46 protein-coding genes and 1 tRNA gene (1 of these 47 running past the window's edge) are annotated in these 57,671 nt (G+C 62.4%); 29 read left to right on the top strand and 18 right to left on the bottom strand.

Features of this window, described 5'->3' with window-relative positions; all coding sequences use genetic code 11:
- A protein-coding gene (locus ACE3PP_RS02460) for an NACHT domain-containing NTPase (protein WP_374377591.1) crosses the window boundary here: on the bottom strand, positions 1-2,730 show its 5' portion. It extends 1,413 nt beyond the left edge of the window; 2,730 of the gene's 4,143 nt are visible here — the first part of the coding sequence; the start codon lies at positions 2,728-2,730; its stop codon lies off the left edge, out of view.
- 545 nt (positions 2,731-3,275) lie between these two features.
- The gene (locus ACE3PP_RS02455; RefSeq protein WP_374377590.1) at positions 3,276-4,112 is read right to left on the bottom strand and encodes an alpha/beta fold hydrolase; all 837 of its coding nucleotides are present in this window, start codon (positions 4,110-4,112) and stop codon (positions 3,276-3,278) included.
- Positions 4,113-4,370: 258 nt separating this feature from the next.
- On the opposite strand from ACE3PP_RS02455, the gene ACE3PP_RS02450 reads away from it, so the two are divergent.
- The 8 genes from ACE3PP_RS02450 (at position 4,371) to ACE3PP_RS02415 (ending at position 15,010) form a co-directional block, all read left to right on the top strand.
- Entirely contained in the window at positions 4,371-5,441 is a 1,071-nt protein-coding gene (locus ACE3PP_RS02450; RefSeq protein WP_374377589.1) for a DMT family transporter, read from the top strand.
- A gap of 75 nt (positions 5,442-5,516) precedes the next feature.
- The gene (locus ACE3PP_RS02445) at positions 5,517-6,362 is read left to right on the top strand and encodes an ABC transporter permease (RefSeq protein WP_374377588.1); all 846 of its coding nucleotides are present in this window, start codon (positions 5,517-5,519) and stop codon (positions 6,360-6,362) included.
- Entirely contained in the window at positions 6,362-7,282 is a 921-nt protein-coding gene (locus ACE3PP_RS02440; protein ID WP_374377587.1) for an ABC transporter permease, read from the top strand. Before ACE3PP_RS02445 ends, ACE3PP_RS02440 begins: the two co-directional genes overlap by 1 nt.
- Positions 7,283-7,313: 31 nt before the next feature.
- A complete protein-coding gene (locus ACE3PP_RS02435; RefSeq protein WP_374377586.1) occupies positions 7,314-9,041 on the top strand; it encodes an ABC transporter substrate-binding protein in 1,728 nt (575 codons plus the stop codon).
- A 102-nt stretch (positions 9,042-9,143) separates the two neighbouring features.
- Complete coding sequence (locus ACE3PP_RS02430; protein WP_374377585.1) at positions 9,144-10,829, top strand: ABC transporter substrate-binding protein; 1,686 nt, start codon at positions 9,144-9,146, stop codon at positions 10,827-10,829.
- 15 nt (positions 10,830-10,844) lie between these two features.
- Positions 10,845-11,798, top strand: coding sequence for an acetamidase/formamidase family protein (locus ACE3PP_RS02425; protein ID WP_374377584.1), 954 nt, complete (start codon positions 10,845-10,847; stop codon positions 11,796-11,798).
- An 11-nt stretch (positions 11,799-11,809) separates the two neighbouring features.
- The gene (locus tag ACE3PP_RS02420) at positions 11,810-13,585 is read left to right on the top strand and encodes an ABC transporter ATP-binding protein (protein WP_374377583.1); all 1,776 of its coding nucleotides are present in this window, start codon (positions 11,810-11,812) and stop codon (positions 13,583-13,585) included.
- A gap of 15 nt (positions 13,586-13,600) precedes the next feature.
- On the top strand, positions 13,601-15,010 hold the full coding sequence (locus tag ACE3PP_RS02415; RefSeq protein WP_374377582.1) for an amidase: 1,410 nt from the start codon (positions 13,601-13,603) through the stop codon (positions 15,008-15,010).
- A gap of 4 nt (positions 15,011-15,014) precedes the next feature.
- Here the strand turns inward: ACE3PP_RS02415 and ACE3PP_RS02410 are convergent, their stop codons facing one another.
- Positions 15,015-15,527 carry a winged helix-turn-helix transcriptional regulator gene (locus tag ACE3PP_RS02410; RefSeq protein WP_374377581.1) on the bottom strand — a complete coding sequence of 171 codons (513 nt, stop codon included), beginning with the start codon at positions 15,525-15,527 and terminating at the stop codon, positions 15,015-15,017.
- Positions 15,528-15,743: 216 nt separating this feature from the next.
- Here ACE3PP_RS02410 and ACE3PP_RS02405 point away from each other — a divergent pair, with 216 nt between their 5' ends.
- The 8 genes from ACE3PP_RS02405 to ACE3PP_RS02370 are packed head-to-tail and all read left to right on the top strand — an operon-like array spanning position 15,744 to position 25,184.
- Complete coding sequence (locus ACE3PP_RS02405; RefSeq protein ID WP_374377580.1) at positions 15,744-16,190, top strand: MaoC family dehydratase; 447 nt, start codon at positions 15,744-15,746, stop codon at positions 16,188-16,190.
- A 5-nt stretch (positions 16,191-16,195) separates the two neighbouring features.
- Entirely contained in the window at positions 16,196-17,182 is a 987-nt protein-coding gene (locus ACE3PP_RS02400) for a bifunctional riboflavin kinase/FAD synthetase (RefSeq protein WP_374377579.1), read from the top strand.
- Between the two features lie 22 nt (positions 17,183-17,204).
- Complete coding sequence (ileS, locus tag ACE3PP_RS02395; protein WP_374377578.1) at positions 17,205-20,063, top strand: isoleucine--tRNA ligase; 2,859 nt, start codon at positions 17,205-17,207, stop codon at positions 20,061-20,063.
- Positions 20,060-20,581: a signal peptidase II gene (gene lspA, locus ACE3PP_RS02390; RefSeq protein ID WP_374377577.1), complete on the top strand. Its 522-nt coding sequence runs from the start codon at positions 20,060-20,062 to the stop codon at positions 20,579-20,581. Before ileS ends, lspA begins: the two co-directional genes overlap by 4 nt.
- Before the next feature lie 2 nt (positions 20,582-20,583).
- Positions 20,584-21,180 carry a DUF3035 domain-containing protein gene (locus ACE3PP_RS02385; RefSeq protein WP_374377576.1) on the top strand — a complete coding sequence of 199 codons (597 nt, stop codon included), beginning with the start codon at positions 20,584-20,586 and terminating at the stop codon, positions 21,178-21,180.
- A 7-nt stretch (positions 21,181-21,187) separates the two neighbouring features.
- A complete protein-coding gene (locus ACE3PP_RS02380) occupies positions 21,188-22,570 on the top strand; it encodes a M16 family metallopeptidase (RefSeq protein ID WP_374377575.1) in 1,383 nt (460 codons plus the stop codon).
- Positions 22,567-23,925, top strand: coding sequence for a M16 family metallopeptidase (locus tag ACE3PP_RS02375; protein ID WP_374377574.1), 1,359 nt, complete (start codon positions 22,567-22,569; stop codon positions 23,923-23,925). The genes ACE3PP_RS02380 and ACE3PP_RS02375 overlap by 4 nt, the downstream gene beginning before the upstream one ends.
- A gap of 59 nt (positions 23,926-23,984) precedes the next feature.
- Positions 23,985-25,184 (top strand): multidrug effflux MFS transporter, encoded by a 1,200-nt coding sequence (locus tag ACE3PP_RS02370; protein ID WP_374377573.1) that lies wholly within the window; start codon positions 23,985-23,987, stop codon positions 25,182-25,184.
- Here ACE3PP_RS02370 and ACE3PP_RS02365 read toward each other — a convergent pair.
- Positions 25,181-27,259 (bottom strand): transglycosylase domain-containing protein, encoded by a 2,079-nt coding sequence (locus ACE3PP_RS02365; RefSeq protein ID WP_374377572.1) that lies wholly within the window; start codon positions 27,257-27,259, stop codon positions 25,181-25,183. The genes ACE3PP_RS02370 and ACE3PP_RS02365 overlap by 4 nt on opposite strands.
- A 149-nt stretch (positions 27,260-27,408) precedes the next feature.
- Positions 27,409-28,539, bottom strand: a complete 1,131-nt coding sequence (locus tag ACE3PP_RS02360; protein WP_374377571.1) for a DUF2336 domain-containing protein — start codon at positions 28,537-28,539, stop codon at positions 27,409-27,411.
- Between the two features lie 539 nt (positions 28,540-29,078).
- Between ACE3PP_RS02360 and ACE3PP_RS02355 the strand changes: the two genes are divergently transcribed.
- Both ACE3PP_RS02355 and ACE3PP_RS02350 read left to right on the top strand, forming a co-directional pair.
- Positions 29,079-29,164: transfer RNA gene (locus ACE3PP_RS02355), tRNA-Leu, on the top strand.
- 31 nt (positions 29,165-29,195) lie between these two features.
- Positions 29,196-30,221, top strand: coding sequence for an abortive infection family protein (locus ACE3PP_RS02350; RefSeq protein ID WP_374377570.1), 1,026 nt, complete (start codon positions 29,196-29,198; stop codon positions 30,219-30,221).
- Between the two features lie 368 nt (positions 30,222-30,589).
- On the opposite strand, the gene ACE3PP_RS02345 is transcribed toward ACE3PP_RS02350, so the two are convergent.
- Positions 30,590-31,465, bottom strand: coding sequence for a LysR family transcriptional regulator (locus ACE3PP_RS02345; RefSeq protein ID WP_374377569.1), 876 nt, complete (start codon positions 31,463-31,465; stop codon positions 30,590-30,592).
- Between the two features lie 168 nt (positions 31,466-31,633).
- On the opposite strand from ACE3PP_RS02345, the gene ACE3PP_RS02340 reads away from it, so the two are divergent.
- The 5 genes from ACE3PP_RS02340 (at position 31,634) to ACE3PP_RS02320 (ending at position 38,931) form a co-directional block, all read left to right on the top strand.
- Positions 31,634-32,185 carry a carboxymuconolactone decarboxylase family protein gene (locus ACE3PP_RS02340; protein ID WP_374377568.1) on the top strand — a complete coding sequence of 184 codons (552 nt, stop codon included), beginning with the start codon at positions 31,634-31,636 and terminating at the stop codon, positions 32,183-32,185.
- 35 nt (positions 32,186-32,220) lie between these two features.
- Positions 32,221-32,832 carry a glutathione S-transferase family protein gene (locus tag ACE3PP_RS02335; protein WP_374377567.1) on the top strand — a complete coding sequence of 204 codons (612 nt, stop codon included), beginning with the start codon at positions 32,221-32,223 and terminating at the stop codon, positions 32,830-32,832.
- A gap of 29 nt (positions 32,833-32,861) precedes the next feature.
- Positions 32,862-34,925 (top strand): pyridoxamine 5'-phosphate oxidase family protein, encoded by a 2,064-nt coding sequence (locus ACE3PP_RS02330; protein WP_374377566.1) that lies wholly within the window; start codon positions 32,862-32,864, stop codon positions 34,923-34,925.
- 260 nt (positions 34,926-35,185) lie between these two features.
- Positions 35,186-37,687, top strand: coding sequence for a methyl-accepting chemotaxis protein (locus ACE3PP_RS02325; protein ID WP_374377565.1), 2,502 nt, complete (start codon positions 35,186-35,188; stop codon positions 37,685-37,687).
- A gap of 95 nt (positions 37,688-37,782) precedes the next feature.
- Positions 37,783-38,931: a PLP-dependent aspartate aminotransferase family protein gene (locus ACE3PP_RS02320; protein WP_374377564.1), complete on the top strand. Its 1,149-nt coding sequence runs from the start codon at positions 37,783-37,785 to the stop codon at positions 38,929-38,931.
- 3 nt (positions 38,932-38,934) lie between these two features.
- Here the strand turns inward: ACE3PP_RS02320 and ACE3PP_RS02315 are convergent, their stop codons facing one another.
- The 3 genes from ACE3PP_RS02315 to ACE3PP_RS02305 are packed head-to-tail and all read right to left on the bottom strand — an operon-like array spanning position 38,935 to position 41,654.
- On the bottom strand, positions 38,935-40,287 hold the full coding sequence (locus tag ACE3PP_RS02315) for a sensor histidine kinase (RefSeq protein ID WP_374377563.1): 1,353 nt from the start codon (positions 40,285-40,287) through the stop codon (positions 38,935-38,937).
- Entirely contained in the window at positions 40,284-40,940 is a 657-nt protein-coding gene (locus ACE3PP_RS02310) for a response regulator transcription factor (protein WP_374377562.1), read from the bottom strand. The genes ACE3PP_RS02315 and ACE3PP_RS02310 overlap by 4 nt, the downstream gene beginning before the upstream one ends.
- 12 nt (positions 40,941-40,952) lie before the next feature.
- On the bottom strand, positions 40,953-41,654 hold the full coding sequence (locus ACE3PP_RS02305; protein ID WP_374377561.1) for a hypothetical protein: 702 nt from the start codon (positions 41,652-41,654) through the stop codon (positions 40,953-40,955).
- A gap of 185 nt (positions 41,655-41,839) precedes the next feature.
- Between ACE3PP_RS02305 and ACE3PP_RS02300 the strand changes: the two genes are divergently transcribed.
- From ACE3PP_RS02300 to ACE3PP_RS02275, 6 genes are all read left to right on the top strand, one after another.
- Positions 41,840-42,328, top strand: coding sequence for a hypothetical protein (locus ACE3PP_RS02300; RefSeq protein ID WP_374377560.1), 489 nt, complete (start codon positions 41,840-41,842; stop codon positions 42,326-42,328).
- A 171-nt stretch (positions 42,329-42,499) separates the two neighbouring features.
- Complete coding sequence (locus ACE3PP_RS02295; RefSeq protein WP_374377559.1) at positions 42,500-43,162, top strand: GntR family transcriptional regulator; 663 nt, start codon at positions 42,500-42,502, stop codon at positions 43,160-43,162.
- Between the two features lie 73 nt (positions 43,163-43,235).
- Positions 43,236-43,793 carry a DUF2062 domain-containing protein gene (locus ACE3PP_RS02290; RefSeq protein WP_374377558.1) on the top strand — a complete coding sequence of 186 codons (558 nt, stop codon included), beginning with the start codon at positions 43,236-43,238 and terminating at the stop codon, positions 43,791-43,793.
- Between the two features lie 118 nt (positions 43,794-43,911).
- On the top strand, positions 43,912-44,430 hold the full coding sequence (locus tag ACE3PP_RS02285) for a DUF2062 domain-containing protein (RefSeq protein ID WP_374377557.1): 519 nt from the start codon (positions 43,912-43,914) through the stop codon (positions 44,428-44,430).
- 73 nt (positions 44,431-44,503) lie between these two features.
- Positions 44,504-45,913 carry a glutamine synthetase family protein gene (locus tag ACE3PP_RS02280; protein WP_374377556.1) on the top strand — a complete coding sequence of 470 codons (1,410 nt, stop codon included), beginning with the start codon at positions 44,504-44,506 and terminating at the stop codon, positions 45,911-45,913.
- Entirely contained in the window at positions 45,910-46,488 is a 579-nt protein-coding gene (locus ACE3PP_RS02275) for a DUF2062 domain-containing protein (RefSeq protein ID WP_374377555.1), read from the top strand. The genes ACE3PP_RS02280 and ACE3PP_RS02275 overlap by 4 nt, the downstream gene beginning before the upstream one ends.
- Positions 46,489-46,509: 21 nt before the next feature.
- Here ACE3PP_RS02275 and ACE3PP_RS02270 read toward each other — a convergent pair whose 3' ends face one another.
- The 9 genes from ACE3PP_RS02270 to ACE3PP_RS02230 form a co-directional block, all read right to left on the bottom strand.
- Positions 46,510-47,388, bottom strand: coding sequence for a hypothetical protein (locus tag ACE3PP_RS02270; protein ID WP_374377554.1), 879 nt, complete (start codon positions 47,386-47,388; stop codon positions 46,510-46,512).
- A 219-nt stretch (positions 47,389-47,607) separates the two neighbouring features.
- Positions 47,608-48,606 (bottom strand): hypothetical protein, encoded by a 999-nt coding sequence (locus ACE3PP_RS02265; RefSeq protein ID WP_374377553.1) that lies wholly within the window; start codon positions 48,604-48,606, stop codon positions 47,608-47,610.
- 13 nt (positions 48,607-48,619) lie between these two features.
- Entirely contained in the window at positions 48,620-49,576 is a 957-nt protein-coding gene (locus ACE3PP_RS02260; protein ID WP_374377552.1) for a hypothetical protein, read from the bottom strand.
- Positions 49,577-49,817: 241 nt separating this feature from the next.
- Positions 49,818-50,744, bottom strand: a complete 927-nt coding sequence (locus tag ACE3PP_RS02255) for a hypothetical protein (RefSeq protein ID WP_374377551.1) — start codon at positions 50,742-50,744, stop codon at positions 49,818-49,820.
- Positions 50,734-52,608 (bottom strand): hypothetical protein, encoded by a 1,875-nt coding sequence (locus ACE3PP_RS02250; RefSeq protein WP_374377550.1) that lies wholly within the window; start codon positions 52,606-52,608, stop codon positions 50,734-50,736. The genes ACE3PP_RS02255 and ACE3PP_RS02250 overlap by 11 nt, the downstream gene beginning before the upstream one ends.
- Before the next feature lie 99 nt (positions 52,609-52,707).
- On the bottom strand, positions 52,708-54,489 hold the full coding sequence (recJ, locus tag ACE3PP_RS02245) for a single-stranded-DNA-specific exonuclease RecJ (protein ID WP_374377549.1): 1,782 nt from the start codon (positions 54,487-54,489) through the stop codon (positions 52,708-52,710).
- 25 nt (positions 54,490-54,514) lie between these two features.
- The gene (glpX, locus tag ACE3PP_RS02240) at positions 54,515-55,474 is read right to left on the bottom strand and encodes a class II fructose-bisphosphatase (protein ID WP_374377548.1); all 960 of its coding nucleotides are present in this window, start codon (positions 55,472-55,474) and stop codon (positions 54,515-54,517) included.
- A 13-nt stretch (positions 55,475-55,487) separates the two neighbouring features.
- Entirely contained in the window at positions 55,488-56,807 is a 1,320-nt protein-coding gene (locus tag ACE3PP_RS02235) for a homoserine dehydrogenase (RefSeq protein ID WP_374377547.1), read from the bottom strand.
- 60 nt (positions 56,808-56,867) lie between these two features.
- The coding region (locus ACE3PP_RS02230; RefSeq protein ID WP_374377546.1) for an OmpA family protein at positions 56,868-57,671 on the bottom strand (804 nt) is incomplete at its 5' end.

Genomic DNA, 57,671 nt, shown 5'->3' with positions numbered 1-57,671 from the left:
TAGAGATGGAGACGGGGCGTGAGCTATCAGTCTGGCAATGGAGGCTATATGCCACCGGGTCGCAGCATCGCCCGAGGCTAGCATTCGCTCCCCCCATTGGAGCGCCAGCAATCCGATTTGGCCCTGCTCCTTTGGGCCAAACGACCTTACTTGGTCTCTCATACTTTCGGTTCCACGACCAAGTAGTCCAGCCAACTCAGAAGCGTCATTGCTATCCGCTGCGTCTGCAAATGCTTGTACCGCGGCAAGCAAGCTCGCAGCAGGTGTATGCCCAATACGCTCGCGAAGATCGTAGTAGCGCTCGCTTGCAGCCTGATTGTACTTCCGACCAGGCCCGTGCAATCGCCTCCCAACTTCAAGGTACTCTTTGATCAGCCGCCCCACTCCAACCGGCCCAAGAACTGACGCTGCTGCCTCTGCACGCTCGCTGTGCGTTGATTCCTCCGTGAGCGCAATCCCTATCAGCACTTCATCGTCTATCGCGAGACGCGCAGCCGCCAAAATACCATCTGCACCATAAGGTAAAATGCTGCCTTCATACACGCGTTTCAGGAGGCCTTCAGCGACAGCGGGAAGATAGCGGCGACTTAGATCATTGAAGACACCCCGATAGTCACCATTGGTTCGGTCAATTTCCATGCTCGAAACTATCGACAGAATCTTGGCACTCGCGTCATCTTCGACCGTTCCAAACGCAATAGACCGTAACTGCTGAAAATCTGAAACGCCCGCTTCACGCTGCCGAGCCCTAGCAGCCTTCAAGGCTGCTTGTATGCCTTCATCTGCGATATCATCGATTGCCCCATTCGCCGCAAGTAGATCAAAAGTCCTCTCGTCTGCATTGTTGAGTACTTCCAAGATATGCCGATCGGCTTGGCGAAATGCTAACGCCTTCACAGCATCTGCCTTGACCTGTGAGTCAACTTCTTCCTTTGCAACTGCAGTTGCAAGATCGAGACCTTCGATGCCACCTTGTGACGCGATCTCACCAAGGACGTCACCTCTGGTTTCCGACTCCAGCTCGGCGATAAGCTTAGCCGCATCTCGGCCAAGAATAGATGGGCGAAAGCGACCACCCGCTCGGAGTGCTTGGAGGCGAACTTGTTTGTCCTTGTGGGTAATCAACGGCCATAGGAGGTTGAAAAACTCTGGCCGGCCGGATGTAATCATGAATCTTAGCGCCCGATCGGCCTTACCAGGTTTGTGCCATTTATTGATTCGCCTCTGAATTTCAGCGCTGATTGCAACCCAAACCGCATCGGTGCAACGGAAAATCATTTCTGCAGCGAGAATTGGATCAACATCGAACGCGCAAAGGATAGCTCCGGCGCATGCCTTCTGCTGTGGTGAGTCGCCAAGCCCTAGGCGCTCTACCGCAAATAATACCGCTTCTTCCCACGACCGGTTGTCAAAAATGTCTGCCTTCAATTTTTCGCGGGACGCCACCTCGTCAATTGCTTTCATCATATAGCTTTCAACGTGATGCGAAGCGTACCACTCTTGAAATTGCTGGTGCTGAAAGGAATACCCTTGCGATTCACTGGATCGTATCAAAACGTGATTGCTGACGAGCGCATCAAGGATACCGCTGGGATCGCAGCTCTCGATCTGCCCGTCCGCGATTAGTTCCTTGGCAGCGGCTGATATTATTCTTCGGGCGTCCCCATCAGAAATGGTCGTATTCCCAGTCGTGACGGCAAAAACAGCGAGTTCGGCAAGATACTTAGACTCAACCCCGTGCAATGCCGATCGAAGTGCTTCAGCATTCCGCGTGTCCGTTTCATGGGCACCCACGAAACGTCGCAATACTTCTTCTTTGGTTGCGGGAAACGAAGCCTCTTCAGGAAGAGCTAGCAACACCGTGAGATACAGGGGAATGGTAACGAGATCACGCACACCAGGAGTACGCCACGCCTGCTCCAGTATCGTACGACCTGAAGCGCCGCGCACTGCTGTGGCAATCTCCATCTGTTGCCTTCGATCCAATGGCAGCAATTCGACACGCACGCCTACGAAGGGAACATCGAGCCCTTGTTTGCGCGTAGATACAATGAGCCCCAACTCGGGCAACTCAGCTTTGAGTGTACTGATCTGTACCGCTGCACGTTTGCGTCCAGCGCTGTCCAACTCGTTCCAGCCATCGAGCAACAGCACAACACCTGACTGCGCCGCGACGATGCGAAAGTCATCTTCTGAGAGGCCGCGCAAAGCCGGGCGCTTCAGGATAGCATCCAGGAGCGTCAAATTTCCTGTCGCCCAATCGCCGAGCGAGACGAAAAGGGGAATGCCACTTCCGCTCGCCAACATGCCCTCAGCGATTTGAAAGAGCGTGGTGGTTTTCCCCATTCCCGGTGGAGCAACGAGAATCAGATCGTCGAGCGATATTACCGCGTTCGCGAGCGCGCTGGTGCTGGCCGGCTCACTGAATTCCTTTACGCTTAGTGAGAGCTCAACTGACGTAGAAGGCCATTTCGTTGTGCGCCGCAGCACTTCAAGATCAGCCGTCGCCGCCGCGGTCAGCCGAGTTGTGATCTCACTGGGCGATGCGAGCCCCGGCCTATACGGAACTTCGTGGTTAAGTAAGCGGCGCAAGGAATCCTTGTGCGCTAGCGCTTGCCATTCCCGAAGACGTTCGGCAGTGAATTCAGAGTCTTTCGAATCGATAGCTGTGCCGTGATCACGACACATCCAAATTCCGTTTTTTGGGGAACGCCGCTCTTCGGGCGTCATGGTTGGATCGTAGCGCGGCCCTCCAGGTGCTGCTGCACAAATGTGCGCAGCCGTACCAATATTGATTACACTTTGACCGTCCGACGTTGACCCGACTGTCTCCTTGCGGCACGACGGATATGAACATCGCCAGCCAGCCTGCTTTGCGATTTGATCCTTTGTCTTCGAAGTGAAGTCGTCCCTGTTCTTATTCTTAACCATCAGACTCGACGCTCAAGAATTATCGCTCTCTGGTAGCATAACTTTTGAATTGACGCGAGAAATGCAGTCGGCGGACGCGTCTAATCTGAGACCTTTCAATTGCCGTAAGCAGCCCGGAATGACGGCGGACGGGCGTAGGCATACGCCGATGGACCGTCTCCCTTTCCGCGGAGGTGACAATGCGCGTTGCCGAGATCCTCGTGCTGCCGCTCCGCCTCAAACTCGGCGAGTGCACGATTGGCGGGGCGTCGTTGACCTAACTGCGGATGGCGCCTTCGCGGACCTCGCCCAGCGCCGATCCCAACTCACTGAAGAGAGGGGATCGGCCGCGAGGGGCGTGCGCTTTACGCGCGGATGAAGGCGAGGAGGTCGGCGTTGATCGTGTCGGGTTCGGTCGTCGCCATGCCGTGCGGGAAGCCGGGATAGACTTTGAGGGTGCCGTTCTTCAGCAGCTTGATGGCGAGAAGAGCTGAATCCGCGATCGGCACGATCTGATCGTCATCGCCGTGCATCACCAGGGTCGGCACGGTGATGATCTTGAGATCGTCGGTGAAGTCGGTCTCGGAAAAGGCCTTGATGCCGTCGAGATGGGCCTTGGCACCGCCCATCATGCCCTGGCGCCACCAGTTCCAGACGATGCCGTCGGACTTCTTCGCGTTCGGCCGGTTGTAGCCATAGAAAGGACCCGCCGCGACATCGAGATAGAATTGCGCGCGATTGTCGGAGAGGCTTTTGCGGAAACCGTCGAACACCTCTATCGGCAAGCCGCCGGGATTGGCCGGGGTCTTCAGCATGAGCGGCGGCACCGCGCCGATCATCACCAGCTTGGCGACGCGGCCTTGCTGTTGACCGTGGCGTGCCACGTAATGCGCCGCCTCGCCGCCGCCGGTCGAATGGCCGATATGGACCGCGTTCTTGAGGTCGAGGTGCTGCACGACGGCGGCGATGTCGGCCGCGTAATGATCCATGTCGTGGCCGTCCCAGACCTGTGACGAGCGGCCGTGGCCGCGCCGGTCGTGGGCGATGACGCGGTAGCCCTGCTTTACGAAGAAGAGCAGCTGCGCGTCCCAATCGTCGCTGCTGAGCGGCCAGCCGTGATGGAAGACGAGGGGCTGCGCGTCCTTGGGGCCCCAATCCTTGAAGAAGATCTCGACGCCGTCCTTTGTGGTGACGAAGCTCATGGCCGGAATATCCTTTCTTGGAGTGGGGCAAAGAAGCCGCTAACCCACACAATATTAAGGGGAATTTCGCGGCAACACAGGTTTGGATTAGCTGGAAGCGGCGGCAGATGCCACCTCTTTTGTAGGATAATTCGGTGATGGGCTTTGCGGCGATGAACCTCACGCGGAAACTTGCACCATTACGACATTGCCGGGTGCGGCGCCGATGTGCAGAGTGCGGCGGGGTTTGGAGCAAACAGCGTATTCTGGGCGTGCATCTTGGCGACATCCGAGGGACGAAGCGGCGAATTGGCGGCGACCGGGCCGGAGGTCATTGGGCCGGAAGTAGTTGGGCCGCTGGATACGCCACAGGATTCGGGTGCGCCGTCGCAGCGTGGCCCCTTGCCGGGGATCGCCTGCCTGGTGGGCGGGGCGGCCGTCTTTTCACTGCAGGATGTCGTCATCAAATTGATGAGCGGCGGCGGCTATCCGCTTTCCGAAGTGCTGACCATGCGCGGAATCGTGGCCTGCGTGCCGCTCGCCTTCCTGCTGCATTTCGGCGGCGGCGGATTGACGGCGGTCTTTTCACCGCGCTGGAAGCGCCTGACTTTCCGCGCCTTGCTGCTGCTGGTTTCCTACACCACCTATTATCTCGCCATCGCCAATCTGCCGCTGGCGGTGGCGGTGGCACTTTTCTTCGCCGCCCCGCTTTTCATCGTGCTGCTCTCCGGGCCGATGCTGGGGGAAAAGGTGCGCCCCGCGCAGGTGGCGGCGGTCATCGTCGGTTTCGTGGGCGTGCTGGTCATCTGCTTCGGGCCGAGCCTGCTGGAGAGCAATGGTGAAAGCGGGAGCGCCGTCGACAGCCTGCTGAAGCCCGCGGCCCTTCTCGCCCTCGCCTCGCCGCTGTTCTATGGGCTGGCCTCGGTGATGGCGCGGCAGCTGGCGGACCAGGAAAGCGGCGCCGTGATGGCGAGCTATCAGAACCTCGTCTTCCTGGCCGGCGCAGTTGTCACTGCCATTCTCACCAATCTCGGCACCGATTTGTCGAGCGGCTTCTCGGACAAGAGCCTTGTCTTCCTATTGCGGCCCTGGATCATGCCGGGGACGCTCGATTTCCTGATGATCGCCTCGACCGGGCTCATCGGCGCCTGCGGCTCGTTCCTGCTGACGCAGGCCTATCGTCTGGCCGCCGCCAGCGTGGTGACCCCGTTCGAATATGTGTCGATCCTCTATGGGACCTTGTTCGGCTGGTGGTTGTGGAACGAAGTGCCGCACCCCACCACCTTCGCCGGCATCGCGCTCATCATCGGCGCGGGGCTCTATGTGCTGCGGGGCCAGGACGGGCATTGAAGGTTCGCTTGATCGGCTTCAATACCGGCTCTATGTTCGCTGGCGAAAACCTGAACCAGCTTCAAGTTTAGAACCATGATCATTGCCGCGCTGCTCCAGCGCAAATTGGCCGTGCTCGGCCTTGCCATCATTGCCGTCTTCGTCCTGGCGGCGGTCTTCGCGCCCTTCATCGCTCCCTTTCCGCCGGAACAGCAATTCTTCGAAGGGCTGACCCTGGAAGGGGCGCCGCTGCCACCCAATGCGCAATTCTGGCTGGGAACTGATCTGCTGGGGCGCGATCTCCTCTCGCGGCTCATCTATGGCGCGCGGGCGACGCTGCTGGTCGGCGTGGTGGCGAACGGTGTGGCACTCGCCATCGGCGCCCTCATCGGCGTCACCGCCGGTTATATGCGCGGCTGGGTCGCCAATCTTCTGATGGGCTTTACCGATTTGATGATGGCCTTCCCCGTGCTGCTGCTCGCCATTCTGCTGGCGGCCCTCACCAGCCCGGGCCTGTGGAAGGTGGCACTCGTCATCGCCATGGTGAGCTGGGTGCAGGTGGCGCGCGTGGTCTATACCGAGACCATCTCGCTTTCGGAGCGCGAATATGTGCAGGCAGTGCGCTCGGTCGGCGCCTCGACGCCGCGCATCCTCATCCGCCATATCCTGCCGCATCTGCTGCCGACCCTCATTGTCTGGGGAACGCTGGGCATCGCCACCACCTCGCTGTTCGAGGCGGTTCTTTCCTATCTCGGCGTCGGCGTGCAGCCACCGACCCCGAGCTGGGGCAACATGGCCAACGAGAACCAGACCTATTTCGAAAGCGCCCCCTGGCTGGTCTTCTTCCCCAGCCTCGGCATCGCCATGCTGGCGCTGTCCTTCAACCTGATCGGCGACGCTTTGCGCGATATCCTCGACCCCACCTTGCGGGGGCGGCACTGATGACGGCCTATATCCTCCGGCGCCTCCTCCGTGCAGCACTCATCCTCGTCGGTGTCAGCATCATCACCTATCTGCTGCTGTTCCTGCTGCCCGCCGATCCGGCGCGGCAGGTGGCGGGCCGCACGGCGAGCGTTGCCCAGGTCGAGCAGGTGCGCCAGCAATTGGGCCTAGACCGGCCGGTCTGGGAACAATATGGACGCTATGTGGCGCGGCTGGCGACCGGCGATCTGGGGCGCTCCTATGTGCAAAGGAGCCAGGTTTCGGAACTGATCGGTGCGCGGCTCCCCGCCACGCTGCTATTGATGGTGGGCGCGATCTGCGCCGAACTCGTGATCGGCCTTACCCTTGGCACCTTCGCCGCCTTCCGCCGCAACACGCGGACCGACCAGGCGATGATGCTGGGTGCCTTCGTCTTCGTCTCGACGCCGCAATTTTTCCTGGGCTATCTGCTGCTCTTCATCTTCGCCGTGGGCCTCGGCTGGTTCCCGATCGGCGGTTACGGCACGTGGCAGCAATTGGTCCTCCCCTCGCTGACGCTGGGCCTCATCGGCGCCGGCTGGTATGCGCGCATGATGCGCTCCTCCATCATCGAGGTGTTGCGGCAGGATTATGTGCGCACGGCGCGGGCCAAGGGCTTGGCACGCGCGCGCATCGTCGCCGTGCATATCGTCCCCAACGCGCTGCTGCCGATCCTTGCCATGATCGGGCTCGATATCGGCGCCTTCATGGGCGGCATCGTGGTGGTGGAATCGGTTTTCGGCTGGCCGGGCATCGGGCAGCTGACCTGGCAGGCGATCCAGCAGATCGATATCCCGATCATCATGGGCGTGACGCTGGTCTCGGCCTGTGCCATCGTCATCGGCAATCTACTGGCGGATCTGGTGGCGCCGCTGATCGACCCCCGAATTCGGCTTAAGTGAAAAATTCGTTTCCCTTGGACAGGAGGATCTGATGAACCGTTTGCTCGCATCCGCATCGATCGTCGCTTTGCTGGCACTGGGTGCCTGCGGCGAGGAGAAGAAGGAAGAAGCCGCCGCCGGCAACGAGACGGCCACAACCGCGACGACCGAAGCAGCGCCCGCCGCCAGCAACACGGCGACGACGGAAGTCGCTGCCCCGGCCGACAGCGGACCGAAGCAAGGCGGCACGATGATTGTCACCTTCAAGGACGATCTCCCCACACTCGACCCTGCCATCGGTTACGATTGGAAGAACTGGTCGGTGATCAAGAGCGTGTTCGACGGCCTGCTCGACTATAAGCCCGGCACCACCGAGATCGTGCCGGACCTCGCCGAGAGTTTCGAAACCTCGGCGGACGGGCTCACCTATACGTTCAAGCTGCGCCACGGCGTCAAATTCCATAACGGCCGCGAGATGAAGGCCGCCGATGTGAAGTACAGCCTGGAGCGCATGATCAACCCGGCGACGCAGAGCCCGGGTGCGGGCTATTACGCGGGCATCAAGGGCTTTGCCGAATTCCAGGGCGGGTCCGCGAAGGAAGTTGCCGGCATCACGACGCCCGACGATTACACGGTGAAGATCGAGCTGACGGCGCCCGACGCCACCATGCTGCATCTGATGGCGCTCAACTTCTCGTTCGTCGTGCCGCAGGAAGAGGTTGAGAAGGCCGGCGCCGATTTCGGCAAGAAGCCCGTGGGCACCGGCGCCTTCAAGGTGACGGAATGGACGTCGGGCCAGAAGATCGTGCTGGAGCGCAATGCCGATTATTACAAGGCCGGCATCCCGCATCTCGACAAGATCACCTTCGAGATCGGCCAGGAGCCGGTCGTCGCGTTGCTGCGCCTGCAGAAGGGCGAGATCGACATTGCCGGCGACGGCATTCCCCCGGCGAAGTTCACCGAGATGATGAACGATCCGGCATCGAAGGATCTCGTCATCACCGCCGACCAGCTCCATACCGGCTATGTGGCGATGAACGTCAACATCCCGCCCTTCGACAAGCCGGCGGTGCGCCAGGCGGTCAACATGGCGATCAACAAGGAGCGCATCGTCCAGCTCATCAACAACCGCGCGGTGCCGGCCAACCAGCCGCTGCCGCCCGCCATGCCGGGCTATGACCCGTCCTATAAGGGCTATGCCTTCGACGTCGAGGGCGCCAAGGCGAAGATGAAGGAAGCGGGCCTGGAGGGCGGCGTCGAGACCGACCTTTACGTCATGAACACCGACCCGCAGCCGCGCATCGCCCAGGCCATCCAGCAGGATCTCAGCGCCATCGGCATCAAGGCCAATCTCAAGAGCCTGGACATGGGCACCGTCATTGCCGCCGGCGGCAAGAAGGACGGGGCGCCGATGATCTGGTCCGGCGGCATGGCCTGGATCGCGGACTTCCCCGATCCTTCCAACTTCTACACCGCGATCCTGGGCTGCGGCGGCGCCGTCGACGGCGGCTGGAACTGGTCCTGGTACTGCAACGAGGCGCTCGACAAGCGTGCCGCGGAAGCCAATGCCATGACCGACCCGGCGAAAAGCGCCGAGCGCGCCACCGCCTGGGGCAAGATCTTCACCGATCTGATGACCGACGCCCCCTGGGCGCCGATCTTCAACGAGAAGGCCTATGTGGTGCATGCCAAGCGCGTGCAGGGACCCAATGGCGTGTTCGCCGACCCGATCCACATCCCGGTGAACTATGACGAGGTCTATGCGACGGACGGCAAATAAGCTGCCGGCGCGAGGTGGCGGAGCGGAGGGACGCCGTTCCGCCACCTAGACTTTCCGACACACGTCCCGCAACGACACCATCAGCCTGATATCGGATCCATCATGAACAGATTCTTGAGCACCGTCTCGATTGCGGCCCTTCTCGTCCTCGGCGCCTGTGGCGAGGAGAAGAAGGAAGAAGCCGCTGCCAATCAATCGGCCACTGCCACGACTGCCAGCAGCGAGGCGGCTCCTGCCCCGGCCGCCGCCTCAGGCCCCAAGGTCGGCGGCGAATACACGGTGGTCTTCAAGGACGATCTCGATTCGATGGACCCGGCCATCGGCTATACGTTCCAGAGCTGGTCGCCGATCCGCGCCGTGTTCGACGGATTGATGGATTACAAGCCCGGCACCACCGAACTGGTCCCCGATCTCGCCGAGAGCTTCGAGATTTCGCCGGACGGCCTCACCTACACGTTCAAGCTCCATGACGGGGTGAAGTTCCATAACGGCCGCGCCATGACGTCTGCCGACGTCAAATATTCGATCGAGCGCGTGGTCGACCCGAAGACGCAGAGCCCGGGTGCCGGCTATTTCGCCAGCATCAAGGGCTATCAGGATTTTGCCGACGGCAAGGCCAAGGACATCGCTGGCATCACCACGCCGGACGACAAGACCGTGAAGTTCGAGCTCTCGGCGCCGAACGCCACCATGCTCGCTGTGTTCGGTCTCAATTTCGGCATGGTCGTGCCGAAGGAGGAGGTCGAAAAATACGGGCCCGACTTCACCCACCATGTCGTCGGCACTGGCGCCTACAAGCTCGCCGAATACACGCCGGGCCAGCGCATCGTGCTCGACCGCTTTGCCGACAATTTCAACAAGTCGGAAGGCTTTGCCGACAAAATCACCATCCAGTTCGGCATCGAGCCGGTGGTGCAGGTCCTCAAAGTCCAGAACAATGAGGCCGACATCACGGGCGACATCTTCCCGCCGGCAAAGTTCCTGGAAGTCTCCAAGGATGAAAAGCTCAAAGACCGCTTCATCACGGCCGACCAGCTCAACACCAACTATCTCGCCATGAATCTCAACCTCAAGCCCTTCGACAAGGTCGAGGTGCGGCAGGCGGTCAACATGGCGATCGACAAGGAACGGCTGGCGAAGATCCTCAACGACCGAGCGACGCCGGCCAATCAGGTGCTGCCGCCGGCGATGGGCGGCTATGACCCCAGCTATCAGGGTTATCCGCACGATATCGAGAAGGCGAAGGAATTGCTGAAGGCCGCGGGCGTCGGCGAGGGCTTTTCGACCGAGCTTTATTTCCAGAATGCCGATCCGTGGCCGCGCATGGGCCAGGCAATCCAGCAGGATCTCGCTGCCATCGGCATCAAGGTCGAACTGAAAGGGCTCGACCTCGCGACCTCGGTCGGGGTGAGCTCGAAGCCGGACGGCGCGCCGATGAGCCTTACCGAATGGTATGCCGACTTCCCCGATCCTTCCAACTTCTACACCGCGATCCTGGGCTGCGCCGGGGCGATCGAGGGCGGCTATAACTGGTCCTTCTATTGCAACAAGGATATCGACGCCCGCGCCGCCGCCGCCGATGCGATCACCGATCCAGCGAAGGCCCAGGAACGGCTTGATACCTGGAAGGGCATCTATGCCGACATCATGAAGGATGCGCCGTGGGTGCCGCTGGTCAATGCGCGCCGCTATGCGCTGAAGTCCGAGAAGATCGACGGCGATGCCAGCTACTTCAAGGACATCATCACCCAGCCCTTCCCCTATGACGCGGTCTGGGTGAAGCAGTAAGCAAGGGAGCAGGTCATGAGCGGTTCGCACATCCATGCGGGTCACACGATCCACAAGCATCACCATCATCACGGTTGGGACAACAGCCTGAAGCCGGTCCTGACCGTGGCGCCGGGTGCGGTGATAGATCTGGAGACGATCGATTCATCGGGCGGACAGATCAACCCGGATTGGACCGTCGCCGATATGGGCAAGCTCGATTTCGGGAAAGTGAACCCGACGACCGGGCCGGTCTATGTCGACGGTGCCGAACCGGGCGATGCGATCAAGATCACGCTCATGGCCTATCGTCCCTCCGGCTGGGGCTGGACGGCGAACATTCCGGGCTTCGGCCTGCTCGCCGACCAATTCAAGGAGCCGGCGCTCCATATCTGGAAATATGACGCGAATGCGCTGGACACAGCCGGTTTCAAGGGCTTGGCCAACGTGCCGCTGAAGCCATTTGCCGGTACGATCGGCCTGGCGCCGGCGGAAGCGGGCCTCCATTCGGTCGTGCCGCCACGCCGCGTCGGCGGCAACATGGACATTCGCGACATGAGCGTCGGCACCGAGCTCTATCTCCCGGTGGAAGTCGCGGGTGGTCTCTTTTCGCTGGGCGACACCCATGCGGCGCAAGGCGATGGCGAGGTCTGCGGCACGGCGATTGAAAGTCCGATGGACGTCACCGTGAAGCTCGACCTGGTGAAGGGGGCGAACCTCAAATTCCCGCGCTTCCGCACGGCAGGGCCGGTCACGAAACATCTCGACGCCAAGGGCTATGATGTGACGACCGGCATCGGCACCGATCTGATGGAAGGCGCCAAGGCGGCGGTCGCCGGCATGGTCGAGCTGCTGTCGAAGCGCCACGGCATCCCGCCCGCCGATGCCTATATGCTGTGCTCGGTCTGCGGCGATTTGCGCATCAGCGAGATCGTCGACATGCCGAACTGGGTCGTGTCGTTCTACTTCCCGCGGGTGGTGCTGGAATAGTTGCAAGCATCATGAGCAGTGGCAAGAAAATCGGCGATGTCATCCTGGACGTGCGCGACCTGTCGGTCGAATTCGCGACGCCGAGCGGTGCCGCCCGGGTCATCGACAGACTGAGCTTCGACCTCCGCGCGGGCGAGACCTTGTGCATCGCCGGTGAATCCGGGTCTGGGAAATCGGTGACGGCCCTGTCGCTGATGGGGCTGCTGCCCAAACCGGGCGGACGCGTGGCGGAAGGATCGGCTCATTTCCTGGGGCGCGACCTGCTGACGCTCACCGACACCGAACTGTCTGATCTGCGCGGCAACGAGATCGCGATGATCTTCCAGGAGCCGATGACGAGCCTCAACCCCGTCATCTCGGTCGGCACGCAATTGACCGAAGGGCTCAGGCGGCATCTGGGCCTTTCCAAGGCGGCCGCGCGCGCCAGGGCACTGGAAGCGCTGGAGGCCGTGCGCATGTCGGAGCCCGCACGGCGCCTGAAGCAGTATCCGCATGAGCTTTCCGGCGGCATGCGCCAGCGCGTGATGATCGCGATGGCGATGGCCTTGAAGCCAAAGATCCTGATCGCCGACGAACCGACGACGGCGCTCGACGTCACCATCCAAGCGCAGATCCTGGAATTGATGGCGACTTTGCAGCGCGAGACCGGCACCGCCATCATCATGATCACCCACGATATGGGGGTCGTCGCCGAAATCGCCGACCGCGTCGTCGTCATGAAAAAGGGCGAGGCGGTCGAACGGGGCGCCACGGAAGCGATCTTCGCACACCAGACGCATCCCTACACCAAGGCACTGCTCGCCGCCGTGCCGAGCTTCAACCAGGGTGCCGCGGCGCCCTTGGCGCCGGACACAAGCCGAGCACAACCGATCATCGAGGTGAAGGACATGATCGTCCGCTTCGATGTGAAGGGTGGCCTGTTGCAGCGCGTGCAGCAGCGGGTTCATGCGGTCGAGAAGATCAGCTTCGACTTGAAGCCGCGCGAGACGCTGGCGCTGGTCGGTGAATCGGGCTGCGGCAAATCGACGACGGGAAAGGCGCTGCTGCACCTGGTCCCGTCGAGCGGTGCCATCCGCATCGAAGGCGAAGCGGAGGGAAAGAAGTCGGCAGCCGAATTGAAGGCCATCCGCCGCCGTGTGCAGATGATCTTCCAGGATCCGCTGGCTTCGCTCGACCCACGCATGAATGTGGGCGATCTGGTGACGGAGCCGCTCCTCATCCACAATATCGGCACGCCCGCCAGCCGCCGCGAGAAAGCTGCGGAACTTTTCCGCCGCGTCGGGTTGACACCGGAGCAGATGACGCGCTTTCCCCACGAATTCTCCGGCGGCCAGCGCCAGCGCATCTGCATCGCACGGGCACTCGCCTTGGGGCCCAAGGCCATCGTCGCCGACGAATGCGTTTCGGCACTCGACGTCTCCATCCAGGCGCAGATCCTGGAACTGATGAAGGAATTGCAGGACGAGTTGGGGGTGGCCTATCTCTTCATCTCGCACGACATGGCCGTGGTGGAACGGATCAGCCACCGCGTCGCCGTGATGCAGCTGGGCCAGATCGTCGAGATGGGACCGACCAAGGCGGTGCTCGGCAACCCGCAGCATCCCTATACGAAGAAGCTCCTCGCCGCCGTGCCGATCCCGGACCCGGCGCGCCGGCATTCCGAGGAATGGCAGCGAGACAGGAAGCGGATCGAGGGTGAAGTGCCGAGCCCCTTCCGCCCGGTCGATTACGAACCGCAATATGTGACCTTCCGCGACCTTGGCGATGGCCATCTGGTCGCCGCCTGACGAAAGAACCGAGCTATGACCGACTATTGGCGTTTGACCGCCTTACAAACCGTGGAACTGCTGAAAGCCGGGGCGGTGACGCCGCTGGAGCTGATCGATAACGCGCTGGCGCGGATCGAGGCAGTCAACCCCAAGGTCAACGCCATGGTAACGCTGTGCGCCGAGCGCGCACGTGATCATGCCAAGCGGCTGATGCAAAAGCCGATCGAACAGCGCGGGCCGCTGGCCGGCCTCCCCATCGGCGTCAAGGAACTCAACGACGTCGCGGGCGTGCGCGTCACCTATGGTTCGCCGATCTTTGCCGACAATGTGCCGGAAAAGTCCGACATCATGGTAGAGCGCCTGGAGCAAAACGGCGCCATCGTCTTGGGCATGACCAACAGCCCGGAATTCGGCGCCGGCGGCAACACCTTCAACGAGGTGCATGGCGAGACCTACAACCCGTGGAACGTGAAGCTCAATGCCGGCGGTTCGTCGGGCGGAGCCGCTGTGGCGCTGGCGACCGGCGAAGTCTGGCTAGCGACGGGTTCGGATCTCGGCGGCTCACTTCGCACACCCGCTGCTTTCTGCTCGGTGGTAGGCTTGCGTCCGTCGCCGGGCCGCGTGCCGTCGGGGCCGGGGGAACTGCGCTTCGACACGCTGGCGGTCGACGGGCCGATGGCGCGCAATGTCGCCGACACGGCGCTGTTCCTCGATGCGATGGCGGGCTGGCATGTCGATATTCCAGTCTCGTTCCCAGCACCTGCCGAGCCTTTCCTCACCACGGCACAGAAGAAGCTGAAGCCCAAGCGTGTCGGCTTCTATCTCGACCCGGCGGCTCTGCCGATCGAGGCGGGGGTGAAGAGCCTTTGCCGCGCGGCAATCGAGAAACTGACGGGAGCCGGGCTCAGCTTCGAGGAAGCCTCGCCGGATTTCAGCGGCGTCGGCAACGCCTTCCAGACCCTGCGCGCGGTCGATTACGCAACCACCATGCGCCCCCTGCTCAACAAGCATCGCGACAAGTTGAAAGCCGAAGTGATCTGGAATGCCGAAAAGGGCTTAGGATTGTCGGCGGAGGAAATCGGCAAGGCGCATCTCCGGCGTTCGCGCCTCTACGCCGACATGGTGAAGTTCTTTCAAGACTATGACCTCCTCGTGCTGCCCGCGGCACCCATCCTGCCGCGCGACATCAAGGAACGCTGGCCGCGCGAGATCAACGGCGAGCAGCTCGACAATTACGTCGAATGGCTGAAGCTCGCAGCCCTCATCACCATGACATCGTGCCCTGCTTTGTCGCTCCCCTGCGGCTTTTCAGCGGATGGCCGGCCGATGGGGTTGATGATCGTCGGCAAACCACGCGGCGAGGCGGAACTTCTCTCGCACGCTGCCTTGTTCGAAGAAATCCTCGGCTTGCACGACGCCGTGCCGATCGATCCCAAGGGGTAAGGCGCTATTTACGCGGCGTGATGGTTTCCTCGGCCAATGCGGCGAGATAGGCATCGTGCATCTTGTCGCTGGCCTTGGGGCCGGTCCCGGGACGCGGCGTGCCCAGATGGATTTCGCGCAGTTCGTCCATGAATTCGTTCCAAAGCGGGCGGCCGCCTTGTTCCAGGATTTCGGCCCGCACCGAGAGTGTGCGGCTGACCGGCAGGTGGCGGCGGCCCCAGGACGCCATTTCAGCGAGCAGGGGTACCAGCTGGATCGCCCGTTCGGTCAGGGAATAGATCGCCTTCTGCTTATGGCTGGGGTCGTCGGCGCGGGTGATGAGCCCGCTTTCGGAAAGGCGCTTCAGCCGGTCGGCCAGAATGTTGGAGGCGATGCCTTCCTCGGACTTGTTGAGGAGTTCGCGGAAATGGCGGCGATTGCCGAACATCATGTCGCGAATGATGATCAGCGACCAACGGTCCCCGAGGGTCTCGAGAGAGAGGTTGATGGGGCAGCCGGAGCGGCTTTCGTCGGTCACGTTGATCCTCGCCAAAACTGATTGCAATTTAGGATCAGTAAGATAGGGGCGCAAGGGTAGAACCTGCGGCCGGCGGGACCCGCCCCTTAAGATTGTTGCGCTGCCTGTTCTTGAGGCAGGGGGGTGCGGTCGCTATAGTGCCGCGCGATTTGTGCGGTGCGAAGCGCGGGCCTAAATGCCCGGCGGCGGCCGTCTTTCCTCTGGAACAGGTGAAACATGAGCGTCGCCTACGCGGATGAGTTGCGCGGCAAATATGCCGATGAACTTGATACGGGCATGTCGGCTGTTTTTTCAAAGACGGTGACGGAAGCCGACATTCTCCTTTTCGCCGGCGTTTCGGGGGACACCAACCCGGTCCATCTCGACGAGGAATTCGCCAAGCCCACCATGTTCAAGGGCCGGATCGCCCACGGCATGCTGACGGCGGGCTTCATCTCGGCCGTGTTCGGCACCAAGCTGCCCGGGCCGGGCTGCATCTATCTGTCCCAGACCCTGAAGTTCAAGGCGCCGGTCCGCATCGGCGACACGGTGGTGGCGCGCTGCACAGCGACCGCCGTCGACAAGGAAAAGGGCCGCGCCACCTTCTCGACCGTTGCCACGGTCGGCGAGACCGTGGTGCTGGAGGGCGAGGCGCAATTGCTGGTGCCCAAGCGCCCGAAGTGATGGCGATGCTGCGTATCATCCGGCATATCGAAGACGTTCCGTTCGAGGCCCGCGGCGCCGTGGTGGCACTGGGGAATTTCGACGGCGTGCATCTGGGACACCAGGCGGTAATCGGCCAGGCGGCAGAGATCGCGCGCTCCAAGAAGGCACCGCTCGCGGTCCTCACCTTCGAGCCGCATCCCAGGACCTTCATGCGGCCCGAGGATCCGCCCTTTCGCCTGACACCGTTCCGCATCAAGACGCGGCACCTGCAGGCGCTCGGTGTCGATTTCGTGTTCGAGCTGGCCTTCGACGCCGCCCTGATGGGCCGCAGCGCCGAGAATTTCGTCACCGACATCCTGGTCGGCGGCCTCCATATCGCGCATGTCGTCGTGGGTTACGATTTCAGCTTCGGCAAGGGGCGCGCCGGAAACGCAGCCCTTCTCACCGAATTCGGTGGGCGGCATGGCTTCGGCGTTACGTCCGTCGCCGCTGCCAAAAAGGGTGACGGGCGCGCCTTCTCATCGACCCTGGTGCGCGAACAATTGCAGGCGGGCGATCCCAAGAGTGCGGCGGCCACGTTGGGCCGCCCCTGGGAGATCGAGGGCCGCGTCGAGCATGGCGATGCGCGGGGCCGGCAATTGGGCTTTCCGACGGCCAACATCGCCATCGGCGAGTATCTTGAGCCCAAGCTCGGCGTCTACGCCATCATGGCGACACTTGCCGACGAACCGGCGCAGAGCTGGATCAAGGGTGTTGCCAATCTGGGCCGCCGCCCGACCGTGGGCGGGACGCGCGTGCAGCTGGAGACGCATCTTTTCGATTTCGCGGACGACCTTTACGGCAAGCATCTGCGCGTCGCCCTCATCGACTTCATCCGGCCGGAGATGAAGTTCAACGGGCTCGATGCGCTGAAAGCGCAGATTGCCGCCGACAGCGACACCGCCCGCAGGATATTGGCCGACTATCGCGGCCCGAAGCCGGGATCACATCCCGGCAGCCACCAGAATTGAACCGAACGGATTGAAGAAGAAGATGAGCGCCGACGCCAACAAGCCGGATTACAAGAACACCGTCTTCCTGCCGAAGACGGATTTTCCCATGCGCGGCGATTTGCCGAAGAAGGAACCGGCGATCCTCGATGCCTGGGTGAAGGACGATCTTTACGGCAAGCTCAGGAAGGCGTCGAAGGGCCGCGAGAAGTTCGTGCTGCATGACGGCCCGCCCTATGCCAACGGCAACATCCATATCGGCCATGCGCTCAACAAGATCCTCAAGGACGTCATCAACCGCTCGCAGCAGATGCTGGGCAAGGATGCGCATTACGTGCCCGGTTGGGATTGCCACGGCCTGCCCATCGAATGGATGATCGAGGAACAGTACCGGAAGGCCGGCAAGAACAAGGACGAGGTGGAGATCAACGAGTTCCGCCGCCAGTGCCGCGACTTCGCCGCCAAATGGATCGACGTGCAGCGCGAGGAGTTCAAGCGCCTGGGCGTTGCCGGCGACTGGGACCATCCCTATACGACGATGGCCTATCAGGCCGAGGCGCAGATCGTGCGCGAGATCGGCAAGTTCCTGATGAACGGCGGACTCTTCCGCGGTTCGAAGCCGGTCATGTGGTCGGTCGTCGAGAAGACGGCGCTGGCTGAGGCCGAGGTCGAATATCACGACCATGTCAGCAACACGATCTGGGTGAAGTTCCCGGTGCAGAAGGGCCCGGATGCCCTGAAGGGTGCTGCCATCGTCATCTGGACGACGACGCCCTGGACCATTCCCGGGAACCGCGCCATCGCCTTCGGCAACGAGATCGATTATGTGGGTCTCGACGTGACGAGCGTCGGCGAAGGCGCCCATGTGAAAGTCGGCGACAAGCTGATCGTCGCCGAGGCGCTGAAGTCAGCCTTCGAGGAGAAGGCCGCGGTCACGGGCGCCAAGATCTTCTGGTCGGGCAAAGGGGCAGCCCTTGCCGGCACGTCGGCGCATCATCCGTTCCACGGGTCGGGCTATGATTTCGCGGTCAATGCCTATGCCGGCGATTTCGTTTCGACCGAAGCCGGTACGGGCTTCGTCCATATCGCGCCGGGCCACGGTGCGGACGACTACGAACTCGGCATGGCGAACGGCGTCGAGGTGCCGCAGACGGTGGGTGCCGACGGCGCCTATTACGACCATGTGCCGCTCTTCGCCGGCAAGCGCGTGATGACACCCTATGGCAAGAAGGGCGATGCTGACGAAGCGGTCATCGCTGAACTGGCTGCCCGCAACATGCTGGTGGCGCGCGCGCAGATCACCCATTCCTATCCGCATTCCTGGCGCTCGAAGGCGCCGATCATCTTTAGGAACACGCCGCAATGGTTCATCTCGATGGAGAAGAACGATTTGCGCAAGACGGCGCTGGCTGAGATCGAGAAGACGCGCTTCGTGCCGGCCGCCGGCAAGAATCGCCTGTTCTCGATGATCGAAAACCGCCCCGATTGGTGCATCAGCCGCCAGCGCGCCTGGGGTGTTCCCATCGCCGTCTTCGTCGAGAAGAAGACGGGGGCGCTCCTCAAGGACCAGAAGGTGATGGACCGCATCGTCGAGGCGTTCGCGGCCGAAGGTGCCGATGCTTGGTACGCAAGCCCGCCCTCGCGTTTCCTCGGCAACGAATACAGCCCGGACGATTACGAGCAGGTGAAGGACGTGGTCGACGTCTGGTTCGATTCCGGCTCGACCCATGCCTTCGTGCTGGAAGAAGCGACGCGCGCCGATCCGACCTGGGATATGACGAGCCCGGCCGATCTCTATCTCGAAGGGTCGGATCAGCATCGCGGCTGGTTCCATTCCTCGCTGCTGGAGAGCGTCGGCACGCGCGGGAAGGCGCCCTATAAGGGCGTTCTCACCCACGGCTTCGTACTCGACGAGCAGGGCCGCAAGATGTCGAAATCCTTGGGCAACGTCGTCTCGCCCCAGGAAGTAATGAAGAATTACGGCGCCGACATTCTGCGCCTGTGGGTCACGGCATCGGATTATTCGGACGATCTTCGGATCGGCAACGAAATCCTGAAGTTCATGGCCGATCATTACCGGCGTCTGCGCAACACGTTCCGCTATGTGCTGGGGGCGCTTGAAGGCTGGTCGGAAGCCGAGCGGCTGGATGCGAAAGACATGCCGGAGCTTGACCGCTGGGTGCTGCACCGCCTGAGCGAGCTCGACGCGAAAGTGCGTGAAACGGCCGAGAGCTATGATTTCCACGACCTCTTCACCGAGCTGCATAATTTCTGCGCGGTCGATCTTTCAGCCTTCTATTTCGACATCCGCAAGGACGCGCTCTATTGCGACAAGCCGAGCGCCATCCGCCGCCGCGCCACGCGCACGGTGCTTTATGAAGTCTTCAACTGCCTCACGGCATGGCTTGCCCCCATCCTGTGCTTCACCGCCGAGGAAGCCTGGCGGGCGCGGCCCTGGAAAGAGGGAGAGGAGAGCGTGCACTTGCGCGTCATTCCGACCTTGCCGGCGAACTGGCAGAATGCAGCCCTTGCCGCCAAATGGGCGAATGTGCGCGACATCCGCCGCGTCGTGACCGGCGCCCTGGAAAAGGCGCGCGCCGAGAAGATGATCGGCGCCAGCCTGCAGGCCCATCCGCAAGTCTATCTGTCGGATGAGCGGCAGGCGCAGCTGGCCGGTCTCGATCTTTCCGAGATCTCGATCACGTCCGGCATCACCTTGCGCGGCGATGCGGCCCCGGCCAATGCCTTCGCGCAAGCGGATGTCGGCGGCGTCGCGGTCGTCGTCGAACTGGCGCACGGCGAGAAGTGCGAACGCTGCTGGCAGGTCCTGCCCGAGGTCGGCAAGGATGAGGCGCATCCGACGCTGTGCCACCGCTGCGCCGACGTCGTTGGGGCTGCATGATGCGCATTGCCTCCGCTGCCTTGCTGCGCAACGCCATTCTCCTCGCGGGTCTCATCATCGTTGCCGACCAGCTCAGCAAATGGTGGATCATGGTCGAGGTGATGAACCCGCCGCGGGTCATCCCGCTGCTCGCCGTCGGCGATACGGGCCTCAACCTCGTCATGGCCTGGAACACGGGCGTTTCGTTCAGCATGCTGCGCGGGACCGGCCCCTATCTGCTGTCGGCGCTGGCCGTCGCCGTGAGCGTCGGCCTTGTCATCTGGCTGACACGCCTCACCAGCCGCCTTCCCGCCTATGCGGTGGGGCTGATCATCGGCGGCGCTCTTGGCAACGTCGTCGACCGGCTGCGATTCGGGGCGGTCTTCGATTTCATCGATTTCTATGTCGGCACATGGCATTGGCCGGCCTTCAACCTGGCCGATTCCGCCATTACCGTGGGTGTCGTTCTCTTGTTGTTCGACGCCTTGTTTCAGTCGCCGGATAGGGGTAAAAATACCGCCGGATCGGAGGCCCCCTGACCATGCGCGCGAAACTTTCCCTGACCCTGCTCGGCCTGTTGGCGGCACCCGCCCTGCTGGCCGGCTGCTCGACCAGCACCAAGGAGGCCCTTGGCCTGACCAAACGGTCACCGGACGAGTTCGAGGTCGTCTCCAACGCCCCCCTGTCGATGCCGCCCGATTACAATCTGCGCCCACCGGCGCCGGGCAGCCCGCGACCGCAGGAAGGCACCACCCGCGACCAGGCGCAGCAGGTCGTCTTTGGTTATCCGGGTGCCGGCGGTGCGCCGTCCAAGCTGCCCGAGATCGGCGTCGGCGAAGCGTCAAGCGCGCAGTCGGCCGGCGAAGCCTCGCTGCTGCAATCGGCCGGCATTTCGGGCGTGGATCCGAACATCCGCCAGGTGGTCGATGCGGAAACGTCCGAGGACGAGGCCGATTCGAAGCAGCTGATCGACAGCATCGTCTTCTGGCGCAAGCCCGAACCCTACGGCACCGTGGTCGATCCGACCGAGGAACAGAAGCGCCTGCAGGAAAATGCGGCCCTCGGTAACGCGCCGACCCAGGGCGACGTACCCATCATTGAACGCAAGAAGAAGGGCCTGCTCGAAGGCCTGTTCTAGGATCCTGATGCCGAATTTGAAGAAAGTTCTGCTGGGGCCGGCTGCGATTTGCGCCGGCCTTAGTTTTTCGTTCCTGTTGGCACCCGCCGCACAGGCCGACCTCTTCGAGGCCGAGAGCTTCACTCTGAAGAACGGGATGGAAGTGGTGGTGCTGCCCAAGCACCTCGCCCCCGTCGTGTTCCAGATCGTCGTCTACAAGGTCGGTGCCGCCGATGGCCTCCCCGGCAAGAACGGCGTCGCCCATTTCCTTGAACATCTGATGTTCAAGGCGACGGACAAGATGAAGGCCGGCCAGTTCAGCCAGGATGTCGACCGGGTAGGCGGCACGGACAATGCCTTCACCAACCAGGACATGACCGCCTATCACCAGGAATTCGCCGCCGAGCATCTGCCGCAATTCATGGCGGCCGAGGCCGACCGCATGGTCAATCTGCGCCTCGACGACAAGGTGGTGCTGCCGGAACGCGACGTCATCCTCAACGAGCGCGGACAGACGATCGAAAGCAACCCCGGCAGCCGCCTTTCCGAGGCAATGAACGCCGCCACCTATCAGAACCATCCCTATGGCCTGCCGATCATCGGCTGGCGGCATGAGATGGAACAATATTCGACCAAGGATGCGGTCGATTTCTATCGCCGCTGGTATGCGCCCAACAATGCCATCCTCATCGTCGCCGGCGATGTCGAGCCCGCAGCCGTGAAGGCGCTGGCCGAGAAGAATTTCGGCCCTCTCCCCGCCCATGATTTGCCGGCGCGCGACCGCCTGATGGAGCCCCCACCCGAGGCGCCGCGCCGCCTGTCGCTGGCAAGCCCCGAGGTCGAGCATCCCAGCGTCTGGCGCCGGTACTTGACCGAAAGCTATCGCACTGCGGCCCTCAACAAGGACACGCGCCCCTATGCGCTGAGCGTCCTTGCCGAAATAATGGGCGGCGGGGCCGTGGGGCGTCTCTATCGTCATCTGGTGATCGAGCAGGGTGTCGCCCTCAGCGCCGGCATCAACTTCACCGGCGACGCCCGCGATTACGGCACCTTCACCTTCTACGCGAGCCCGCGCGAGGCGGCGGATGTGGGCAAGGCCGAAGCGGCGCTCGACGCCGAGATCGCCAAGCTGCTGAAAGACGGTGTCAGCGATGACGAAATCAAGGCGGCCAAGCAGAGATTGCTGTTCGATGCCGCCAAGGCCCGCGACAGCCTCAACGGCCCGGCGCTGCTGGTCGCTTCGGCCCTGGCCGGCGGGCAGACCCTTGCCGACGTGCAAGCCTGGCCGGATCGCATCGGTGCCGTGACCGCGGCCGACGTGATGGCGGCAGCCAAGGCTGTTCTCACCAGCGAGAACAGCGTGACTTCGACCTTGTTGCCGCAGACCGACGCGGCCGGAACGGCACAATGAGCAAGATGATGCATGCGCTGCGGGTGCGCCGGATTCTGTTCGCCCCCATCGTTCTTTTGACCCTTTTTCTCCTGCCGCAGATGGCAGGCGCCACCGAGATCCAGAAGGTGATAAGTCCGGCCGGGATCGAGGTCTGGCTGATCGAGGATCATTCGGTGCCGGTCATTTCGCTGGCCTTCGGCTGGAAAGGCGGCACCGCCGTCGAGCCGAGCGGCAAGGAAGGCGTCACCATGCTGGCCTCCGGCCTGATGGATGAAGGTGCCGGCGATATCGATTCGGCGGCCTTCCAGCAGAAGATCGCCGATCTCGGCCTCGATTACAGTTTCGACGCCAGCGCCGACGATTTCAGCGGCCATCTGCGCACCCTGACCGAGAACAAGGATCAGGCGGCCGACCTGCTGGCCTTGGCCCTGACCAAACCGCGTTTCGATGAAGAACCGGTCGAGCGCATGCGCCGGCATTTCCTGATCGCGATCGAAGGCGAGATGCGCGACCCTGGTTCCGCCGCCAATCGCGTGCTGGAGAAAAAGCTGCTGGGTGATCACCCTTATGCGCGGTCGAATTACGGCACCAAGGAAAGCATGTCGGCGCTCAATGCCGACGATCTGCGCAACTTTGTGAAGGACCGGCTGACCCGCGATCATCTCTATGTTGCAGCGGCGGGCGACATCAACGCGACCGATCTCGGCCGCCTCGTCGACCGCGCCTTTGCCGGCCTTCCGGCCAAGGGGGCGCCCATCGACGTGCCTGAAGGGAAAGCCACCGACAAGGGGTCCCTGTGGGTGCTGGAACGCGACATCCCGCAAGCGACGGTTCTCTTTGCGCAGAACGGCATCAAGCGCAGCGACAAGGACTTCTTCGCCGCCTATCTCATGAACTACGTGCTGGGCGGCGGCGGCTTTTCTTCAAGGCTGATGACCGAAGTGCGCGAGAAACGAGGCCTGAGCTACGGCATCAACACGGACCTCGCGACACTCGATCATGCCGGTCTCATCACCGGCAGCTATGAGACGCCCAACGACAAGGTGGCCGAGACGCTGGGTCTGGTGCGCAAGGAATGGCGCCGCATGGCCGAGGAAGGTCCCACGGCCACAGAGCTCGACGACGCCCGCACCTATCTTCTCGGCTATTACCCGCGCAACCTGACGACAAGCTCGAAGGCGGCGGATACGCTGCTCGGCATCCAGATGAACCATCTGGGCTTCGACTATGTCGAGCGCCGGCGCAAGGAGATCGAAGCCGTCACCATCGACGACGTAAAGCGCGTCGCCAAGGCACTGCTCGACGAGAAGGCGCTCACCATCGTCGTCGCTGGCAAACCGGGTGACCTTCCGGGCGCACAAAAGGTACAATGAGGGTCGCCCTTCCGTCATGTCCCGACGCGCATGGGGTATGACGGACTGACCCGGATCCAATGACCGCAACCACCCCCATCACGCGTACGACGCTCCTCACCCTCACCGCGCTTGTGGCCCTTGGCCCCCTGTCGACGGATTTCTATCTGCCGGCCCTGCCGGTGCTGGCGAAATATTTCGGCGTCGATGAGACCGGCGCACAAGCGACACTCTCGGCCTTTCTCGCCGGCTTTGCCGGAGCGATCCTGGTCTATGGTCCGCTCTCCGACCGGTTCGGCCGGCGGCCGGTGTTGGCGGGCGGGATCATCATCTTCACCTTGGCCAGCCTCGGCTGCGCATTGGCGCCATCCATCGGCTGGCTGATCGCCTGCCGCTTTATTCAGGCATTGGGCGCCTGCGCCGGCCCCGTCATCTCCCGCGCCATGGTGCGTGACCTGGTGGGCGCCAGCGGGGCCGCGCGGGTCTTTTCCTATCTCAGCGCCGCCGTGGCGCTGGCACCGGCCATCGCCCCGATCATCGGCGGCTTCCTCGCCGATACCTTCGGCTGGCGCGCCTGTTTCGTGGCCCTGACGCTCTATGGTGCCTTTGGCCTTGTCAGCGTCTACGGAATCCTCGGCGAGACCAACCAACAGCGCGATCTCACCGCCGCCAATCCGCTTTCCTGGTTCCGCATCTATGGCGCGCTGATCGGGCACCGCGAATATTTCGGCTATGTGCTGGCGGCGACCTTCGGCTATAGCGGGATTTTCTGCTTCATCTCCGGTTCCAGCTTCGTCTTCATCGACGTGCTTGGCGTGCCGCCCAAATATTTCGGCTTCTGTTTCGGCGTCTTCGTCATCGGCTACATCATTGGTGCCACCAGCGGCGGCAAGCTTGCCAAGCGTCTCCAGCCCGGTCAGTTGGTCGGCCTCGGCTCGCTCATCGCTCTCTTAAGTGCCGTGCTGCTGGTTGGCGTCAATCTTTTCACCGCCAGCGTCTGGTCGGTTCTGGCGCCCTTGCTTCCCTATATGATCGGCGTCGGCATGACGATGCCTGCGGCCCAGGCGGGAGCAATCGGCCCCTTCCCGCGATCGGCCGGGGCGGCATCCGCCCTGCTGGGCTTCGTACAGATGGCGGTTGCGGCGGGCGTGGGGGCGGTGCTGGGCGTCATCGGCTCGCCCTCGCCTTTGCCCATGACCCTGATGATCGCGGCGATGAGCCTGTTGCAGATGCTCTGCTATGGCTGGTTCATCTGGCGCCGAACCTCGACGGACAGCTAGTCGCGGCCCTCATCTTCACGCAACTGGTAGGCGGGCTTCTTCTCTTTCTGCGGCTTGGCCGGGGCAGCGTTCTTTTCGGACCCGCTGCCGCCACCATTGCCAAGAATCGTGTCGAGGAGTGCGCCGATACCCGATTCCTCCGGCTGCTTTTCGGGCGCTGCGGGTGGCTGTGCCACTTCAGGCGTCAATTCGGTAGGGGCACCTGCACTGGCGACGAGCGCGCCGCCGCCGCGCGGCACATCGCGCGGCGGCAGATCGGCGAGCGCCCCGCTCATGAAATCGTGCCAGATGACGACAGGAAGCGAGCCGCCCGTCACCTTGTCCATCGGCGCCCCATTGTCGTTGCCGACCCAGACGCCCGTCACCAGATCGGCCGTGAGGCCGACGAACCAGGCATCGCGGAAATTCTGGCTGGTGCCGGTCTTGCCATAGACCGGCCAGCCTTCGAGCTTTGCCTTCTTGCCGGTGCCCCAATCGACCACCGAGGCCATGACATCGAGCATCGCGTTGACGGCACTGCCCGAGGCGACACGCCCCGGCCCCGATCCGCCGCGTTCATAAAGAAGCTGGCCATCGCGCGTGGTGATACGCTCGATCGCATAGGGCCAGACGCCCTTCCCCTGATTGGCGAAGACGGCATAGGCCGTCGTCATTTCCAGCAACGTCGTCTCCGACGTGCCGAGCGCGATCGAGGCATCGTTGCCGATCGGGCTGGTGATCCCTAAGCGCTGTGCCGCGGCGATGACGTTCTTGCGCCCGACCTGCTCCGAGAGCTGCACCGCCACCGAGTTGAGCGAGCGGGCGAAGGCTTCGCGCAAATTCACTTCGCCATAGAATTTGTCGTTGTAATTGCCGGGCTGCCATTTGCCGATGCGGATCGGCGTGTCGTTGAAGATGCTGCCGGGACCGTAACCTGCTTCGAAGGCCGCGAGAAAGACGAAGGCCTTGAAGGCCGAGCCCGGCTGGCGCAGCGCCTGGGTCGCGCGGTTGAACTGGCTGTCGCGGTAGGAGACACCGCCCACCATCGCCTTGACCGCCCCGCCCGGTGTCATGGAAACGAGTGCTGCCTGACTTGCGTTCTGTTTCGGCCCCAGCTCGGCGATGGTCTTGGCGAGGTCCGCCTCGGCCAGGCGCTGCGCCTTCGGATCCAGCGTGGTTTCGACGACGAGATCCTGCTCGGTATAGCCGACATAGGATGAGACCTGATCGAGCACCCAGTCGGCAAAGAACTGGCCGATCTGACCACGCGCCTCGGCGCTGACCGAGGGCGCGGTCATGGTCGCCGCCGCATCGGCGACATCGGGGGCGATATACTCGGCCACCACCATGTTCTGCAGCACCAGGGTCGCCCGGTCGCGGGCGAGCTTTTTGTCATTGAGAGGGTTGTAGCGCGAAGGCGCCTTCAGCATGCCGGCAAGCATCGCCGATTCGAACAGCGTCGCCTCGGTCGCCGGATGGCCGAAATATTTGCGGCTCGCCGCATCGACGCCGTAGGTACCGGCACCGAAATAGACGCGGTTGAGATAGAGTTCGAGGATCTGGTCCTTGGTGAAGTTCTGCTCGAGCCACAAAGCGAGCAGAACCTCCTGCCCCTTGCGATGGATCGAGCGTTCCGGCGTCAGGAAGATGTTCTTGGCAAGCTGCTGGGTGATCGAACTGCCGCCCTGGACTAGGCGCCCTTGCGTGAAATTGACATAGAAGGCGCGCAACAGTCCCCTGAGATCGAGGCCGAAATGGCTGTAGAAGCGCCGGTCCTCGGTGGCGATCACCGCCTGCGGCAGGTAGGCCGGCAAATCCTTCAGCGCCACGGCACTGCCGTAGAGATCACCATAAGAGGCGATGAGGCTGCCATCGCCGGCAACTAGGCTGACCGAGGAGCGGCGCTTGATTTCGTTCAGCTTGGAAACGTCGGGGAGATCGTAGGCGCACCAGGCGACGAAGATGAGGCCCAGGAACCCCGCCCAGATGCCGCCGACAAAGCCCCATTTCAGGGTGAAAAGAGCCAGCCGGCGGCGCCAGCTGCGCCCCGTTTTGCCCTTCTTCTCTTCATTTTCCCGCGAATCGCCTGCGCTCATGGCCGCCTTTTACCAGATCGCCACGCCCTGTCGCGACCCCTTCACGTCTCCATATCGCGGGATATGGCGGGCGAATGCGGCAAGATCACGGCATGGCCGCGATCATTTTCCGGTGATGAACGGAAGCTTTAGGGCCAGTGACGCAGGGATCAGCGGCCGTGGGCGCGCCGACCGAGGGAGCCCTCGGCACCGTTATCGTGGCCGTGACCATGCGCGAGGCTCAGCAGCGCCTCGGTGATGCGCTGTTCGAAAGCCTGTTCCGGATTGGCATCGCCGATGACGTCGTCGAGCACCGGACGCACATTGGTGCGCCAGCCTTCCGGCGCGAAGCCGAAGCGGCGCACACGCTCATGCCGGCCAAGCAGGGTCAGCTGCAGGAACAGTTCGCGGTAGCTGTTGTCGAGCTTGCAGCGGTCGAAGAGCTGCTGCGGACCGCGTCCGCCATCGTCACCCAGCAGCGCCCGAACATTGCTGACCTGAATCCCAGCCCGAAGGCTCAAGGCCGGCAACACGAAAGCGAAATTGCCGAGGCAGAAGGCGCGCAGGATCAAAGTCGAGCTAAGCAGCCCATTCTCGTGCAGCGCATCGATGAGGGCGCGCATCTCTTCTGCCCGCTGGCCCGGGGCGAAGGACGTAAGAAGGATGTTCTCGCGGCCATGCTCGATAAGCGCGGAAACGCGCGCCGGCTCCAGATTGTACTTGTCGATGAGGCGTTCCAGGACGCGGCCGGTAACGATGGTCGTCATGCGCTCGGCCACGGCGACGGGCAAAGCCCGGCGCTGCACCACGGCATCGGTCACATTGGTATTTTCGGCAAACCGATCCAGCAGGCGATGATAGGCCTGGGTCGGAATCGCCGCATTCTCGTTGGCGGCGACACGCAGCACGACAGTCTCGTCATCGGTCTTGATGAGAGCGGTCGAAACGGCCGCAGACAGAATGGGGCGTGTCGCGACGATTCGCGCGTGCTCGACGCCGCGATTCTCGATCACCGCCACCAGATCCTCGTCGGTGAGGGCGAGGCATTCGGCCAGAATCGGACGCGCCACGTCCATGACATCTTCCGCAAGACGCCGCGCGATGGCGCGGTCGAGACCCGGCGCGTTCTTCAGCGTTTCGGCAAGCCGGCGGCGATAGTCGAGCTCCGCCTCCGGAAGAACCGCGTTGATGATCGCATTGGCGATCTCGCGCTCCTCGGTGCTGAGTTCGCCCGACTGATAGACAGTGGCAACGGACAGCATGGTGCTGGCGCGTCTGGCGGGGGTCGGATCTGCGCTCAAGCGTGTGACATCTGCTTGGGTCAACCTTGCCACTCTTCGTCCCTTCTACCTGCGCATCGTGGGTAAATTCCCCGACACGGCTCCTGATGTTCATCCGTTGCGCCGCTGTGGTGAAGCGGTGGGCTGAAGGCGTCGGCCTGAATGAAGCCTGTGACAGGCTGGGCGACGCGACTCCAGAGCAACTGCGGAAAGAATAAATTTTGTCTCGGAGCGACGTCCAGCGGCGATGCGCGGTAAATGCCCCTTATCACGGATAAATCACGATAATTCAGCAATATAGTGTGAGGTTTTGTTGCCTAAAATACAGCGAAATCATTCGTTAATTTATCGTAAAAGCGCTGTGGCAATGTTGAGACCGCCGAGCAAGAAAGGTGAAACCTGGACAGCAGCCCCAGGGTTTCCCGGCAGCAAACACCGGGATTGCCCCTGGATACCCCCATGTTTTTGAGGGCGCGCAGGCACGGCTTGATAACCGCCGCTCTTTGGCTAATATGCCGCCCGCGCCGCCCCCTTCCTTTTTCGCCGGGCGGCCCACGAGTGCCTCTGTGGCGAAATTGGTAGACGCGCCTGACTCAAAATCAGGTTCCCAAAAGGAGTGCTGGTTCGAGTCCGGCCAGGGGCACCAACAACCTTCAAGAAAGCAACATCAAGTAAGCATGGCAGCATATGGCTGCCGGTTGAGCTTGGGCTTGCTCACGTCTATTAGTGTTAGAACTGTTCTTCAGTTCCATACTCGCCTCGTTCCACGACCAAGCAGACCGAGGGCAAACATGAAAATCTCCCAGATTACGCGCCGAGACATCATAGATGCCCTATCGGTGGAGAAAGTCAGGTGGAGTGGCCGCATGGAGGAACCAGAGTTCCTCTCTAGGCTCTACAATCTAGCAGGCATTCCATCTACTGACTCGCGCTTCTCCGACGCTGCTGGAGACATCTGGCAACATCGGATCAATAATTATGATTGGGATGATGATTGGGTATTTTATGATCCTCGCTTCAATTTGATGAACGGCGACGATGACGAGTTTCTCGCGTTTCTCTGCGAAACAATTCACCCCGTTGTGCGATCCGACCCAACAGAAGCTGAGCGGATTTGCCAACTCTACAATCACTATCTGCGCAATGACGGCTTTCAGATCGTTGAAAAGAGTCGCATGTCTGGTAAGCCCGTGTTTGTCGGTCGTTTTGTAGGAATCGGAGTTACCCCGGCAATCGCTGCTGCTAAGGCAACACTCGGCGCCACTGATCCCGGCTACCTCTTTCAACAAATCACTCGCATGGAAGCAGCGGTAGGAACGGACCCGGCGCTGGCTATTGGCACAGCAAAAGAACTGGTCGAGTCTTGCTGCAAGACAATACTCAATTCGCGAGGTGTTCCCATCTCGAAGTCAGCCGATATTCCTGAATTGATAAAGCAGACCACGAAGGCACTAGAGCTTACGCCAGACGACATTCCCGATGCATCTAAAGCGGCAGACACAATTAAACGTCTACTCAACAATCTGGCGACAATCACACAGGGGATCGCAGAGCTTCGGAATCACTATGGGACAGGTCATGGGCGAGCCGCTGGAGCCAAGGGATTAGGTTCTCGTCACGCTAAACTTGCCGTTGGAGCAGCTTCGACGTTGGCTGTGTTTCTTGCCGAAACACATAACGAGAAGCCATCCAAGACCCCATGAGTTGATGCATAGGTCGATCTCGGGAGGTTTGTCCAAGAAACGACTTTCTGCAGCCTAGCCAGCGTAAACGGCAGAACCCATGGCCATGGGTTCTTCTATATCTCCTGATGTCGAGTTTCGTGAAGACGACAACTCGACATCAATAATGCAGAGCTTGCAAACAACGGTTGTCAATTGTCCAAACGTCGCGTTTTTTGCACCTCGTTTACACTTCGCCTAATCCGTTTATAGTTCGTTGGTATAGCTGGGATTTTCCGGTTACGAAACGTACTCAAAATCAGGTTCCCAAAAGGAGTGCTGGTTCGAGTCCGGCCAGGGGCACCATCTTTCTTCGACATGTCGATCTGCAGGACGTGAGCGGGGGCCGCTCACGCGAGCTTGGCGCGTATTCTCGGTGTCGCGAAGTCGAGGAAGGCGCGCATCTTCAACGGCAGGGCGCCTTGCGCCACATGGACGAAGTGAATGGGCCAAGCGGGTGGCTCGAACGCTTCGAGGACGGGTACAAGCTCGCCCGCAGCCACGGCCTTGGCTGCTTGATAGGAGAGGACGCGGGTGATGCCGGTGCCGGCGATGGCGGCATCGATCGCTGCTTCCGCCGTGGTGACGCTGAGGCGCGTGCGAACGGGGGCCGAGATATCGCGCTTACCGTCATGGAAGATCCAGAATTTCGACGGCACGATGTTTTCGAAGCTGACGCAATCATGGTCGATGAGGTCTTCCAGTCTGGTCGGCGTGCCGCGGCGCTCCAGATAGTTGGGGCTGGCATAGGCTGAGCGGCGCGTCGAACCGAGACGCGTCGCCACCAGATTGCTGTCCGGCAGATTGCCGATGCGCAAAGCGGCATCGATATGATCCTCGACGAGGTTTGTGAGGCGATCGCCCAAGACCAAGCGCATCGTGATGTCCGGAAAGACCTTCAGGAAGTCGGTCACGACGGGGAGGATGTGAAGCCGACCGAAAACCAGCGGCGCCGTCACGGTGAGCTCGCCCTTGGGCGTCACATATTCGCCGGACGCCATCCGCTCGGCCTCCTCGACGCGCCCCAGGATTTCCTTGGCGGCGGCGAGGTAGGCGCGGCCGGCTTCCGTCAGCTGCACCTTGCGGTTGGTGCGGGTGAGCAGGCGCGCATTGAGGTGGGATTCGAGGTCGGCCACCTTGCGGCTGACGGTCGCGAGCGGCGCCCCCAATTGCCGGGCCGCAGCCGACAGGCTGCCCGTCTCCGTGACCGTGACAAGGAGTGCCATTGCTTCCAGCCGGTCCAAATCCCGCCTCCCCGTCTATCCTACCGATAATTGGTAGGATGGTTCTTGATTTCACATTCTACCGCATATTTTCGGGAGGACATAGCTTTGGAACAGATGACGCGCCGGACCCCCTCCCCCGCCTCATCGCCCCAAAGACAGGAGACACCCATGTCACGCATCCCCACCCCCGCCACCATCAACGAAGCCCCGGAAGCCTCCCGCCCCCTGCTCACGGCCGTCGAAAAGAAGTTCGGCATGGTGCCGAACCTTTTCCGCCTGGTGAGCAACAGCCCGGCAGCTCTCAAGGGTCATCTCGATCTCGCCGACGCGCTCGGCCACGGCACCCTGCCGCCGCAGACCCGCGAGCGCATCGCCCTCGCCATCGCCGAAATCAACGGCTGCCAGTATTGCCTGTCCGCCCACACATATATCGGCAAGAACCTCGCCAAGCTCGATGACGCGGAGATCACCGCCAACCGGAGCGGCCGTTCGAACGATGTGAAGGCAGATGCCGCCGTCGCCTTTGCGGCGTTGGTGGCCCGCTCGCGTGGCCAGGTCAGTGACGCCGATATCGCCGCAGTGAAAGCCGCCGGTTACGACGACGGCCAGCTGCTCGAGATCGTCCAGCATGTAGCCCTCAACACCTGGACCAATTACGTGAACGAGGTCTTCAAGACCGAGGTCGATTTCCCACGCGTCAATCTGCGCGGCGCGGCCTGAAGGCCAGCTTCACAACCTCACATCGGAGACATTCCATGAAACTCTATCATCACCCCTTGTCCGGCCATTCGCACCGTGCCCGCCTGTTCCTGTCGCTGCTGAGCATCCCGCACGAACTGGTGCTGGTTGACCTTGCCAAGGGTGCGCACAAGGCACCGGATTTCCTGAAGCTCAATCCGTTCGGCCAGGTGCCGGTGCTGGACGATGACGGGACGATCGTCACGGATTCCGTCGCCATCCTGGTCTATCTCGCCAAGAAGCAGCGTCGCACGGATTGGCTGCCGGAAGAGCCGCTCGCCGCTGCCAAGGTGCAGAAGTGGTTGTCGGTCGCCGCTGGCGAGATCGCCTATGGACCGGCCGCAGCGCGGCTCATCACCGTCTTCGGCGCGAATTTCCGACCCGAGGAAGTGCTGACACGTGCGAACAACATCCTGAAGCAGATCGACGCCACGCTGACGCAGCAGGATTTCATCGCCTCCGCCAAGCCGACCATCGCCGATGTGGCACTCTACAGCTACATCGCGAGCGCGCCGGAAGGAAATGTCGACCTCTCCAGCTATGCCCATGTGCGCGCCTGGCTGAAGCGGATCGAGGCCCTGCCGGGCTTCGTCGAGTTCCAAAAAACACCGGTGGGCCTCGCGGCCTAAATACCACTCTTCACAAAAGGAGTCGGCAGATGACCACCACCCAGATCCTGTCCACATCACCCTGGCATGACGGTGAGATCGCCTTGCAGCGTAGCGCCGGCGTAGCCGATCGCATGGCGGATGTGGGTCGGCGGGTCATCCGCGACTTCATGCCCGATCAGCATCGCGCCTTCTTCGCGCAATTGCCATTCGTCGTCTTAGGATCGGTCGATGCCCAGGGTGACGTCTGGGCAACCTTGCGGGCGAACAAGCCCGGCTTCATGCACTCGCCGGACCCCAGGAGCCTCTCAGTCAATCTGGCGCGGGACCCGGGCGATCCGGCGGATGCAGGCTTTGGCAATGGCGCTGCCATCGGCTTGCTGGGCATCGAGTTGCACACGCGGCGGCGCAACCGGATGAACGGAACGATCCGGCGTGAGAGCGAGACCCAATTCACCATCGATGTTGGGCAGAGCTACGGCAATTGCCCGCAATATATCCAGCTGCGGCAATTCGAGTTTACGCGGGTTCCCGACCGCTTCCAACCGGTCGAAACAGTACAGCATTTGGACACCCTCGACGCCCGCGCCACGGAGATGATCAGCCGCGCTGACACGTTCTTCGTCGCGTCCTATGTCGACCTACCCGACGGTGGGCGGCAGGTGGATGTGTCGCATCGCGGCGGCAAGCCGGGCTTCGTGCATCTCAGCGAAGCCGGCGTGCTGACGGTGCCGGATTTTGCCGGCAACCTGTTCTTCAACACGCTCGGCAATTTCAGTGTCAATCCGCGGGCCGGGCTGGTCTTCGTCGATTTCGCGACCGGCGATCTGCTCCAGATCTCCGGTGTGCCGGAGGTCGTCCTCGAGGGCCCTGAAATCGCGGCCTTTCAGGGTGCCGAGCGGTTCTGGCGCGTGCGGCCCACAAGTATCGTCTATCGCCCGGCGGGGTCGCCATTGCGCTGGTCGGACGACGCTGAAGGTGCCTCACGCAATTCGCTGATGACCGGCGATTGGGCCGAGATGCAGGCGCGGCTGAAGGCGCAGGCGCTTGCCAAGCAATGGCGGCCATTCCGGATCGCCGAGATCAAGCAGGAGAGCGCCAGCGTGCGGTCTTTCTATCTGGAGCCGCTGGATGGTTTCGGCCTGATCGCGCACGAAGCGGGGCAGCATCTGCCGATCCGCGTGACGCTGCCGGGGGCGGAGCAGCCGCTCATCCGCACCTATACCCTGTCGGCAGCACCCTCGGACGGCTGCTATCGCATCAGTGTCAAACGGCAGGGAAAGGTATCGGCGCATCTTCATGAGCTGCGAGCTGGCGATACGTTGGACGTGCGTGCGCCCGCCGGCACTTTCACCATCGATGCACAGGAGCGTCGCCCCGCCGTCCTGATGGCGGCGGGGATCGGCATCACGCCGATGCTCGCAATGTTGCGTCACATCGTCTTCGAGGGCTGGCGCAAGCGCCGCATCCGTCCGACTTGGCTGTTCTATGCCGCCCGCAATTTGGAGGACCGCGCCTTTGATGCCGAGATCAACGCCTTGCTGGTGCAGGGTCAGGGCAGTGTGCGCCTGGTGCGGGTACTGAGCGATACCGATGGTGCGCGCGAGCGGCAGGATTACGATGTTGCGGGCCGGATCGACATGGCGCTGCTGAGCGCCACACTGCCCTTCGGCGATTATGATTTCTATCTGTGTGGCCCGGGGCCGTTCATGCAAGCAGTCTATGATGGGCTGCGCGACCTCAATATTTCGAATACGCGCATCCATGCCGAGGCGTTCGGGCCTGCATCGCTGACGCGCGTCGCGGATGCAGGAACGCCCGCGATGGTGCTGGGTGCGCCATCGAAGGAATCGGTGCCCGTGGCATTCATCGCCTCGGGCAAGGAGGCGCGCTGGAGTCCGGACAACGGCTCGTTGCTGGATCTTGCTGAATCGCGTGGGCTCAACCCGCCATTCAGTTGCCGGTCGGGAACTTGCGGCAGCTGCCGCACCAAGGTCGTTGAGGGTGCGGTCACGTATCACACGGCACCCAGTGCAGAGATCGCCGAAGACGAAGCGTTGATCTGCTGCGCCGTCCCGGCAGAGGGGACGAGCCGGCTGCATTTGGAACTCTAATGCCCAAGCCGCAGCGTCTGGGCCGAAGCAGGGCTTTCGCATCGCCCCAAGAAAACATCGGGCGAAAAAGCGCGTTAGGAATTTAGATATGCTCTCTGGGCGACAAATCCTGTCGGTTCCGTAGCTTACGGCTGTTTTACAGCTGCAGAATTTAACCGAAAATTCGTCAATCTCATGCAATTTGGAGCGATTCTGAAAGCGGCTCCATGCGTTTGTGCCCATGGGTTCGCATCGCTAGACCGCGCCCGAGGGAGAACTGAATGCGTTTGAACGAGCCCATCACCGATCGCGAAGTCATAGTGGATGCCGATCGACCCATCGTCTCCCGCACCGATGCCGGCGGCCGCATCACGTTCGTGAACCAGGCTTTCATCGATATCAGCGGCTTCTCCGAAGATGAGCTGATGGGCAAGCCGCACAACATCCTGCGTCACCCACACATGCCGAAGGAGGCTTTTGCCGACCTGTGGCGCGCATGCAAGCGTGGTGACAGCTGGACCGGCCTCGTCAAGAACCGCACCAAGGATGGCGACTTCTATTGGGTGCGCGCCAACGTTTCGCCGGTCTACCAGGAAGACAAGATCGTCGGCTATCTTTCCATCCGCAGCCGGCCGAGCCGCGAAGAAGTGACCGCGGCCGGCAATGCCTACGCTCTTTTCCAAAAGGGTCAGGCCAAGGGTCTTCGCGTCGAAGACGGCAAGGTGGTCAAGGACAGCAAATTGTCCGACTTCCTTGCCCGCTTCAAGAGTTTCCGCGTCGAAGTCTTCGCGGCCCTCGCCGTGCTGATGTTGACGCTGGCACTGACCATCGGCAGCGCCGTGCTGGCCTTGCGGGATATCGACCTCACGGCGGAGAATGTCAGTGGGCAGAGTGAAATCGTGGCCAAGAAGGCCATCCCCCTGCTGGCCGCGACCAAGGACATCCGCTTCGACGTTGTGCAAATCCAGCAATGGCTGACCGATATTTCGGCAACGCAGGGCAAGGACGGGCTCGATGACGGGTTCGAGCTTGCGGCGCAATTCAAAGACAAGCTGAACACGGACCTGGCGGCGGCAAAAGCGATCGCCAGTGAACTCAACCAGGCCGAGATTGTCGCGGCACTCGACCAGGTGTCGGCAGCCACAGTTCCCTATTACGATATGGGCGTCACCATGGCGAAGGAGTTCATCGCCAAGGGCCCAGATGGCGGCAACAAGATCATGGGCCAGTTCGACGCCACGGCCGAGGCAATCACCGGCAGTGTCGACCAATTGTCGGCATCGACCGAAGCCTTCATCAAGTCGGTAGCAGACCAGCAGAGCATGGCCACGACCGAGCAGAACGACTTGATCGACCTGCTCTACAGCCTGTCCCTCATTCCGGTGATCATTGGATTGATTGCGGCGGGGCTTGCCGTCTTCACCGTGGCACGCGTGGCGCGGCTTATTGCACAGATTGCCTGGAGCACGTCGCGCGCGGCAGCTGGGCAGAAGATCGCCGAGCTTCCGGCCCTGGACCGCAACGACGAGATCGGGACATTGGCGAAGGCCGTGAAGACATTCATTTCGAAGGTCGAGTTCGGCGAACTGGAGCGCGGTGAGCTTTCGATCCGCGCCAATCGCGAACGATCGCTCGCCATGACGGAAATGGCCGAAAAGGTCGAGACCGAAACCAGCTCTGCCGTACGTGCCGTAGCCGATCTGGTCGGCAACATGACCGGGGCCGCCGAGGTGATGACAGATACGGCCGTTGCCGTGACGGACCGGTCGCATTCGGTACGCCAGGCGTCACAGCAGGCACTGGGCAACGCCCAACTGGTCGCGGCCTCGGCCGAGGAGCTCAGCGCCTCGATCGGTGAGATCAGCCAGCAAGTGACACAGACCGCCGCCGTCACCCGGACCGCCGTCGAAACAACCGAGAAGGCGACCCAGGCCATCGGTGAACTGACCACTGTCGTCCAGCAGATCTCGCAATTCGCCGGCATCATTCAGGACGTCGCCAATCAGACCAACCTGCTGGCGCTCAATGCGACGATTGAAGCCGCCCGCGCCGGCGAAGCTGGCAAGGGCTTCGCCGTCGTCGCCAACGAGGTGAAGAATCTGGCGGCGCAAACCTCGCGCAGCACAGAAGAAATCGCCCGCACCGTCTCGCGCGTGCTGCAAGCGACCGATTCAGCTGCCGAGGCTGTGCGCGGCATCGGCGATCAGATCCGACAAGTCGATGGATTTGCGTCCGGGATCGCTGCCGCAATCGAGGAACAGGCCGCGGCGACGGCCGAGATTTCGCGCAACATCACCGAGACAGCAGAGGCGACGGGTACCGTCACCAAGCAGATCGACGCGGTCTCCGAGCAGGCCGACGGCGCCCAGGCACGAGCACGCGAAGTCAGCCAATTGTCGGCCGATATCGAACGCGTGGTCCACGATTTGCAGAATGCTGTTGTCCGGTCGATCCGCACCGTCAGTGCGGAAGTCGACCGGCGCGCTGACGACCGCCTGCAGGGGCCGATCAAGGGGCGGGTACAGGTCAACGGCACCTGGATGCCGGCCAACATTCTCAATCTCTCGCGCGGCGGTGCCGCGTTCGAGTTGGATCAGGATGTCGGCAAACCCAATCGCGTGGTTCTGGAGATTGAAGGTGTCGACGCGCCGCTTTCGCTGAATGTTATCTCCAGCACAGGTACGACATTGCGCGGTTCCTTCGATCGCGCAGCGGCGTCTCGCACGACATTGCCGCAATTGCTGGAACGGCTGCGTCATCAGGGCGCCCTCCGCGCCGCCTGAGGCAAGTCGAACAAGGGGAGTTGCGGCACACTCCGGTTATCGCGCACTCTCTTCGCTGCGATCGGCTATCCCGCCGGCTGCAGCGGAGGAACGCGATGATGAACCAGCAGGATTGGCGACCCGAGACGCTGACCGCCCAGGCGCTTGGCTGGGTGGACGCGACAACGAATGCGGTGACACCGCCGATCCATATGGCCAGCACGTTCCGGCGTGCACCGACCTACGGCGCCGAACGCGCCTATATCCGCGACGAGAATCCCGCTTTCGACCAAGCCGAAGCATTGCTGGCAAAGTTGGAGCAAGGAACGGCAGCAGCCCTTTTCGCCTCCGGCATGGCGGCGGCGACATCAGTCTTCATGGCTCTGTCCCCCGGCGATCATGTTGTCGCACCACAGGTGATGTACTGGTCCCTGCGCAGCTGGCTCATGGGCTATGCCCGCCAATGGGGGATCGACGTGTCTCTGGTCGATACCGGAAATCTGGAGGCGGTCAAGGCGGCACTCGTTCCGGGGCGTACCAAATTGCTGTGGATCGAAACGCCGGCAAATCCGATGTGGACCGTCAGCGATATCGCCGCCTGCGCCACGCTTGCCCATGACGCGGGCGCGCGGCTCGCGGTCGATTCCACCGTGGCGACACCTGTCTTCACCCGCCCACTCACCTTGGGTGCCGATCTGGTGATGCATTCGGCAACCAAGTATCTCAACGGCCATTCCGATCTTTGTGCCGGCGCGCTCGTGACGCGCACCGACGATGACCATTGGCAACGTATCGGCAATGTGCGCGGGCAGCTGGGCGCCATCATCGGGTCGGTCGAGGCATGGTTGCTGCTGCGCGGCATGCGGACACTTTTCCCGCGCGTGCGCCAGCAGGCCGCGACGGCGCTGATCCTCGCCGAACGTCTTTCGGATCATCCAGCCATTGCCAGCGTGCTCTATCCGGGACTTTCCACTTTTCCCGGGCATGCGATCGCCAAGCGGCAAATGACGGGCGGCTTCGGGGCCATGCTGTCGATCAGGATGAAGTCCGGAACGGAAACGGCCAAGTCCGTCGCCGCAAAGGTCGAATTGTGGCAACGCGCGACGTCGCTGGGCGGGACGGAAAGCCTCATCGAACATCGCGCCAGCGTCGAGGGCGCGGGAAGTCCGGTACCCGGCGACCTCCTGCGGCTCTCGGTCGGGCTTGAGGATGCGAGCGACCTCTATGACGATCTCAATCGGGCCATAGGCAGTGCTGCCGCGTAAACTTCAAGCGGCCGGCAAGTCCAGTTCGACTTTGAGACCACCCAAGGAACTGTCGCCCAGCGAGAGACGGCCGCGATAGAGAGCGACAATCTCACGCACGATATCGAGGCCAAGGCCGGAACCCGGCATTCGTTCGTCGAGACGCTGGCCGCGCGCCATCGCGGCGGCGCGCGCTTCGGGGGCGATTCCCGGCCCATCATCCTCGATCGCCACCGCAAGGCGGCCGTCGCGCCGGCCGGCGCGCACCGTGACGCGTGCTCTCGCCCATTTGCAGGCGTTGTCACAGAGATTGCCGAGGATTTCGACCAGATCACCCCGGTCACCAGCGAAGGCCGCACCTTCATCGATCTCGAAACTGAGGTCGATCTGCCGGTCACGATAGATGGTGCGCAATGAAAAGCCGAGATCGTCGACCAGGTCGCTGACATCGACGCGCGCATGACCCGCGGCTGATGGGCCGGCGGCACGAATGCGTTGCAGAATGCGCTCGACTTGACCGCGCACGGATTGCAGCTGAACTTCCAACACCTCGCGCCGCTCAGGTTCCAACGACGCGATCTCGTGCGAGATGATCGACAACGGGTTCTTGAGCGCGTGGGCGAGATTGCCCGCCTCGTTGCGCGCGCGCTCAATCAATTGACGATTGTGATCGATCAGTGCATTGACCTCGTCGACAACCGGCGCCACTTCGGCCGGGACAGAAGCGGTCAGGCGTTCGGCCCGGCCATTGCGAATGGCGGCGATCTCCCGCCTCAAGGTCGTGAGTGGATGCAGGCCGAAACCGACCTGCAAATAGACCGCCACCATGAAGACGAGGCCCAGCGTGGTAAAGATAACGATTGTGTGGCGGGTGAACTGGGCCATATCGGCCTCCAGCTCATCGCATGGAGCGGCAATAAGAACGGAGACGCCCCCTTTGGCACCCGGCAAGTTGACGTCGCGGCGATAAATGCGCAATTCGCGGCTCCCCGGACCGTTCAGCTCTACAATGCCCTGTGTATCGGAAAGCAATTGCAGGCCACCCGTACCGCCCGGGCCGGCCGACGTCGACTGCCGCACCACCTTGCCGGCAACGGCTGCCTGCCAGTACCAGCCGCTGAAGACCTGGGAAAAGCGCGGATCGGCCGGGATATACGCCAGTACCAGTTCACCTTCGGCATCGATACTGGCCGCGGCCAGCAATTCACGCTGATAGGCGGCAAGCTGGTCGTCGAGCTGGCTTTCAAGATGCGTGCGGAACGCCCAGAGGAGCAGAATGCCGGCCAGCGCCAGCACCGGCAGAACCCAGACGGCCGCTGCCGCCATCAAGCGCAGCTTCAACGATCGGGGAAAAAACGTGCCGAGAAGATATCTCATAGCGCCAACACATATCCCTGGCCGCGCCTGGTTTCGATCGCCTCGGCGCCCAGCTTTTTACGCAGGCGATTGATCAGCACTTCGACCACATTGCTGTCGCAATCGAAATTCTGATCGTAGATATGTTCGGTGATCTCGGTCTTCGAGATGACAACGCCTCGACGCATCATCAGATAAGCCGTAAGGCGGTATTCGAGCGGTGTCATCGTGATCGGGCTGCCGTCCCTGAAGACCATACCCTGCGCCGCGTCGAGCGTCAGCGGCCCGATGGTCACAACCGAACTGGCAACACCCTTGGCGCGACGGATCAAGGCCTCGATCCGGGCCAGCACCTCCTCCATTTGAAAGGGCTTGGCGACGTAATCGTCGGCACCGGCACGCAACCCCTTCACCTTCTCCGTCCAGGAATCGCGCGCGGTCAGGATGAGGACCGGTGTCACAACACCTTCCTTGCGCCAGCGTTCGAGTATCGAGAGGCCATCGATTTTGGGCAGACCGAGATCGAGGACGATCGCGTCATAGCTTTCGCCGCTGCCCAGATGGTAGCCGTCCTCGCCGTCATCAGCGACATCGATCGCATAGCCGGTATCTCCGAGCGATGCGCGCAGCAGGCGCTGGATGTTCTTGTCGTCCTCGACGATCAGGATGCGCATGCAAAGCCCCCATCAATCATCGCCACCACCTTCACCGCCGCCGCCATCGCTCCCACCACTTCCACCGCCGCCGGAGCCACCACTCCCACCTTCGCCACCACCTTCACCGCCGCCGGAGCCACCACTGCCACCTTCGCCACCGCCGGAGCTGCCGCTTGATCCGCCTGCTCCACCCGCCCCACCCGATCCTCCCGACCCACCCGATCCGCCGGAACTGCCGCCTGCATCGCTGCCGTTTCCATCCGCATCGGCCGTTTTGTCCGGGCTGCCCGCTTTGGCGCCGGCACTGTTGTCGCCTCGTACACGATCCATCAATCGCGAGACTTCCGGGTCTTCGGATGGGCCGCGCACACGCTTGAGATCGAGATTGACGAGATCGAAATCGAGAATGGCGACACTGCCAGTGGGCGTGAGCACCTTCACCTCATAGACCCAGGTGCAGGAACCCGAGATCGCCAGCGCGGCAATATCGACTGAGAGCGGCTCGGCACCGACATTGCTGGCCAGTTCGCCGTAAAGGGCCGACATGCCGGCAGCACCACCCGGGGCGACGGATGTGCCGGTCCCCGTACATTCGCCCGCCCAGGCCAGCCGGGTGCCTGTCCCGGCGACCCCGCCGGCAAGGCACATGAGAGCCGCCAGGGCCGTGCGGGCACGCCACAACCGATAGCCGCCGATCGTCGTCAACGAGCGGCGGTTCGGAACCGGCGGCATTTGGTCAATCGGCAACAAACGGCATCTCTCGGTCGGGTCCGGACCGCCCGGCAGGGGCAGTCCAATAGAAGCCCCATCCTACCTTAAAGCAGGCTTAAGGGGGGCCTCAGACTCCCGTCAGCTACCCCTCGCTAGGCTGACATCGTTCACGGGCGGGGCCCGACATCGTTGAAGGAGGAAAGAACATGAGCAAAGTCTTTGAGATGAAGGGGCGCGATACATTCGGCCGGCGCTTGCTGCTGAGCGGCACGGCAACCCTGGCCCTTGCTGCCGCCATCAGCGTGGTGCCGATCAACTTCGAACACAGCCTTTCCGACGGACTCAGCTCGGCGGTCGCCCACGCCGAAGGCGGAGAAGGTGGTGGTGGTGAAGGTGGTGGTGGTGGTGGTGGCGATGGCGGCGGCGGCGAAGGCGGCAGCGGCGGCTCCGGCGGCAACAGCGGGAGTGGCGGCTCCGGGGGTAGCGGTGAAGGTGGCGATTCGGGAGGCGAAGGCGGTAGTGACGATGGCGGGGGCGATGACAGTGGCGGCGAAAGCGGTGAAAGCGGCACTAGCGGCGACGATGACGGTACTCCCGACCAAGGGACTGGCGACGTATCGGTAGATCCGAACGCGCCGGTCGTCACCACCGGCAATGACGACGGCACAGCTGACCAAGGGACCGGCGACAACTGACCGATCTCTCGGGCACCGGATGAAGGCAAGGCCCGGCTCGCACAAGCCGGGCCTTTCTCTTGGCGGCAAAGGTGGGAAACGCGCTGGCTTGGCCCGGATATCTGTATACAATATTCACAGCGCCATATGCACTCTGCAGTGGCACGGGCGGGCAAGGATCAAGCAAAGCCGATGGCGGACGACGCAATCATCAGCAAGCGAACGATGGCCGAGGAAGTGGCCGACGTCTTGCGCGCGCGCATCCTCGATGGCCGCCTGCCGGCAGGCGAGCCCATTCGCCAGGAACATGTCGCCAAGGAGCTGGGTGTCAGCCGCATCCCCCTGCGCGAGGCATTGTCGCAGCTCGCCGCCGAAGGCTTCGTGACACTGGTTGCGCACAAGGGTGCCATCGTCGCTCCCTTGTCGGCGGGCGAGGTCGAGGAACTGTTCGAGCTGCGCCTGGCGCTTGAGGACGGATTGCTGACGCGGGCCATTCCCCGTCTTGGCGAGGCCGATTTCGCTTCCTTGTCGCGCCTCATCGACCAGAGCATGTCGCCGGCCGGTCTCAAGCGCTGGGGCGAGCTCAACTGGCGCTTCCACGAACAGCTTTATCAGCACGCCGACCGGCCGGTGACATTGAAGCTGCTGAAGCGTGTCCATGACAATATCGACCGCTATCTGCGGCTGGAGATCGCGCTGTCGACCAAGGGACGCGAGCGGGGCGAACGAGAGCACCGCGCCCTCCTTGAATTCTGCCGTCAAGGCGATGTCGCCAGCGCGCGGGCGCTGCTGGCCGAGCATATCGAGGTGACCGCGCGCAATCTCGTCGCCCGCCTGAAGGCACGCGAATCCTGAGCCCGCCTCGGCTTCCTTCGAAAAGTTGCCGCTGACATTTCCCTGTCATCATCGCCCCGCATAGATCGGGGCAATGCGACGGGACACAACCAAATGGGCACGCGTTGGGCGATCTCTGCGGCTTCGGCTGCTGGTGCCGATGCTGCGCGGGCGGCATCAGCCGGTCCTCGTGGCCCGCGCCACCGCCATTGGGCTCTTCTGGGCCTTCACGCCAACCTTCGGCCTGCGCATGCCGCTGGTCTTTGCCAGTTGGTTGATGCTGCGGCACATCGCGCGCTGCGATTTCACGCTGGTGATCGGCCTCGCCTGGACCTGGCTCACCAACGCCCTGGTCACCCTGCCGCTCTATTTCGGCTTTTACGTGACGGGCAAGATCCTGCTGGGCGATCCCGGCGGTATCCTGGGCTTTGCCGATTTCCGGGCGCTGTGGGCGCCCCTTGCCGCCGCCGATCTTGACTGGCAGCAGCGCCTCTACCGCCTGGCCGCGTCGTTTTTCGGCGAGTGGGGCTTCACCCTGTGGCTGGGCGCGCTTCCCTGGGCCTTTGCCGCGGCCACCCTTGGATACCTGGCGACGTTCAAAATCCTGCGACATCGGCGGAACTTGCATCTGAAGCGCGCGAAGGCCACATAGGCAGGCGATGAGCGCCGCTAAACCACGATCCCGCCCCACCAATCCTACCGCACCCGCGACGCCACGCAGCCTTTGGCTGAGATGGCGGCGCCTCGCCCGCTACCGGATCCTCATCCCGATGATGCGGGCCCGGCACGCGCCGGAGCATGCGGCGCGCGGCAGCCTGGTCGGCCTGTTCTGGGCCTTCACACCATCGGTCGGCGTGCAGATGCCGCTGACGATCGGCACATGGCTGGTGGCGCGGCGCTTCTTCCGCTGGGACTTCAATCTCGTCCTCGCCATCGCCTGGACCTGGGTCACCAACGCCTTCACCGCCATTCCTTGCTACTATGTCTTCTACCTGACCGGCCAGATCATGTTCGGCCAGTGGAGCCGCCTTGCTGATTTCACCCATTTCCGGCTGATGTGGGGGGACATTTTTACCGAGGGGCAAAGCTTCCTCGAACAAATGCAAGCGCTGGCACGGGTGCTGATTCTCGACTGGGGCGTCACCATGCTGGTGGGCTCGCTCCCCTGGGCGATCCTGATCAGCGCGCTCGGCTATCGCTACACGATCAAATTCGTGCGCGCCTATCGCCACGCCCGCGACGAGCGGATGAAAAAGCGGCACCGCAAGGTCGAATCCGGCGCGGCTTGAGTCGGCACGGGTTGATTCGGAACGGGCCTATGGCTAGGGTCGCCCCGGATTTCAATCTGGGGTGTTAACCATCATGGCGAAGCGTATCGCGACGAAGAGCGTCCAAAGTGCCGGCGGCAATGAGTTCGACGCCTTCCTGAAACGCTATCCCAAGACCGCCGAGGTCGACGTCTTCGTCCATGACATGAACGGCTTCCTGCGCGGCAAGCGTTTCCCGGTGAGCGAGGCGCGCAAGATCTGGGAATCCGGCGTCGAGATGCCGCGCTGCCTCCTCTTCCTCGACCCGACCGGTGACGATCTCGATCCCGGCGGACGGTCGGAGGCGATGGGCGACCCCGACGGCACCGCCCACCCGATTCCCGGGCGCCTCGTTCCCGTGCCCTGGGCCGATCACCCGACGGCGCAGGTGCTCCTGCAGATGCACGACCCCTTCCTGAAGGGCGAGGGCAATGCCGGCAACCCGTCAAAATATTGCCCGCGCGCAGCCCTCACCGGCACGCTGAAGCGGCTTGAGAAGCTCGGTGTTATTCCGATGGTCGCGGTGGAGCTGGAATTCTATCTGCTCGATCCCGCGCGCGACGCGCTGGGGACACCGCTGCCGCCGAAGAATCCGAAGACCGGCATGGTCGAAACCTCGAAGCAGCCCTACAGTATGGACGATCTCGACGCCTATGCGACCTTCATCCGCCGTGTCGCCCACCATGCCGAGGCGCAAGGGATTCCGGCCTCGGCCGCCATCACCGAATATTCGCCGGGCCAGTTCGAGATCAATCTCAAACATCAGGCGGACGCGGTCGCAGCCTGCGACAATGCCGTGCTCTTGAAGCGCTGCATCAAGGGCGCCGCGCGCGAGCTCGGCTACAACGCCACCTTCATGTCGAAGCCCTTCCTCCATGCGGCCGGCAGCGGCATGCATGTGCATGTGAGCCTCATCGACAAGGCGGGCAAGAACCTCTTCGGCGAGACGGGTGCCAAGGGCGAGGCGTTGATGCGCCACGCCATCGGCGGCCTGCAGGCGACGATGGCGGAATCGATGGCGATCTTCGGCGCCAACCCGAATGCCAGCCGCCGCTATGTGCCCGGCGCCAACGTGCCGATGAGCCCGGAATGGGGCCACAACAACCGCACGGTGGCCTTCCGTATTCCGGCGGGCGGGAACAAGGCGCGGCGCATCGAACATCGCGTTGCCGGTGCCGATGCCAATCCCTACCTTGCGATGGCGGCGATCCTGGCCGGCATCGCCCACGGTATCGAGAATGAGCTCGATCCCGGCGCCCCCGCCGAGACCGGCGATTTCGCCCGCCCCGCCGACCCGCGCATTCCCTTCAAGTTCGAGGCGGCGCTGGATCGCTTGGGCAAGGCAAATATCCTGCCGCAATATATCGAGAAGGAATGCCTCGACCTCTATGTCGATGCGCGCCGCGCGGAGATGGAGAAGTTCCAGGATGTCGTCTCGCCGCGCGAATATGATTGGTATCTGTGAGCGGCAAAAGACATCGGCACCATAGCAGTCGGGCTCGCAGCGGGCTTTACCGCCTGCTGCGCTATCGCCTGCTGCTGCCGCTCTTGCGCTCGCACCACCCGCCGCAAATCGCCGCGCGCGGCACAGCAGTGGGCCTTATCCTGGCCTTCACGCCGACGATCGGTCTTCACACCATCATCGCCGGTGCCCTCTGGGCTGTGACGGCGCGGAGCGAGCGATTCCATTTCAGCCTGATCCTCGCCCTGGCCTGGACCTGGGCCTCGAACCCGATCACGGCGCTCCCCATCTATTACCTGCTCTATGTGACGGGGCAGATGATGTTCGGCCATTGGGGGCATCTCTCCGGCTACGCCGATTTCATCGCCATCGCCCACGACCTCCACGATGGTGGCCGTACCCTGCTGCAAGATCTCGAACTCATGGCGAAAGTCATGCTCGAAGATCTCGGCCTCACCATGCTGGTGGGCTCCATCCCCTGGGCCGCCCTCGTGGGGGGGCTGGGCTATTGGGGCAGCATGAAGTTCATCGAACGGTACCGGCGCGAGAAGGCTGCACGGCGGGCACGCAAGCATTGAGTGGCGAGAGCAACCGCGCCCTCAGCGATCCAGCGTCTTGGCGATGTTTTCGGCAATCTCCCCGGCAAGCCGGGAAAGAGCATCGCCCAAGGCTGCCGAACCAGTGAAACCGGCAGCATCGAGCTTTGCTGCAGCGACTGTTTCCGTTGGCGTGAGGCGTGCTTCGAATTTCGCCATTTCAAAAGGATTGAAGCCGACCGGCAAAGCGGTGGGCCGCGATGGCTGCGCGCCCAAGCGCTGCTCAAGGGCAGCGATATCCTGGTCCATCGCTTGCCGGTATCGATCGAGCACACCTTCGCGCGCCAGGAGTTTGGCCAGTGCCTTCGGGTCGGTATCGGTGCCTTCGGTCGGACCCGGATCGTTGGCCATCACTTCGGCGAACTTCTCGCCATAACGCGCATAGATGGCGGCCTTGCCGTCGCGCGCGGCGGCATTCCAGCTCTGATAGGCGCTCCACGCATCCTGCGAAGCCTGCCAGCTCGCCGGCATCTTATTGAGCGCGCTCGCCTGTTCGGTCAGCAAGCCGTCCGTCGCCTGCTTGATCCTGGCATCCAAGCCGGCGTTGATATCGTCCCAGGTCAATTTTCCATCATCCACCAGAGCCTGCAGCTGGGCCCGGTCGCTTTCCGGCAGCGCCGCCAGAAGATCGCCGCTGGTGCGGCGGAAATTGTCTTCGATCCAGGCCTTCTGCTCGGCAACGGCCAACTTTGCCGCGGCAAGAGCTGCCGTGTTGATGGGATCCGGGTCGGCAGCAAGGGTGGTCGACGTTCTGGCAGCCGAGCCATCCGTCGCATGAAATGCTACTGATTCACCAGCATCCGGTGCTGCCACTTCCGATTGCGGCGCGATTTGCCCGCGCCCGGAGATCATCTGGAATTGGCCGATCGTGCCAAAGTGCATGGATTCCACCATTGTCAGCGCTTCATCTCATCTGATGAAGCAAGCACCATGCCATTTCTTTCCCAACAGCGGGCGCAAAGCGCTGAATTGCCTTGTTTCCGAACACACGCATAAGGAGCGACGACGAAGTATCATTTATGTGGCATCCGGCATGCCATCTTGTGGAATCCGCACGTGATGGCGATGCCCGGCAACATAGCGGCTGTTCTGCGCGCAATCTCACCCCAGAATCTTCTTCCACATTGACGGCGGGGGCGCAGCGACGTGTCGTCTCGCCGGGTCCGGCTTCTTCGATTTCGGGCCAATCATGAGAGCCGGACCATCACTCCGGCCATCCATCGGCGTCAGCGCAAAATCCACGTAGCGGGCCGGCGTTGCTAGAGCGCCCTCTAAAGCCTTTTTCCCGACTTGCCGCCAATGCTTGCCGCGCCAATTCTCCAGGTCGACAATCTCCCGCTCGACCGGATCATAGACGGCCACGTCTTTGGTCGCGATACGCCGCCACAGCGCGTGCGCGCGCTTGGCGAAAGCCGTCGTTTCGGAATCATTGAGGTCATAGCACGCAAAGAACTCGGTCTCCGCGCCACTCAATACGGCCATTTCGGGATAACGGTCGGCAGGGAGTTTGCCTCGCTCCGATGCAGACAGGGCATACCGAAGATTCGGTTGCCGCGGGTCCACATACCCGTCGCTTTTGTAATGGAAAGTGAACCATCTGCCGTCGTCGCGATATTGCAAGGCGAGCCGAAAGACATCGCTGGCCTCATCTCGTCCGCCAATGAGGCGTTCTGGATCAGCCGACTGAATCTCATCCGGCCACGGCCAGCGGCAATAGATGTTTGGCCGGTTGAAGTTTGGGCCATTGAAGGGCGGCCTGTCGCGTTCAACGTCCAACGCCGCTTTGACCGCTTGCAGAAGATCGCCGTAGAGAATGATGGGGTGAGCGTCTGAGAACTTCGACGGCGTCGGCGTGCCGGTCTTGTAGTTGGCAAAGAAATAGATGAGTTCAGGGAATTCCTGCTTCAAGAGATTCGAGTATACCTCGACATCTTCGATGCAGATCTTGGCGGAGCTACGCAGGCGCCGATGCTTGGCTTTGGGCTCCGCCTTCAGTGAGTCAATTGCCCAATACAACTGGGCAGGATGCTTATCCAACCTTGCCAGGACCTGCCTGATAAAGGCGCGACGGGTTTCCCGGCTGTCCTGCTTCGAGAACATTTACCCTCCCGCCTCAATCAACCACGCTCCCCAACCGTTTGCCCGCTATGCGCTTTTCCAAGGCCGGACCGGCTCGGTTTCTTGGCTTGGGTCCGATCATCAAAGCGGCGCCTTTCTGCGGCGGCCGCAGTGCCCACACCGGATAGCGCGGCGGGCTATCCAGCACATTGGCCAGAGCGCATTTGCCGATAAGCCCATTGTCTCCAATCTGCGCTTCGGCTTCGACGACCTCACCGGTTGAAGCATCATAGATGGCGACCGCTTTGGTCGACAACCGGCGCCAAAGGGCATGCGCGCGCTTGACGAAAGCTGTCGTCTCCGGATCATTCAGATCGTAGAGCGAGAAGAATTCACTGAACACAGAGAGCGCATCCTTGCCCGGGATCAGCAGATCGAAGGGTGGATAAGCCTCCGGGTGCAATGAGGCGCGGCTCAGAATATACGGCTTACCACTTCCATCGAGATGCGTTCGCGGATCGACATAGCCGTCGCTTGCGTATTGCAGACTGAACCAACGCCCGAGATCTCGATATTGCACGGCCAGATCAAATACATCGTCCGGGAAGTCCCGCCCTCCTATAAGACGTGCCGGGTCGCCAGACGCCAGCTCTTCTGGCCACGGCCACCGGCAAACGACTTCCGGACGCGGACTTGGCGCTTTGATTGCGGCGTCGACGGCTTCGCGAAGAGAGGGGTAGAGAATGATCGGCTGCGAGTCCGGGTATTTTGGTGGCCGATGCCGCCCCGTCTTGAAGTTCAGGAAGAAGTACACGGCCTCTGGAAACTCGGCATACAGCAGGCGCGAGAACACCTCCACATCATCCATGCACAGAATAGCCTGACCGCGCGTACGGCGAACGCGCGCAACCGGCTCATCCTTCAGCAACTCGGCCGTTCTGGCTATCGCTTGGGCACCACCAGATCGGCTTTGCAGTACGCTTGCCAGCCATCGCCGCTTCTCGTCGTCCATTGCCCGCCTCTGGCCGGTCTTATCTCTTTTGCTGTCGGGACTGTCCTCTGATGATGCCGATTGCATCGGCTCCTTCCACGAACTCGACGATGGCAGCAGCAAGCCGCTGCAAGACATCAAATTCATGCCCTAGGTGACGATCGAATATCAAAGTTTCACCTGCGGGTGTTTCGATCGGTTGCAGGCAAAGCTTCTTGCGATTGGTAACCCCATCCAATCCGAGGAAAGAAATTGTGCCTTGTTAGCGAATTGGTTTCACTTTCTTAGGAACAGGACCAAGCAGCAATTTTCCGCCCTCGGGCGATGTTCGCAGCGCAAAACCTGCATAACGCTTCGGGTTTGCCAACGCACCAGCTAGAGCTTGCTTCCCGATCTTCCAGGGGAACTTTCCGTCCCAGTTCTCGGGGTGCACGACTTCCCCACTGGTCGGGTCATAGTGAGCGATCTTCGACGTATAGGTCCGGCGCCAGAGGGCGTGAGCACGCTTTGCGAAAGCAGTCGTCTCCGGGTCATTGGCATCATAGAGCGTGAAGAATTCGCTGAGGTCGGCGTCAAGCAGCTGGAACGGCCAATAAGTACAATCGGAGAGCGGTATCTTATCCAAGCGCCATTGATCGTGTGGCGATACAGACTTGCACGGGAAAAGATAACCATTCGTCTTGTAACGTAGCATGAACCAGCGCCCAAGAGCGCGATACTGGATCGCAACATCGAAGGTCTGATCCGGGAACTCTCGACGCCCGATCAGCTCCTCTGGATCTCCAGACGCCTGCTCTTCCGGCCACGGCCAACGTGCAATGATATTTGGACGAGCGAAATTTGGGCCGTTGAATGATGGCCGTGTCTTTTCGACGTTGATAGCGGCTTCTATTGCTTCGACCAAACTGCCGAAGAGATTGAGCGGAACTTCAACAGCGAATTTTTCTGGTGTTGGTATGTCGGTCTTGTAGTTTGCAAAAAAGTATACAAGTCCCGGGAACTCGGATTTTAGAAGATCGGAAAAGACCTCAACATCCTCAAAGCAAATTCTGGCCTGGCTGGCCGTGCTGTGCACGCGCGCCTTCACTTCACCCTTGAGCTGGCTCGAAATGTTGTCGAGATTCCGAGCGCTGGTTCGATCCCACGCCAACAGCGTATTAACGAATTTTCGCTTCTCGTCATTGCCCATCGGTTGTTCCCGCTCCCGTATCCTCATTTGCCGTTTCCGGAAAAGGCGCTTCGAACTTCTTAAAGTTCGCTCTTACCAAGAATGGACGCCCACAATCGATCATATCGGATATGAACTCGTCCATCTTCTTTAGATAGTCTTCCATGGATTGATTGGGTTTGCGCTTGGAAAAATATCCAAACCCAGCAACTGAAATACCAAGCTCACCTCGCCCTATGGCATGAGCAAGATTGTGAGCAAGACTATAAATTTGCCTCGCCTCATTCGCCAGCAGCGTGCGCCCATTCGCCCAGGTTCCCGCATGATTGCCATACGCTCCGATCTGCTTGCCATTGTACTTGAAGTCCGCCCCGATATCGGTCCAGTTGGCCCCCTTAAGGCTATTTGGGTCCCGGCGTATCAGCCGCTCCTTGCGGCCAAAATAGGTGTCTATGATTTCACCTCCGCAAGCTTTAATCGCCGCCGCAAGTTTCTGGGTCATCAATTCGGCCATATCGCGTGTTTCTTCGCTACCAAGGCGCCCACCAAACTTTTCGATCTCAAGCTGAGATATCGCTTGTGAAGCCTCGCTCAAGACATCAGCCGCATCTTGCCCAGAGATGCGCTCAGGCTCAACGATGCCAAGAAACGCTTTCGGTTCTGCTACCTTTTCGTTGGGCTTGTCGCCAGCCTTGGTCCAGCGCTCCGCCGGGGCAAAGACCATCTTCGCCACTGCGTCTTCGATCTCGGCCTTCTCGGCAGGATTGGGTTGGCGATGGTAGCCGGTGACAAAATCCTGCATTGCCGCGTTTGAGAGCTTTTCTGCCTCGCCCGTCATCGATTGGAAGACCTTCTCCGGGTCCTTCTCCAACAGGCGCGACCACTCGTCCTTCATCTCCTCAAGATAGGTGAAGCGGCCCGCATCGCTCACAACATTGAGGGCATATTCGGCTGGGGCCGGCGGCGCTTTGCCGAGACGGGACCAGTTGAAGAGTCGGTTGGCGGTCGCCCATTCCTCGGCCTCGGTTGCTGCCTCGCTGCCGGCACCGGTTGCCTTTCCGGGAGATCGCTCCGCAGGCTGCGCTTTCTGTTGCCGCGCGGCGCTTGATGCAGCGGAGTCCCCATTGTCATTTGCCACAGTGCGCTTGTTGTCATTGGCAGCAGCGCCAATCAGCCCCTCGTTGAATTCGCGGCGCTGGCGCGGCGTTGTTGCGGGCGGCGAGAGGAACGGCTGTGCTTTTTCCACTTCCTTCGGCAGGCCCACAATCGCCTTGTCCGTCGTTGCAACTTGTATCGGCGTCGGCGCGGCATTGGCGCGCCCCAAGTCCCAGGCACCTTTATTGAGATCAAGGTCGAGATCGCCCGCCACGTGGGTAAGGTCGGACGGGTCTTTGCGCGGCACGCCGATATCGTCGACCGCCGCGTCGGCGGTTGCCGCCTGCTTGGCAATCACGCGCTTGGTGTCCATGAGGGCGAGCGCTTCATCTTCTCCCGGATGCGATTTGTCGTCCGGATACTTGGCGAGCTCGTGCCACGTGACTCCGGATTGCGCATACTCGTTAAAGGCAGTGCGGCGCAGCTTGGCGACGTCGACATCTTCACGCTGCTCCATCGTGATGCGGCGATGCTTGCCATCGGGCGCACGGAAGAACTGGCCACCGCCCAGATGCGGCATGTCGTCCAAGAGCGACTGCGTCGGCGCATCGACCGGGGCTTGCCCCTGCCAGCGATCGGGATGGACGGATTGGCGATAGGCCTGTTGCTGCCATGCTCGCTCGTGGTCGGGGGATGTGAATTGGAAGGTTTCCCCCTGCCAGGATCCCAAAACCGATTTGTGAGCCGGTACCGGCTGGCCCATCAGCCGGTTGCGATTTTCCTGCGCCATTTCGCTCTCCTGCGTATTTTACGTCTTTAACGTAACATACGCAGGCACAAAGTGTCAATATGTTCTTATTTTGATCTTTTAAATTTCTTTCCTGGGTCGCTAGCTGGCTAGAGCCGCGTCCTCGACGATGAGCTGGACGTTGTCGCGGCCCTGCCAGGTGTCGCGGCGGAGGTGGCCGGCGACGTGGAGGCGGAGGCCTCGGGCGGTGGTCAATCTGGCGCCGAGATCGGTGTCGAGGCAGCGGAAGGCGATCGCCTTGAGCCTTGCCCCATCCGCCCCTTCCAATTGCAGCCTGAGATGGGCGCCGCCCACCACATCGGCGAAGGCGAGGCGCACATTGGGGAAGGCGAAGCGCGGCTCGGCATTGCCTGAACCGAAGGGTCCCATCCGTTCCAGCAGGTTTATGAGGTCGGTTGTGGCGGCGCGGGGCTGCAGGGCGGCGTCGAGGTCGAGGACGGGAAGAAGCGCCTCGCCGTTCATGTGATCGACGAAGCGGGCGTGGAGAAAGGCCTGGAGGTCGGAGAGGCGCTCCTCCGCCACCTCGAACCCGGCCGCCATCGCATGGCCGCCGCCTTTCGCGATGATGCCGGCCTCGCGCGCGGCGATGATGGCGTTGCCCAGATGAAGCGACCCCACCGAGCGGCCGGAGCCCTTGCCGATGCCGTTCTCGATGGCGATGACGCAGGCCGGGCGCTGATAGCGTTCCTTGAGGCGCCCCGCCACGATGCCGATGACGCCGGGGTGCCAATCGTGGCCGCAGGCGAAGATGAGATAGGGGCTGTCGGCGGCGTGGGCTTCCGCCGCCAGGATCGCGGCGTCGAGCACGCGCGTCTCGATATCGCGGCGCTCGGTGTTGAGCGCGTCGAGTTCGGCGGCAATCGTGCGCGCGAAATCCGCATCGTCGCTGGCGAGGAGTCTGGCACCGAGGTCAGAGCGCCCGACCCGGCCGCCGGCATTGACGCGCGGGCCCAGCAGGAAGCCCGCATGATAGGCGCTGGGCCGTTCGTTGATGCGGGCGACATCGCTCAAGGCCGCAAGGCCGGTATTGAGGCGCCCGGACATCACCTTCAACCCTTGCGCCACCAGCGCGCGGTTGATGCCGGTCAAGGGCACCACGTCCGCGACCGTCCCCAGCGCCACGATGTCGAGCCATTGCATGAGGTCGGGTTCGGGCCGCGTAGGACTGTAGAACCCGCGCGCGCGCAGCGCACGGTTGGTGGCGACGACCACCAGGAAGGCAACGCCGACGGCGGCGAGCTGCCCAAAGCCCGGCGCTTCGTCGAGCCGGTTCGGGTTGACGACGGCATGGGCGGGCGGCAAGCGCGGCTCGGCCACATGGTGATCAACCACCACCACCTCAAGTCCCGCTTCCTGCGCGGCGGTGAGCGGATCGAAGGCGGTGATGCCGCAATCGACCGTGATCACCAGCTTGGCGCCGGCCTGCGCCAATTTCTGCATCGCCGGCGCGTTGGGGCCGTACCCTTCCGCAAGGCGGTCCGGCACATAGAGGATCGGCGCCTTGGCCCCGACGCTGGCAAAGAAGCGCATGAGGAGCGCCGAGGAGGTGGCGCCGTCGACATCGTAATCGCCGAAGATCGCCATCTGCTCGCCCCCCATGACCGCATCGGCGATGCGGGCGGCGGCCTTGTCCATGTCCTTGAAGATGGAAGGATCCGGCATCTGGTCGCGAAGGCGCGGCGCCAGATAGGCGGCCGCTGTTTCCAGCGACTGGCCCCGTGCGGCGAGGAGTTGGCCGATGAGTTCGGGAACGCCTTCGCGCTGGGCGATGGCGAGGCTGAGGCGGTCGTCGTAAGGGCGCTGCCGCCAGAGCCGCCCGCAGGCAGAGCGCGCGACGCCCAGGAAGGCGCCGCTCTCACTCATGAACGGGCACGCGCGGCTTGGCGCATCAGATGCCTTGCGGCTTCTTGATGGTCCAATTGTGCTGGGCCTCGACGAGGCGGACCGTGCCGGTCTTCGAGCGCATCACCATCGAATGGGTGCTGGCGCTGGTGGCCGAACGGCGGACACCGGTCAGCATCGGGCCGTCGGTGACACCAGTCGCCGCGAACATCACGTCGCCCTTGGCGAGGTCGAGCAGATTGTATTTGCGGTTGAAGTCGGTGATGCCGACCTTGCGGGCGCGGTTCTTCTCATCGTCGTTGCGGAAGACCAGCCGGCCCTGCATCTGGCCGCCGATGCAGCGCAAGGCCGCGGCGGCGAGCACGCCTTCGGGCGCACCGCCCTGGCCCATATAGATGTCGACGCCGGTGCCGGGCTTGGCGGTCGCAATGACGCCCGCCACGTCGCCGTCGGAGATCAGCATGATGCGCGCACCCGTGGCGCGCACCTTGGCGATGAGGTCGGCATGGCGCGGGCGGTCGAGGATGCAGGCGACGATGTCGCTGATTTCCATCTTCTTGGCCGCAGCGATCGCCTTCAGATTCTCAGCCGGGCTGGCGTCGAGATCGACGATGCCGTCGGGCAGGCCCGGGCCGACGCTGATCTTGTCCATATAGGTGTCGGGCGCGTTGAGGAAACCGCCGGCCTCGGCCATCGCGATGACCGCCAGCGCATTGGTGCCGCCCTTCGCGGTGATGGTGGTGCCTTCCAGTGGATCGAGTGCGATGTCGATCTTCGGGCCGCCAGAACCGACCTTCTCGCCGATATAGAGCATCGGCGCCTCGTCGCGCTCGCCTTCGCCGATCACGACCGTGCCGTCGATGGGCAGGTCGTTGAGCGCGCGGCGCATGGCGTCGACGGCGGCCTGGTCGGCGGCCTTTTCATCGCCACGGCCCATCAGGCGCGAGGCGGCCAAGGCCGCTGCTTCGGTGACGCGGACAGCCTCGAGGGCCAGATTGCGATCCATAACGATAAACTCCTTAGCTCAGTGTCTCGATCGGCAGCACATGCGCCGGTTCCAGCACCGATTTGATGTCGGAAAGCCGTTTCACCACGCGGCCGACGGCGGCCTCGGTGGTTTCGTGGGTCGTGAACACCAGCGGCACCGGGTCGTTCGGCGACCGGCCGCGCTGGATCATGGATTCCAGCGAGACGTTCTCGTCGCGCATGACGCCGGCGATATCGGCGATGACGCCCGGCTTGTCGATGACCATCAACCGCAGATAGTAGGATCCGGCACGAAGCCCAACAGGCGCCTGGGCCGCCGGTTCCAGACTTTCCGCCGGGGCTGAGAAAGCGGGCAGAATGAAGCCGCGCGCAATGTCCATGAGATCGGCGACGATGGCCGATGCGGTGGGACCGCGCCCGGCGCCACGGCCGATGGCGATGTTCTCGCCGACGAAATTGCCGCTGGTGACGACCGCGTTATAGACGCCGTCAACCTTGGCGATCGTGCTCGCCGCCGGCACCATGCAGGCATGGACGCGCTGCTCGATGCCGTGCTGCGTCTGGCGGCCGAGCCCCAGCAATTTGATGCGGAAGCCGAGCTCGTCGGCATAGGCGATGTCGGCCGCCGAGACGTTGCGGATGCCGGAGATGCGGACGCCGTCGAAATTGACTGCCACGCCGAAGGCGACCGAGGTCAGGATCGAGAGCTTGTGCGCGGCATCGATGCCGTCGACGTCGAAGCTCGGATCCGCTTCGGCATAGCCCAGCTTCTGCGCCTCGGCGAGGACGTCGGCGAACTCGCGCCCCGTCTCGCGCATCTGCGTCAGGATATAGTTACAGGTGCCGTTGAGGATGCCGTAGACCTGGGTGATGCGGTTGGCGGCGAGGCCCTCGCGCATCGCCTTGATGACGGGGATGCCGCCCGCGACCGCCGCCTCGTAAGCCAAGCCCACGCCGGCCTTCTCGGCGGCGAGCGCCAGCGCCGTGCCGTGATGGGCGAGGAGCGCCTTGTTGGCGGTCACGACATGCTTCTTGTGGGCGATGGCCTTTTCGACCAGATCCTTGGCCTTGCCTTCGGATCCGCCGATCACCTCGACCACGACATCGACATTCGGATGTTCGGCGAGCTTCGCCGCATCTTCGACCCAGTCGATGCCTTTCAAGTCGAGCCCGCGATCCTTCGACCGGTCACGCGCCGAGACGGCAGTCACAACGATGCTGCGCGGGCAATGCTTGGCGATGATATCGGCGTTCTGCTGCAGCACGTCGATGACGCCGGCACCGACGGTACCGAGGCCGGCAATCCCGACGCGCAGCGGCGCGCCGCCGGAGGATTTTCGATCAGCGGCCATGACGCCGCCCTCTCGGCAGCGCCGAGCCCGCAAGATTGATCATGATCGACTTTTCAGAACTCAGTAGGCGGAAAGGAAGATCTCGACGCGGCGGTTGTTCGCCTCACCGGCCGGCATGGTCTCCACAGCAACAGGCGCAGTGGAACCGGCGGCGGCCACCTGGATGAGGCCGGCCGGCACGCCGCGGCGGGTGAGCGCCCGGGCGATCGCATTGGCACGCTTCATCGAGACAGCGTAATTGGCCTGGTCCTGCGCATAGGGGTTCATGTTGGCCGTGCGCTGGCTGGCATGGCCGACGATGCGGATGACGCCGCCGTAATAGCGGTGCATCTCGGCGATCTGCTTTACGACGCGCTGGTCGTCGCGGCCGAGCTTCGCCGACCCGTTGTTGAAATAGACGACACCGACCGGCTGGCCGGCGGCGGGCAGCGGCGGCACGGCGGCCGGCGCGTAGGATTGGTAGCCCGGCGCTGCATAGACCGGCTGGCCGAGAGCGGCGCCGCCATAGGCAACCGGCTGCGTGACACCGTAAGGCGAACGGTAATAGGCCTGGGCCGGGTTGTTGCGCTGATAGGGGTTGTAGCTCGCATAGCCATAGGTGCCGCCGGCCGCGACCGACGAATAATCCACCATGACCGGCGTGGCGACGACCGTGGGGGCACTCGCCTGCGGCACGGTGCCCGGCTGGACCAGATAGCCGGTTGCGGCCTGGCCGCCGCCCAAGGGCTTCGAGCCGGGCTGCGGGCTGCCGATATAGCCCTGGGTAACGGTGCCCATCTGCGTCATCTGCGGGGCCGGATATTGGCCGACCGGCGCCGCGGCAAGCGGCTGCTGGCTGACGGCCGGCGCCTGCGGCGCGGGCAT

It is taken from the genome of Dongia sp., from assembly GCF_041910485.1.
Lineage (GTDB): Bacteria > Pseudomonadota > Alphaproteobacteria > Dongiales > Dongiaceae > Dongia.
This window is presented reverse-complemented; position numbering and strand designations above follow the sequence as displayed.

Bases quoted from the DNA above. Each gene is read 5' to 3' on its own strand.
- ACE3PP_RS02295 (WP_374377559.1), top strand. From the start codon at position 42,500: ATGGCGGACGACGCAATCATCAGCAAGCGAACGATGGCCGAGGAAGTG.
- ACE3PP_RS02270 (WP_374377554.1), bottom strand. From the start codon at position 47,388: ATGCACTTTGGCACGATCGGCCAATTCCAGATGATCTCCGGGCGCGGG.
- ACE3PP_RS02405 (WP_374377580.1), top strand. From the start codon at position 15,744: ATGAGCGTCGCCTACGCGGATGAGTTGCGCGGCAAATATGCCGATGAA.
- ACE3PP_RS02340 (WP_374377568.1), top strand. From the start codon at position 31,634: ATGTCACGCATCCCCACCCCCGCCACCATCAACGAAGCCCCGGAAGCC.
- ACE3PP_RS02385 (WP_374377576.1), top strand. From the start codon at position 20,584: ATGCGCGCGAAACTTTCCCTGACCCTGCTCGGCCTGTTGGCGGCACCC.
- ACE3PP_RS02305 (WP_374377561.1), bottom strand. From the start codon at position 41,654: ATGCCGCCGGTTCCGAACCGCCGCTCGTTGACGACGATCGGCGGCTAT.
- ACE3PP_RS02455 (WP_374377590.1), bottom strand. From the start codon at position 4,112: ATGAGCTTCGTCACCACAAAGGACGGCGTCGAGATCTTCTTCAAGGAT.
- ACE3PP_RS02265 (WP_374377553.1), bottom strand. From the start codon at position 48,606: ATGTTCTCGAAGCAGGACAGCCGGGAAACCCGTCGCGCCTTTATCAGG.
- ACE3PP_RS02345 (WP_374377569.1), bottom strand. From the start codon at position 31,465: ATGGCACTCCTTGTCACGGTCACGGAGACGGGCAGCCTGTCGGCTGCG.
- ACE3PP_RS02250 (WP_374377550.1), bottom strand. From the start codon at position 52,608: ATGGCGCAGGAAAATCGCAACCGGCTGATGGGCCAGCCGGTACCGGCT.
- ACE3PP_RS02300 (WP_374377560.1), top strand. From the start codon at position 41,840: ATGAGCAAAGTCTTTGAGATGAAGGGGCGCGATACATTCGGCCGGCGC.
- ACE3PP_RS02425 (WP_374377584.1), top strand. From the start codon at position 10,845: ATGAGCGGTTCGCACATCCATGCGGGTCACACGATCCACAAGCATCAC.
- ACE3PP_RS02350 (WP_374377570.1), top strand. From the start codon at position 29,196: ATGGCAGCATATGGCTGCCGGTTGAGCTTGGGCTTGCTCACGTCTATT.
- ACE3PP_RS02235 (WP_374377547.1), bottom strand. From the start codon at position 56,807: ATGGCCGCTGATCGAAAATCCTCCGGCGGCGCGCCGCTGCGCGTCGGG.
- ACE3PP_RS02315 (WP_374377563.1), bottom strand. From the start codon at position 40,287: ATGAGATATCTTCTCGGCACGTTTTTTCCCCGATCGTTGAAGCTGCGC.
- ACE3PP_RS02430 (WP_374377585.1), top strand. From the start codon at position 9,144: ATGAACAGATTCTTGAGCACCGTCTCGATTGCGGCCCTTCTCGTCCTC.
- ACE3PP_RS02255 (WP_374377551.1), bottom strand. From the start codon at position 50,744: ATGGGCAATGACGAGAAGCGAAAATTCGTTAATACGCTGTTGGCGTGG.
- ACE3PP_RS02435 (WP_374377586.1), top strand. From the start codon at position 7,314: ATGAACCGTTTGCTCGCATCCGCATCGATCGTCGCTTTGCTGGCACTG.
- ACE3PP_RS02335 (WP_374377567.1), top strand. From the start codon at position 32,221: ATGAAACTCTATCATCACCCCTTGTCCGGCCATTCGCACCGTGCCCGC.
- glpX (WP_374377548.1), bottom strand. From the start codon at position 55,474: ATGGATCGCAATCTGGCCCTCGAGGCTGTCCGCGTCACCGAAGCAGCG.
- lspA (WP_374377577.1), top strand. From the start codon at position 20,060: ATGATGCGCATTGCCTCCGCTGCCTTGCTGCGCAACGCCATTCTCCTC.
- ACE3PP_RS02260 (WP_374377552.1), bottom strand. From the start codon at position 49,576: ATGGACGACGAGAAGCGGCGATGGCTGGCAAGCGTACTGCAAAGCCGA.
- ACE3PP_RS02365 (WP_374377572.1), bottom strand. From the start codon at position 27,259: ATGAGCGCAGGCGATTCGCGGGAAAATGAAGAGAAGAAGGGCAAAACG.
- ACE3PP_RS02380 (WP_374377575.1), top strand. From the start codon at position 21,188: ATGCCGAATTTGAAGAAAGTTCTGCTGGGGCCGGCTGCGATTTGCGCC.
- ACE3PP_RS02290 (WP_374377558.1), top strand. From the start codon at position 43,236: ATGCGACGGGACACAACCAAATGGGCACGCGTTGGGCGATCTCTGCGG.
- ACE3PP_RS02415 (WP_374377582.1), top strand. From the start codon at position 13,601: ATGACCGACTATTGGCGTTTGACCGCCTTACAAACCGTGGAACTGCTG.
- recJ (WP_374377549.1), bottom strand. From the start codon at position 54,489: ATGAGTGAGAGCGGCGCCTTCCTGGGCGTCGCGCGCTCTGCCTGCGGG.
- ACE3PP_RS02445 (WP_374377588.1), top strand. From the start codon at position 5,517: ATGATCATTGCCGCGCTGCTCCAGCGCAAATTGGCCGTGCTCGGCCTT.
- ACE3PP_RS02325 (WP_374377565.1), top strand. From the start codon at position 35,186: ATGCGTTTGAACGAGCCCATCACCGATCGCGAAGTCATAGTGGATGCC.
- ACE3PP_RS02280 (WP_374377556.1), top strand. From the start codon at position 44,504: ATGGCGAAGCGTATCGCGACGAAGAGCGTCCAAAGTGCCGGCGGCAAT.
- ACE3PP_RS02420 (WP_374377583.1), top strand. From the start codon at position 11,810: ATGAGCAGTGGCAAGAAAATCGGCGATGTCATCCTGGACGTGCGCGAC.
- ACE3PP_RS02440 (WP_374377587.1), top strand. From the start codon at position 6,362: ATGACGGCCTATATCCTCCGGCGCCTCCTCCGTGCAGCACTCATCCTC.
- ACE3PP_RS02285 (WP_374377557.1), top strand. From the start codon at position 43,912: ATGATGCGGGCCCGGCACGCGCCGGAGCATGCGGCGCGCGGCAGCCTG.
- ileS (WP_374377578.1), top strand. From the start codon at position 17,205: ATGAGCGCCGACGCCAACAAGCCGGATTACAAGAACACCGTCTTCCTG.
- ACE3PP_RS02400 (WP_374377579.1), top strand. From the start codon at position 16,196: ATGCTGCGTATCATCCGGCATATCGAAGACGTTCCGTTCGAGGCCCGC.
- ACE3PP_RS02330 (WP_374377566.1), top strand. From the start codon at position 32,862: ATGACCACCACCCAGATCCTGTCCACATCACCCTGGCATGACGGTGAG.
- ACE3PP_RS02370 (WP_374377573.1), top strand. From the start codon at position 23,985: ATGACCGCAACCACCCCCATCACGCGTACGACGCTCCTCACCCTCACC.
- ACE3PP_RS02375 (WP_374377574.1), top strand. From the start codon at position 22,567: ATGAGCAAGATGATGCATGCGCTGCGGGTGCGCCGGATTCTGTTCGCC.
- ACE3PP_RS02320 (WP_374377564.1), top strand. From the start codon at position 37,783: ATGATGAACCAGCAGGATTGGCGACCCGAGACGCTGACCGCCCAGGCG.
- ACE3PP_RS02310 (WP_374377562.1), bottom strand. From the start codon at position 40,940: ATGCGCATCCTGATCGTCGAGGACGACAAGAACATCCAGCGCCTGCTG.